Raw genomic sequence first — 57,671 nt, 5'->3', positions numbered from 1 at the left:
GTAAGCCAGTGCGGCAACCTTGGTGAGCGCCATGGTGGTGGCAACGACGTTGCCGTCGCCCACAAGGGCCAGCTCATCCGTATCGATGACGCCGGAAAGGCCATATACAACTGCCAGAGTGCCGACTACGTTCTCCTTGGCGATAAAGCCGGTGATAGCCGCAGCCGCAAGCTGCCACACGCCAAAGCCAAGGGGGATGAACAGCACGGCAAAGGGATTTGCGATGCTGGCCAGGATGGAAGTGCTCTCCATGCCTTCCTCAACAAGCTGGAACTGCCAGTTGAAGCTCTGCATAATCTGTACGACCGTGTTGCAGACCAGGATGATGGTACCGGCCTTGATGATGTATGCCTTGCCGCGCTCCAGCATGGAAACGATGGCTCTTTTCAGGCTCGGGATCTTGTATTCCGGAAGCTCGATGATAAAGAAGGACTTGCGGAACTTCTGTCCTGTGATTCTCTTTACAAGCAGAGCGCCCAGAAGGATCAGAAGGATGCCTGCCAGGTACATGGTGGGCCCCACCCAGCTCTCGTCACGGAAGAAGGCGCCTGCAAACAGCGCGATAACAGGAAGCTTTGCGCCGCATGGCATGAACGGTGTCAGCATGGCAGTCGTTCTGCGTTCTCTTTCGCTGCGGATCGTACGGCACGCCATAACGCCCGGGATCGCACAGCCGGTACCGATTACCATGGGGATAACGGATTTCCCGGAAAGGCCGACTCTCTTAAAAATCGGGTCAAGCACAACCGTTGCACGCGCCATGTAGCCGCAGTCTTCTAAGAGAGCGATCAGGAAGTACATGACCATTACAAGCGGCAGGAAACCGACAACCGCGCCTACACCGCCTACGATACCGTCGGCCAGGAGCGCTACCAGGAACGGGTTGGCGTCCGCCAGAAGGACTTCGCCCACATAGCCCTGGAAGGCCTCGATATAACCGACGAGCCAGTCCGCGATCCAGGTTCCCACCGTGGACTGGGAAATATAGAATACAAGATACATGACAACCGCGAAAATCGGAATGCCGACAATCTTGTGGGTGATCACCGCGTCGATTTTATCCTGGAAGTTTTTATCCTTGGTGAATACGGTTCTCTTCTCCACATCCTTAACAAGCGCGTTTACAAAGTCGAAACGCTTCCTGTCGGCGGCCTCCACTGCGGCCTTGTCATGGAGATCAATATCCGCCTGCACATAGGGCGCCTTCTGTTTCTTTCCCGCCAGGGCAGCCGCCTGGCTTACGGCCTCCTTTAATCCTTCGTGGCCGGAGGAAGTGGAAATTGTCTTGATCACAGGGCAGCCAAGCTTTTCAGACAGAAGCTTTTCGTCGATCCTTGTCTTTTTCTTCTCCGTGATGTCGCTCTTATTTAAGGCAACCACCACCGGCACGCCCAGCTCCAGAAGCTGTGTGGTGAAGAACAGGCTGCGGCTTAAGTTCGTCGCGTCGACGATGTTGATGATCGCGTCCGGCTTTTCATTCTTTACATAGCTGCTGGTGATGCTCTCTTCGGAGGTAAATGGGGACATGGAATAAGCTCCCGGCAGATCCACCGCAACAAGTTCCTCTCCTCCGTCGTAATACGCCTTTTTAATAAGGCTTTCCTTTCGTTCTACCGTAACACCGGCCCAGTTGCCGACGCGCTCGTTCCGTCCTGTCAGCGCGTTGTACATGGTTGTTTTGCCGCTGTTCGGATTGCCTGCAAAAGCAATTCTCATAACACAAAACTCCTCCTTCATGAACTCTCAATTAGCAAAGACTAACCCTTTGCCAGTATGCCTCCATGCAGCCAAGCATAAAAGCTTATATTGAAATAGCTCCCGCTAAATCAGTATCGAAATTGTACCGTCCATCCTTGATGGAAACCACGCAGCCGCCTCTCAGGTGCGAAATCACAGTGATCGGCTCGCCGGTATAGCATCCCAGAGAAAAGAGAAAAGCCTCCAGCTCTTCATCCTCTGTCGCAATATCTTTTATGATGTACTCCTCGCCATCCCTGGCATCCAATAAAGTCATATTCTTTCCATCCTTCCAACTGGCTCCTCGTTTTCACAGAGGTAGTTTCAACTAACCATACGTCAAAAATCAAACGCTGCCCGCAAGCAGCGCAAGTTCCTTGTGCTAGAGTTAGCATAGCTTAACTTTCGCCGTTTGTCAAGAAATATTTTATACTTTATTTATTTTTGAAAATCGAATACAATAACAGGAAGAAAGATGAAAAGGAGGACATGAGCATTGAGTCAGATCATACTTGGAATTTTCATCCCGTTCGTCGGCACGGCAGCCGGGGCGGGCTGTGTGTATTTCATGAAAAACGGGATCCGGCCGCTGATCCAGAAGGCGCTTCTCGGCTTTGCTTCCGGCGTCATGGTGGCGGCCTCGGTCTGGTCGCTTTTAATCCCCGCCATGGATATGTCGGAGCACATGGGAAAGCTTGCCTTCATCCCGGCGGCTGCCGGCTTCCTTCTGGGAATCCTGTTCCTTTTAATCCTCGACAGGACAATCCCCCACCTTCACATGGGAAAAGATGAGCCGGAAGGCATGTGCTGCGGCTTCAAAAAGACGACGATGCTGGTGCTCGCCGTGACGCTCCACAACATCCCCGAAGGCATGGCCGTTGGCGTCATGTACGCCGGCGTCCTGGCGTCTGACAGCGGCATTACCATGGCCGGCGCCTTTGCCCTTTCCCTGGGAATCGCCATCCAGAATTTCCCGGAGGGCGCCATCATCTCCCTGCCCTTAAAAAGCGAAGGCGCCGGAAAAAACAAGGCGTTTCTTCTCGGCGCACTTTCCGGAGCTGTGGAGCCGGCGGGGGCTCTGCTTACGGTGCGGCTATATCGGTTTATTGTGCCGGCGCTTCCTTATCTTTTGGCCTTTGCGGCCGGCGCCATGATTTACGTGGTGGTGGAAGAGCTGATTCCGGAGGCCTCCGAGGGCGAACATTCCAACATCGGTACCATCGGCTTTGCCGCAGGCTTCACCATCATGATGATCCTGGACGTGGCCCTGGGCTAGGAAACGCAGAATCAGAACCGCTTCCATGTATCCCGCACAAACAGAAGAAGCAGCGGGAAAATTTCCAGCCTTCCGGCCAGCATGTCAAAAATCAGCACAAGCTTGGAACCGTTGGAAAACATGCCGAAGTTGGAGGCCGGGCCCACCAGCTCAAGGCCGGGGCCGATGTTGTTGAAGGTGGCTGCGACGGCGGTGAAGTTGGTAATCAGGTCGTAATTGTCGAAGCCGACTAAAAGCACCGAGAAGGTGAAAATCAGCACATAGGCCACAAGGAATACGTTTACGGATTTCAGTGTCCCGGCGCTGACGGCCCGTCCCTCCAGCTTAATTGCCCGGATGCCGCCCGGATGGACGAATTCAAAAAGCTCCCTTCCGACCGTCTTTATGAGCAGGATGAGGCGGGAAACCTTGATTCCGCCGCCGGTGCTTCCGGCGCAGGCGCCGACAAACATGAGCATTACCAGGATCGTCTTTGGCACCTCGGGCCACAAGTTAAAGTCCGTTGTGGCAAAGCCGGTAGTCGTAATGATGGAGCCAACCTGGAAAAAAGCATGGTGGAACGCCATGAACACACTTTCGTACACATCACGGATAAAAAAGGTTGTGATGATGGTGGAGGCAGCGATGATTCCAAGATAGTACCAGGCTTCCTCACACATAAACGCCTGCTTCGGCTTCCGCATATAAATATAAAAATATACGTTGAAGTTGACGCCAAACAGAATCATGAAAATTGTGACGACAGCCTGAAGGTAGGTGGAATAGCTGCCCATGCTGTCGTTTTTGATGCCGAAGCCGCCGGTTCCCGCCGTGCCGAACATGATCGTCAGGGCATCGAAAAGCGGCATGCCGCCGATGAGCAGGAAAAACAGCTCGATGAGCGACAGGGCAATATAAAGGGTGTAAAGCACCGTGGCAGTGGAGCGCACCTTGGGCAGGAGCTTGCTCACCGACGGCCCCGGGCTTTCCGCCTTCATGAGGTTCATATGGTAGCCGCCGCCGGTTAAAGGAAGCAGCGTCAGAAGGAACACCAGCACGCCCATTCCGCCGATCCAGTGGGTGAAGCTCCGCCAGAACAGGATGCAGTATGGGAGATCTTCCACAGAAGATAAAATGCTGGCGCCGGTGGTAGTAAAGCCGGATACCGTCTCAAACAGGGCGTCCACCGGATTCAGGATCGTTCTGCTGAACAGAAACGGCAGGGCGCCGAATACGCTCATGATGATCCAGGACAGGGCCACGCTGACGAAGCCCTCCCGGGTATAAAAAACCCTGTTTTTGGGCAGGCGGCGCATCATGGGAAGGCCGACTGCAAGACAGAGGACGATGGTGACGACAAAGGACAGGCCGGCAGCCTCCCTGTAAATGACGGCTACGATGCAGGGCGGGATCATGAAAACAGCCTCGATGCCGAGAACCCAGCCGATGATATAAAAAATCATGGAATAATTCATAATGCTGTACCTTGCCCCCTATCTCGGCGGCTGCCGCAGAATATCGCAGATGTTCTGGAGCCCCCGGTGGGTCGTCACGACAATGACCGAGTCGCCGACTTTAATGCGGTTCTGGCCGCCCGGCGTCAGGATTGTGCCGTTCCGGTTAATGCAGCAGAGCAGGAGATTGTCCTTCAGATCCAGCTCGCTTAGGGGGATATCTGTGACGGCTGAAGGCTCGCGGATGAAAAATTCCAGGGCCTCGGCCCTGTCGTCCAGGATCTTATACAGGTTTTCCACGTTGCTGCCCATGGAGTTCTGGCGCGCCCGCACGTATTTTAAAATGTAGTCGGCCGTCAGGTATTTTGGATAGATGACGCTTCCGATATCCAGGCTGTCCACCACGTCGTTGAAGGCAATCCGGTTCACCTTGGCGATCAGCTTGGCATTGGAGTGCTTTTTTGCAAACAGCGCAAGGAAAATGTTCTCCTCATCCAGGTTCGTCAGGGCAATGAAGGAATCGGCCTGGGAAAGCCCCTGTTCCATCAGAAGGTGCTGGTTGCTGCCGTCGCCGTTTATGATGTCGGCGCCCGGCAGGACATCGCTTAAATATTCACAGCGTTCCTTCCTGTTTTCAATGATGCGGACCCGGTAGCCAAGCTTTAAAAGGGACAGGGCAAGGTAGTGGGAGATGGTACCGCCGCCGATAATCAGGGAATTTCTCACCCGGCGGGAACGGATCCCAATTTTTTCGAAAAAGTCAGCCGTATTCTGGAGAGAGCCGACGATGGAAAGAATATCGCCGTTTTTTAAACAGAAGCTTCCGCCGGGGATCACGACCTTTTCGCCCCGCTCCACGGCACAGATTAAGACCTCGGATTTTAAACGGCCCATGGCTTCCATGATGGTGAGACCGTCCAGCTTCGCTTCGGGGTTTAACTTAAAGCGGAGAAGTTCCACGCGTCCCTTGGCAAAGGTGTCGATTTTGATGGCCGGCGGGAATTTTAAAAGCTTAAGGATTTCCCGCGCCGTCGTCAGCTCCGGGTTGATAATCATGGAGATGCCGAGCTTTTCACGGATGAAGCTGATCTCCTTGCTGTACATGGGGTTCCTCACCCTGGCGATAGTCTGGCAGCGGCCCGCCTTCTTGGCGATCAGGCAGCAGAGGAGATTTAACTCGTCCGCGCCGGTCACTGCGATAAAAAGGTCGGCATCTTCCACGCCGGCCTCGGTCTGCACCGTAAAGCTGGCGCCGTTGCCGACGATGCCCATGGCATCGAAGCGGCTGGACACATCATCAATCTTTTCCGCCGACAGGTCAACAAGCACCAGGTCGTGTCCCTCCTGGCTCAGCCGCTCAGCAAGGCTTGTCCCGACCTTGCCGCAGCCAACAATGATGATTTTCATAGGATTCCTTCCTGTTTCTTCCGTAATTTTCGCCTGCTGTAAGCAGGATCCTGATAGCTATTATACTATCTTTACAGAAAAAGTCCATGGGCATTTTTCCTATTCGGATTCCCAGCGTCCGGCGGCCCCGCAGGGCAGAGAAAGCCCCGTGGAAGTCACGGGAAGGCCGATTTCATTGGAGCGCACGGAACCGCCAAACTGCGGCACGATGGTTGTCCCGAGCATGTAGGTGAGCACGGCCGGCGCAAGCCCTGTGGTGTAGGAATTGATCAGGAAAAACAGCGGCTTTTCGGACAGCAGGCCGGCACAGAGCTTGACAAGCGGATAGACAGCGTCCTCGATTTTCCAGATTTCTCCCTTGGGGCCGCGCCCGTAGGAGGGCGGATCCATGATGACGGCATCGTAATGGTTGCCGCGGCGGATTTCCCGCTCCACGAACTTTACGCAGTCGTCGACGATCCAGCGGATCGGTGCGTCCTCCAGGCCGCTGGATCTGGCGTTTTCCTTCGCCCATCCGACCATGCCCTTGGAGGCGTCCACGTGGGTCACGGAGGCGCCTGCCTTTGCGGCCGCCAGCGTGGCGCCGCCGGTGTATGCAAAGAGGTTTAAGACCTTGATGGGGCGCCCTGCATTCCGGATCTTCTCACCGAACCAGTCCCAGTTGGCGGCCTGTTCCGGGAAAAGTCCCGTGTGCTTGAAGCTGAAGGGCTTGAGCTGGAACGTCAGCCCCTTGTAGTTGATGCTCCACTGCTCCGGGAGATGGAAAAATTCCCATTCTCCGCCGCCGCGGCTGCTCCTGTGGTAATGGCCGTTCTTCTTTTTCCACTGGGGCGCCTTTTTCGGCGTATCCCAGATGACCTGGGGATCGGGCCGTACCAGAAAATAATCGCCCCAGCGTTCTAGCTTTTCTCCGCCGGAGCAGTCAATGACTTCATAATCCTTCCATCCGTCAGCAATCCACATGATTTTCTCCTTTTTCTATGAAAATACCTGCATTTTTGCAGGCAAATACCAGCGTCTCGGGCTACATTATATAAGAAAAAACAGGCAGTGTCAAACAATAATCCGCAGGCGGCGGCCCGGCCGGCATTGTAAGAGAATTGAAAGATAATTCTTATTGAATATTTTGTAAGATGCTGGTAAAATGAGTCATAGAGATGAAAAAAAGGAATGAAGGATACGTGCCTGAGGCCGTATTTTAAGGGGATGGATCAATGAGGAAAAAAGGATTAAAGGTGCTGCTTTCCGCAGCAGTCCTGAGCTTCGGGCTGTTTACTTTCAGTGCTTTCGCGGCGGAAGGATGGGCTCTTTCAAATAATACGTGGGTCTATCTGGACCAGAATGGACAGAGGATGACGAACGTCTGGAAAAAGGGCGCCGACAATTTGTGGCGCTATCTGGACGGCAAAGGCGAAATGGCGATTAACACGTGGGCGGATGACGAATACTACGTGGACTCCAACGGCATCATGGTGACGAACCAGTGGCAGAAAGTTCAGGCGCCGTACAGCCGGAGCAATGAGCTCTACTGGTTCTATTTCGGGAGCAGCGGGAAGGTCGTCCGGGACGGATGGAAGAAAATTGACGGGAAAAACTACCTGTTCGACACGGACGGGATCATGCAGACCGGCTGGTCTGAGGACGGGATGTACTACCTGGGTTCTGACGGAGCCATGCGTACCGGCTGGCGCTATCTCGAGCCGTCGGAGTCGGAAGACTGGTACAGCGATTACTCGGAACCGCAGACGGCGGACGGGATGTACTGGTACTACTTTGGAAGCAACGGGAAGAAATATACCCCGGCCACCAGTGACAGCGGCGGGGAATACCGGACGTATAAGATTGACGGAAATTATTTCTGCTTTGACTATAACGGCAGGATGCAGATCGGATGGGTCTATATGGAAGGCGACCCGGAAAGCGCCTCCTCGGATACCATTGAAGGCTGGCGGTATTTCGCAGAAAGCGGCGTAAAGTCGGCGACCCTCGGCTCTGCCGTGCCGGGCTGGCTTTCTTTAGAGCCGCCGGAACCGCTCCAGTCCAATGTGGACGACCCGGTGCAGTGGTTCTATTTCGATAAAGAAGGGAAACCGGAGTCCGGGCCGGAGATTGCATCGGCTTCCACGGACGACTTTGTCCGCGTCAGCGGGAAAACGTATCTGTTCAACACGTATGGGAACCCGGTCAGCGGCCTCCATAAGATTCAGATTGGAGATACGGGCGAGTACACGACTTATTATTTCGACGAGTCCAGCAAGACGCCTTTAAAAGGCAAGCGGCGCGTCGAGGAAGCCGACGGGACGGTTTCGGATTTCTATTTTAATGAGGGAAGCTACTCAGGCCGCGGCTACACCGGCGTGAAGAATGGCTACCTCTACTATATGGGAAAACGCCAGGAGGCCGACAGCGGCTGGCGCTACATGCCCATCAGCATCCCGACGGAAAACGGCTATGAGACGTATGTGGTGAACTCCTCCGGCCGTGTGTCCAAGAATACGACGGTCAAGGACGGCGACGGCAACAAGTACAAGGTGAGCCGCACAGGACTCCTTGAGGAAGTAAACGAAGAGCCGGCAAGCGGAACCTACGAGGAGCCGATTGAACCGGTGACAGAAGAAGATTAAGGAAGCGTTAAGATACGAAAGAGAAAGGCAGCAGGGACGGTTTGGATTTCGTCCCGCTGCCTTTTTGCTGTTAGATTTCTTTTCCGTCGATCAGCACGTGCTTCACGGTTCCCTCAACGGTGAACGGGGAGCCTGCCATGATGACGATGTCGGCGTCCTTTCCAACCTCGATGGAGCCGACGCGGTCAGCGATGCCGATGTGCTTGGCCGGATTGATGGTGATGGCGCGGAGTGCGTCATACTCGTCCATGCCGGCTTTGATGGCAAGGCCCGCGCAGAGCGGCAGGTAGTGGAGCGGCGTAACCGGTGCATCGGTGATGATGGAAACCTGGCAGCCGGCCTTTGCAAGGACGCCGGGCGTATCCCAGGTCTTATACTGAAGCTCGAACTTGGAAGCGTGTCCAAAGGTCGGGCCTACGGCTAACGGGATGTTCTCCTTTGCCAGCTCGTCGACGATCAGATGGCCCTCGGTCACATGCTCTAAGGTCAGGCCAAGGCCGAATTCCTTTGCGATGCGGATAGCCGTGAAGATATCGTTTGCCTGATGGGCATGGGCCTTTAACGGGATTTCCTTATTGAGAACCGGGATCAGAGCCTCGGATTTCTGGTCGTATGCAGGAATCTTGGATACATCGTCGCCGGCAGCTTCGATTTTTGCCTTATAGAGCTCTGCCTTCTTTAATGCCTCGCGGATTAAAGCGGCGTTTGTCATACGGCTTGTGATGCCGTTCTTCTGGTAGCAGCGTTTCGGGTTCTCACCGAAGGCACATTTCATGGCAACCGGGAATTTGACGATCATGTTGTCCACGCGTTTTCCGTGGGTCTTAACGGCGGCGAAGGTTCCGCCGAGGGCGTTGGAGCTGCCTGGGCCGGTTGCCATACAGGTAACGCCGGCCTTTGCTGCCATATCTACGGCAGGATCCATCGGGTTGATGCCGTCAACGGCGTGAAGGTGCGGAGTCACCGGATCGTTCATCTCATTATAGTCATGGCCTTCATATCCGATGCCGTAGCCGTCTAAGCCGATGTGGCAGTGAGCCTCTACGAAGCCGGGATATACGTCAAGCCCTGCGGCGTCGATGATCTCAGCGCCTTCGCAGGAAAGGTCTGTCCCGATGGCCTTGATCTTTCCGTCTTCGATCAGGATGTCGCCGTTTACGACGTCCTTACTGACTGCCGTATGGATGCGGCCGTTTTTAATACATATCATAGGAAAACTCCTCCTTTTATTTTCGCGCGGCGGCGGTGTCTGCCGGCTGCCGCGTGGATATCAGCGTTTTGTCACCACATTGACCGGCGCGCCGTTTAAGTAGGCGCGGATGTTTTCTGCAAGAAGGGAGATGAGCCGTTTTCTCGTCTCCAGGCCTTTCCAGCCCATATGAGGCGTTAAAATCACATTTTCCATGGAATAGAGCGGATTTTCTTCGGCCGGCGGCTCCGTCTCCTGGACGTCCAGGCCGGCTCCGGCCAGGCGCCCGTCTTTTAATGCCGCAATCAGGGCCGTCTCGTCCACCAGTGCGCCGCGGGACGTGTTAATCAGATACGCCGTCGGCTTCATGAGGGACAGGGTTCTTTCATTTATAATATGGCGCGTGTCAGGCGTCAGCGGGCAGTGAAGGGAGACATAGTCGCTGGACTTTAACATGGTCTCCAGATCCACATAACGGATTCCGTCCTCATCGGCCCTCGGAGTCCTCGTATAGACGAGGATTTCCATATCCATGGCGCGGGCGATTTTTATGACCTCGCGGCCGATGGAACCGGCGCCTAAGATGCCAAGGGTCTTTCCGTTTACCTCCACGTGGTTTACCTGAAGGTTTTTCGTAAAGTTGTCATGGTTTCCCCGCGCCAGCATGGAAAGCTGCGCTCCCATGGAGGAGCTTAAGTTTAAGATCAGCATGATGGCCGTGTGAGCCACCCGTTTTGTGCTGTATGCGGGAATGTTGCAGACGGTAATGCCTTTTTCTTCGGCAGCCGCCAGATCCAGGTTGTTATAGCCGGTTCCGGCCTCGCAGATCAGGCGGACGGAATCGGGAAAGGAACGGATCAGGTCGCCGCTCACAGGCATTTCCTTTGTCACAATGATGTCGGCGCCCTGGATTCGTTCCAGGAGCTGTTCGGGAGCCGTGTCGTCGTAGACGGTTACATGGCCGGACAGGATGGAAAAGTCCAGGCGGCCGTCGAAATTCATTTTTGCCGCGTTCAGGACTACGGTTTTATCGTTCATGCCGGTACCCCTTTCTGGTTTCCGGCCCCATGAAAGGGTCTCCGGATCCCTGCCTCTATGATATAATTTTTCGGCAGAAATTGCAAGCTGAAAACGTATTTCTGTCAGAAGATTGACATAGAAAAAATTCTACAAGCTTGTGGGAATCCTCTTGAAATGTAGAAAAAATTCTATATAATGGGAATTATAAGCGAAGAAAACGATAAAATGTAGAAAAAATTATATAAGAATCTCTGCCGGGCCTGGAAACGGGCAGCAGGGGAAGGAGGAAGTTATGAAGTATGTCTGCAAGCGGTGCGGGCGCACGGAGGAGGTCACATCGAGGAAGGCAAAATGTGACTGCGGCGGGCTCTGGACGCTTTCCTATGAGCCGCCGAAATTTGACCTTTCCAAGGTCGACCGGGATACCTGGAGCATGTTCCGGTACCGGGAATTTATGCCGCTGTTGGATGATAGCTGGCGGGAGATTACCATGGGCGAGGGGATGACGCCGGTGGTGCCTCTGGATGACAATGTGCTTCTTAAAATGGATTATTTCATGCCGACCCTTTCTTTTAAGGACAGGGGGGCGGCAGTGCTGGCGGCCCATATAAAGGCCATCGGCGTGGAGCGGGTCGTCCAGGATTCCAGCGGCAACGCGGGAAACAGCGTGGCCGCCTACTGCGGGCGGGCCGGCATCGCCTGCGATATCTATGTGCCGGAAGGGACGTCGCCGAAGAAGATTACGATGATTAAAGCCCACGGCGCCGCGGCCCATGTGATCCCCGGGAACCGGGAGGCCTGCGCCAATGCCTGCCGGGCGCGGGTGGAAGAGGAAGGCATTTTTTATGCCAGCCATGTGTACAACCCGTTTTTCTATGAGGGGACGAAGACGTATATTTATGAGGTTTATGAGCAGCTTCACCGGATCCCGGCTCATGTGTTTATTCCCCTTGGGAACGGGACGCTATTTATCGGCGCGGTGAAGGCGCTGGAGCATTTAAAGGCCAGCGGCGTGATTGAGTCCATGCCGCATCTTGTGGCCGTCCAGAGCGAGCGGTGCGCGCCCTTTGCCGAAGCCGCAAAGACCGGGGAGAGGGCACCGGCCCATGTGATTTCCGTGCCGACTCTCGCCGAGGGAATTGCTATCGCCGAGCCCATGCGGGGCGAGGAAATCCTGGAGATGATTTACCGCCACGGGGCTGATGTGGTGACGGCGCCGGAGGACGGCATCCTTCCGGCCAGGGAGGCACTTGCAAAGCGGGGCGTCTTCTGCGAGCACACGACGGCGGCCACCTACGCGGCATATCTTGCCTACTGCAAGGAGCGGGGAGCCATCACGGACGCGCTGCTTCCCATGTGCGGGGCAGGGCTTAAATCCGAACACTAGAGAGGGGGACGAAGATGAAAACAGTTGTGACAGAATCGTCGAAGAAGAGGAATGCGCCGTATTCGCCGGGAGTGATCCACAACGGGATTCTCTATGTGTCGGGCCAGCTTGCCCTTGTGCCGGAGACGGGGTGTGTGCCGGAGGGCGGGATCCATGCCCATGCGGCCCAGGCGTTAAGGAACCTGGACGAGGTGCTGTGTGCGGCAGGCGTCCCCAGGGAGTGCGTGCTCCAGTGCCGGATTTACACGCCGGATGTGGCTTACTGGGACGCCATCAATGAGGAGTATGTGAAGTATTTTGGGGAACACCGGCCGGCCCGTGTGGTGGTGCCGTCGGGGCCGCTCCATTACGGGAGCCTTGTGGAAATTGAGGCACTGGCGGCCGTGCCGGGGAGCGGAGACGGAGAGCGTTAGAAGGAGGCATGGATGGAGTGGACGATTGAGCAGTATTTCCCTGTGGCCAAGATGTTAGGGAAGACCTTTGGAAGCGGGTGCGAGGTGGTGATCCATGACCTCTCTTCACCCCAGAGCTCCGTGGTTTATGTGGAAAATGGCCATGTGACAGGGCGCTGCACCGGCCAGAGCTTTGACCACCTGGTGCGCCAGGTGCTTTTGGACGAGCGGTTCGCAGATGATCATCTGGCAAATTATTATTTTTATTCGGAGGACGGGCGGCTTATCAAGTCGTCGACAGTGCTCCTTCGGGATGCGGATAGGAAGGTGGCCGGCGCCATGTGCATCAACATGGACACGACGGTGCTTTCGGAGGCAGCCGCATTGCTTTCCGGGCTGTTTCCGGGGATTGAGGAGGCGAGACAGAAGCTTTCTAAAGAGGAAGAGATCGGGGCATGCCCGGGAGGCCATATCGAGGAGATTGCAGACGAGCTCATCGAGCGGATTTTAGGCGGCCGGGAAGCGGCCGCCATGAACCGGGAGGAAAAGGTGTTGGCAATCCGGTTCATGGAGCAGAAGGGGCTGTTTTTGATTAAGGGCGTCGTCGATAAGGTGGCGGCCCGCATGGGGATTTCCAAGGTGACGGTGTATAGTTATTTGGATGAGATTCGGGATGGGGGAGAAGCTTAAGGATTTAACGGCTTTACAAAGCATACAATCCGCCCGGCCTCTTTAAAACCGGAGCGCTTATGGAAGGCGATGCTGGTCTCATTTTCCAGCTCACAGTCGCTTGCAAATTCCCGGCAGCCCTTTTCCTTTGCCCAGGTCTCGCAGGCCTTAAGGAGCAGGGCGGATAAGCCCTGGCCGCGGAATTCTGGCAGCAGGAAAATCCCTTCGAGATAGCCGACGGGGCTTGAGGCTGTGCCTTCCACGTAGTCGGTGCGGAGTTCGCACTGGGCAAAGCCGGCCGGCTTCCCGTCCAGATTGAGGACGAAGAAGGCGGCTGGTTTCTTTTCTAAAATGGAAGCAAATTCCTCATAAAGCTCTTCCTTCGCATGATGGGGCCAGAGCTTTTCCGCCAGCTCCGCCGCCTGGAAAAGGCGGGGCGAAGCGGCGGTGACCGTTAAAATTTCATGGTTCATGCGTTCATGACTCCCAGGCCTTTTGCCACGATGGTGATGAAGTCCTGGACGTTTGTCACCATCGTGGTGGCGGCCAGGCTTCCGCGGTCTAAGAGCTTGTTTACGACGAACTCGTCGGCATCCACCGTGTAGAGGAACACGGGACGGACGGTGCCGTCCGCAAGGACGCGGTAAGACGGCGTCATGTTGCCGGCGGCGATGGTATGGAGCATGGTGGCGAGACAGATGACGGTGGTGGCTTTTTTAATCATGCCGCGCATGGCCATCTGGCCGTCGTAGACGTCGCCGATTACCTCCGGCAGCGGGCCGTCGTCGCGGATGGAGCCGGTGAGGACGTAGGGTACCTGGTATTTTTCGCAGGCGCAGATGATGCCGTCGTCCAGGTTATAGTCTTTTAAAAAGGCCTTGATGGAGCCGCTTTTCCTGACACGGTTTAAGACGTCTAAGTGGTTGTAATGGCCGTTGGGGCGGGATTCCTGGGTGTAGATGTCCTGGCCGAGGGCCGTGTGGAACATGGCGCCCTCCAGATCGTGGGTGGCGAGGGCGTTTCCGGCCATGAGCCCGTGGGCATATCCGTTTCGGATCATGGCTTCCATGGCGTGTCTGGCGTCGGCGTCAAAGGTGAAAGCAGGCCCCATGACCCAGACGATGTTTCCATGCTCTTTTTCGTACCGCAGAAGCTCGAAAAGCCGGTCATAGTCTCTGGAATAGGAGGTCTCGCGGCTCCTGCCCTGGCGGAAGATGAACTGGTCGCGGTTTGCGCCGCCGGCCGGCTCGAAGCCGGTGCTGTGGAGATAGATCCCCTCCTCGGCGTTTTCTGTCCGGCCGAGGATCACTTTGTCGCCAACCTCCAGATTTCTGTTTTCGACGACGCGAAGCTCTCCGTCGCCGCCGATGACGACGCTGGAGTCCATGCGGCTTTCCTTTGCCAGCTTCCACTGGCCGTCCAGCTTAAAATATTCCGGGTACATGGAGGTACTGTGGTAGTTTTCCGGGGCAACTCCTTTTTTTGTCACGGCCTCCCATCTGGCATCGGGGGCATCTGTGAATTTTTGTTCCGTAAAGTCTGGTTCTCTGTATTCTGGCATCTGAAACATTGATTTACCTCTTTTCTTGTGATAATTTAGGAAATAAGATCCGGCGCGGCATAGACGCGCTCGCCGCTGATCCAGGTTTCTTTTACGGTGATCTGACTGAGTTCATGGGGCGGGATATGGAAAATATCGCTGCTTAACACGGCAAAATCTGCCCGGTATCCCGGCGCCAGCATGCCGGTGTCAGGAAAGCCGGCGGCCATGGCGGCGTCGCGTGTATAAAGGGTTACGGCCGTTTCCATGTCGATGGCTTCGTCATTGCCGCAGTCTGTGCCGTCGGCGGCCGTGCGGGTCACTGCAAACTGAAGGCCCGGGAACGGGTCTGACGGGACGGCCCAGAAGGTAGACGGTGCGTCGGTGGAAAAGGCGGGGCGCATGCCGTTTTCCAACATGGTCCGGACGGGGTAGCATTTCTTCGTCCAGTCGGTTCCCAGATTTTTTATGTAGCTTGCCGACTCTGCAAAGAGGAAAATGGGCTGCGTGACGAAGGCGATGCCGTGTGAGACGGCGTCCCTTATGGATTCCAGGGACGGATCCGTCACATGCTCAATCCTGACGTGAGGGATGGTGTTTGGAGTCCACGGCGCTTCCGATGAGACGCAGTCCAGAATATGCCGGATTGTCCGTCCGCCCATGGCATGAACGGAGAGCTGGAGACGGTTTTCCCTGCAAAACCTGACAGCGGAATGAAGGAGCTTGTCGTCCGCCACCTGGAGGCCGTATTCGTCTTCGGAGCCCAGATACGGTTTGTCCATCCAGGCGGTGCGGCCGGAGACGCTCCCGTCGCCGATGAGCTTTAAGCCGGCGGCAAAGATCTGGCGGCTCCGGTCGGCTTTTTCCTTCGTGATGGAAAAGTCCGGGTCGTCACAGAAGAGATCCCACATATAGTAGACGCCGGTTTGCTGATGGAAGCCGCGCCTGGCTGCCGCTTCATAGATCGGCATCATGTCGCCGCCGTCCAGGTTCCCCATATCGCAGATGGAGGTGATGCCCTGGGAGCTTAAAAGCGTGCCCAGGTCTAACAGGTTCCGGATCCGGTCTTCCTCGGAAATTTCCGGCAGGAACGGCATGATCAGGTTTCTGGCGTTTTCCTTTAAGATTCCCGTGGGCTCTCCGTTTTCGTCACGCTCGATCATGCCGCCCGGCGGGTCAGGCGTGTTCCGGTCGATGCCGGCGAGGCGGAGCGCCGCACTGTTGACGCAGCGGATGTGGACGCATGTCCTTGTTATCATGACCGGGGCATCGTCGCAGCCGCGATCCAGGTCATAGCGGTTCGGAGAGCGTTTTTCTAAAAAGCCCTGTTCGTCGTAGCCCCACCCGAGGATCCACTGGCCCGGCTTTTGACGGCTCCTGCGCTCGCGGATGGCGGCGGCGAGATCGTCCATGGAGGTGATGGCCGGCGGCATGACGGCGATCTGGTTTGTGAGGTCTGCCAGCATGACGGGGTGCATGTGGGCGTCCACAAAGCCGGGGATGACCTGGCGGCCGCCAAGGTCGGTGACGGCGAAGCAGCCTGCCTCATCGCCTGTGGGATGGGCGGCCAGTAAAGATGCGTATTCTGACGGCATGGCGTCTTTGTCCCCGACCCACAAAATGCGCCCGTTCCGGACGGCCATGGAATCGGCGTGCGGATGGGAAGCGTCGGAGGTGAAAATGGCGCCGTTTATGAAAAGGTGCAGGTTTGATGGTTTCATATTGCGTTCTCCTCGTCTGAATTTTTGGATTGTTTTCTCTATCCTATATCATACATGATTAAGACGGGAACTGCCAGAGGTATTTTTGAAAAGAGGTTGAGACATGGTGGAATATAGAAACGTAAAAAAAGAGGATGCCGGGGAGCTCTGGGAGTTCCTAAAGAAGCTGGATACGGAGACAGATTTTATGATGTATGAGCCGGGAGAGCGGGAACAGTGCACGTCCGCAGCAGAGCTTTCGCGGGACATAGAAGAAAATGTCCAAAACGGGGGAGACTTTTTCCAAATTGCCGTCTGCGATGGGAATATGGTTGGCTTTCTCCGGGCAGAGCGCGGGCGGTTTCGCAGGATTTCCCATACGGCATACGTTGTGACGGGGATTTTAAAAAGCCATAGAGGGCAGGGGATTGGCACGGCATTTTTTGAGCAGCTGGACACCTGGGCGGCAGAAAACGGAATCCGCCGGCTGGAGCTGACGGTGGAATGCACGAATCAGGCGGCCAGGCATCTCTATGAAAAGAGCGGGTTCGTGACGGAGGGCGTCCGGCGGGAGGCAATGTGTGTAGACGGGGAATTTGTGGATGAATGGTATATGGCGAAGATTTTTGTTCCATAGGAAAGGCCTCGTTAAAGGAACGCATAAAAGCAGAAATTTCCTTTGAAACAAAAAGCCCTCCGGGCAGGAGCGCACTGCGGCGGAGAGGGAGAATCCTGCAATCGGCATTCCTTTTGGATAATCAAAAACTTTGAAAAAGCAGGGCAGATGTACCGTTTTTCACGCATCTGCCCTGCTTTCTTAAAACTTACATAAATACATCCGGCGAAACCTGAAGCCGTTCGATATCCAGACGGTCTAAGGTTTTTGTCTCTGCGGTATCCATATTGCGGTAGATTGCCACAATGCCGTAGTCGAAATCAAGCTGCCAGATCGCGCCGTCCCGCGTGGAGATCTGACTCGGGAAGGCGAACTTTGGTTTTGCTGCGCTGGCTTCCTGCTCTGCTTTGGCGGCCGCCTGTGCGTGGGCTTCCTGCTGTTTTTTCTCCCACTGGCTGTCGAACTGCTGTTTAAAGTCAGCAAACCGTTTCTCGGTGACGGAGGCGCCCGACTGCTTTAACAGTTCCCGCATGGGCGCGCCGGTGGCGGCGGCGATGGAAACGGCTCTGTCCAGCGCGGCCTTCCATTTTTTCTCATCTTCCGGGTAGCCGATGGAAAGCTGTGTGAGAAGATAGAGGGCGGAAATGCAGCCGTCCTCTGCGGCCGCTTCCAAGAGCGCGCGGCCATGCTTTTCATCCTGAGAGATGCCGTAGCCGAAATACATGGCGCGTCCCAGAAGGTAAGCGGCGTAGTGGTTTTCCTTCGCCTGTTCCATGGAAAGCTTTACGACCTCCTCAGGGCTTTCTGCCAGACGCGTTTTGTCCAGCTTGTCTGCATGGAGCTTGTATTCCAGATACATGGCGAGGCCCAGATCGGAATTGCAGGCCCAGTCCGCAAGCATGTTGCCGGCGGAGACTTCATAGAGGGCCGGGTTTCTCGGATATCCGTCTATGATGGCGCGCATGCATTCCATAATGAGATCTTCCATGGACAGGTACACGGCCATCTGGTAGGCCTGGGAGAACAGCTTCTTCGCCTGCTCGGCGTCCCGCCCGGCGGAGAAAAGGATCGCCTGCTGGAGCCAGCATTTTGTGATGGTGGCCGTACCTTCGTTTCCCATGACGCTTAACTGGTCGGAGAATTTCTGGCTGAGGACGTAAGGCAGCTCATAATATTCCATGGCCTTTTTCTCATCGACCGGGAAGCCGTAGGCGTTTTTATAGTAGCCGTTTCCTTCCAGGGCACGTTTTCTGTCCTTCAGACGGCGGACGGTATAATGCTCGGCCATCACCAAGTCGTTGTTTTTTATCTCAGGATAGGCATAGCTTTCGCCCAGGTCATAGATGCATTTCAGGCGCGTTCTGATATCGACCTCGTGGAGCGCCGGGCCCTGTTTCAGCCTCTTAATGAAGTCTTCCACATAATATTCGGCCGCCAGTATGGAGAGAACCGGGTCATACTCGTATTGTTCTTCGCTGCTGTCGGTATAGTTATAGAGTGCAATGTGGTCATAATAAGCGGTGGAATAGGGATATTCTTTTCCATTGGGCCCGGTCACGGTCTCTTCGGAGCGGCTCAGGCCGGCAGGAAGCGCTTCGCTGACCGACGGCTCGCCGCCAGCCTTCCGTGCCGCGCAGGCTTCCTTATATTTTCTTTCTTTTTCTTCCAGATATGCCTTTGTTTCCCGGCTGTCTTTTATTTTGTAAATGATGAATGCAATAATAGCCAGGACGATGAGAATTTTAATCATAGGGCGATCCCCTTTCTTGTGTTTGATGCTTTAATAATCCAGATCGGCCACCATCAGAACCGGCTCAGAACCGTCATAGAAGTACCAGTCGAAGCGGTCTCCGTCCGTATTGTCCGCCGGTTTCTTCCGGTACATCAGGTCTCCGTGGAAGGAGACGAATTTGCCTATGCCGGCCGTGCTCTGTGCGTACTCGCTGACGATGACGTAGTCCTTTCCGTTCATGAACGTGTCTTTGTAGACGTCCGTGTCAATGGTCTTTGTTTCGCCGGTTTCGGGATGGTAAACCATCAGCGTTCCCGCGTAATAATAGGAGTCGGCGACTCTCTGGGCACCGGTTACGTAAAAGGCCGCGCCGCTTTCGGCAGACAGATAGACATGGGAGTCTGCATAAATGTTTTCGTCCAGCATGATTTCTGCGGCGTTTTCCTCATGGAGCGGATAGACGGACAGGCTCCGCACCTTGTTGTCGTCTTCGTGGACATACATGCCGTACAGGTACTGTCCGTCCTGGGTGACAGCAAAGGCGTCCATGCCGGATAGAAGAAGGGTGCTCTCGGATACCTCCGCGCCGTTTAAACTGGCGGAATAGATATTTTTCCCGGTATCGCTGTAATAGAGCGTCCCGTCGATGATGTCAAAATCCCGCACGCTCTTTTGTATGGTCGTTATGGTTCCGTCCGGGGAAACCGCGCAGAGCTCGTTGCCGCACCGCACATAAAGATAGTGGATTTCGTTTGCGTTCACCTGGTGAAGCAGTCCGGCGTCGGTCTCGTAAACGTAGGCTTCGTTTTTCAGGCCATCGGGAAGTTCCACCCGGTGCCACTGGCCGGAGGTGTCCCGGATATACAGGTGGCTTACATACTCGGAGGTGACAAGGGCCAGCTTGCTGTCTTTGCTGTAATTGACAAAAACGAGGCCGCGGACGGTGATGTCGCCGAGAAGCTGTGCCGTCCCGTCTGCGCCGAGGGTATAGAGCTTTTCGGTCAGGGACTTATCGGTGGTTTCTGTCCAGATGACCGTGCTTCCGTCGTCTGGCAGGGCTTTGATTTTCATATTATCGACTCCCAGGCCGGGATAACGGATCAGCTCATCGGAATCGGCCGGGAGCAGGCACAGATCGCCGTCGCTTACGGCGACGGCAGCCATCCCGCCGCCGGACATTCCATAGACGGAGCAGGCGCCCAGATCCACAAGGTTTTCGTCTTCAAAGGTGTAGCGCATCAGATGCGGCTCTTTATCGACAGTGGCCTGAAAGCACATTCCTTCGTTGGAGGGGTACACGCGGCTGGAAGAACAGTTGTCGCTTATGACCTTTTTCTTCTTCAGCCGGATATCCGTCTCGTAGAGCTCATCGCTGCTTAACAGCACGATGACGTGCTTCCTGTCTGGCGTGGCGACGGCAAAGGTGATTGGTTCGGATTCCTCAATCTGGAGGCATTCGCCGTTATCAAGCGGAAGATAGGCGGTTTTCCCATCCTCCGAGAAGCGGGCTTCCATATAGGTGTTAAAAGGCGTATCCAGATCGGGGTAGGAAACGTCCTCTTCGGGCTCGCTCGCGGTGGTTTCTACGGCTGCCTTTTCGGTTTTCTGGCTGTCCGCCGCCTTTGTTTCAGCCGTTTCGGCACTCCCGCCGCAGGCGGCAAGAAAGAAGGCCAGCGTCATGGGAAGAATCAGTTTTATCCTTTTTTTCATGCGTTTTTTGGCTCCTTTCCCTTTTTTATTTTCTTCGTGGCAAACGCCATGGCGACGCAGACAACGAGCGCAATAATATAAAGGAAAAATCCGATGCCAAGATCCAGGCCGTAGTCAGAAGCGACCATGAGAAGCACGAGCCATACGAGAAGCAGCGGGAGATTCCCGATTAAGCTCAGCTTCGGATGGTTTAAGAGAAAGCACACGGCAATCCACAAAATGCCCCCGATGAGCATCTGGGGGAAGCCGACGAAGTAGCTTGGTTTTTCTGCGAACGCCTCCGCTAACGTCTGGCTGTGGCTTTTTTCCGTAAGCCAGGGAAGGTACTGGCTTATGAAAGCAAGAACGAGAGCGGCGAGGGCAATTTTAACGGTTATGCGTGCGAACGAAAGTTTTACTTTATCCAACATTTGTTTTTTCTCCTTTTTCAGTCAAAGTATGGAAGGCCGTCTGTGGCGGCTCTCCGGGAGCTTAAAGCTCTGCGTCAAATGTTCTCCCGGACGGGGAGAATCCCCCCGTCCAGGCGGAGATTTTGGTTTTACCAGTGGTCTGTAAGCTGGCTGTCATGGGTGAGAATGGATTTTACCGGCAGTTCCGGATTCTTATCGCGCTCAAACAGGCGATTTCCCTGGCTGTCTACAATATAGTCATATTCGGTATCTGCTTTTCTGTCTTCCACCACAGCCACGGCATAGCCATCGCTGTAATAGGCAGTGTCCAGCTTGTCAAATCCTTTTTCCTCAAGGAAATACTGAATCTCCAGGTTATCGTTCATGACGACCCAGGCTTTGCCGTCCTCGGTTCCGGACAGGCAGGTACTCCCGGTTTCGTCAAGGAAAAGCTCGCCTTCCTTTGCGGAACCAGCCGCTACCTCGAGGCAAACGGCGGCCAGCCCGTTTTTCATCGCCCGCCCTCTTATACAGGTCATCACATGCTCGCCCTGTTTATTCCAGTATTCCATCCGCTCCGGATAACCGTAATTGTGATTTCTGCCGAAGGCAAAGGCAATCCAGTCGGAATCGCGGAAGGTAGCCTCCACGTCGGGGACGGAATTTTTGCCGGTAGGCGTAAAAAATTCCTCTTCCGCAAGGATGACGTTTCCGGTTTCATCAATAATTCCAATGCCATTGACATTTGCAAGGCAGTCCTCTGAAAAATACGGAGTTTTTCTTACGCCCTCCAGATGATACAGCACGTTCCCCTGCATATCGATGATACAGCGTTCCAGCGTTTCCGTATCGTAGACTACCAGGTGATCTTCCGGCCCGAAAATCTCGCTGTCCACCTTAAAACGGCTCTGGTATTCCATGGTGTAATTCAGACTGCTGTCTACAATGCCAAAATCGGATCCAAAGCTGTTTCCTGTTTTGCTTATCACCAGGGCGTGGCCGGAATCCGTAAAATCACCCAGTGTGGTTTCCTCGGACTCCCACGGCGTTACGGTAAGCTGGTCGTTTTCCCATGAAATCACAGCCCGATAAATGCCGTCTTCCCCTTTAATATCGACTTTTCTGACGCCGGTACTTGAAAAGTCTTCCGGGAGAGATTCCTGGCAGATTTCAATGTCTGAAACAAACTCTCCGTCGCGGTTGATCAGCTTATAGACCCTTTTTCTTACGGCAACCATTGCCAGCCCATTGTGGAAAAAGGGATAGGTATCTTCGTACTGAGGCTCGATGACCCAGTCGCCGTTCATGTTAATGTATCCGTGCTTTCCATTGTCGCTCTTGGCGGGAACCATGCCGAAGCGAAACAAAGCGTCCGGGTCGTATTCATCCGTATAGAGTTTGCCGTCCGCAAATACCGTTTCCTCTGGCTCCGCGGCAGCATCGGCGGTCTTGTCATTGCCGCTTTCTGCTTCCGAATTGTTTGTCTTTGCCGGCTGGGAATCACTTTCGCTTTTGCCGCAGGCCGTAAGCCCCAGGAGCATTGCAAGCACGAGTGCCGTGGCCCCCATTCTTACGGCTGCATGTCTGGCGTGAACAGTCTTTTTCATGTTAAAATGTTCCCTCCCTTATTCCCAGTCAAAGCATGGAAGACCGTTGTCTCCGGCTTTCCAGGAGCTTAAAGTTGTGTCACATTTTTCGTAGTCCGTGATCTTCTTGGCACTTTCCCGCAAGCCGTTGATCTCGATGGTACTATCACCGTTTAAATATGCGGCCGTATCGTTAAGAGCAGCCAGGATGGTGCCGTCGGTAAACTGCGAATCCGGCACGCCGTTCGGATCCTGGATGCCGAGGGGATCCTCCCAGCCGTCGGGCACGACGATGCAGTTTTCTCTGGCATAGTTATTGTAAAGGCCAGTGGAGCCGCCGGACGTCCAGCCAAAGGCATCGGTCAGGGTTCCGTCTGTCGCCGTACAGGTGATGGTTCCGTAATTATAGAGGTTGATCGTCACCGCGCTGGAGGAGGTGCCGATGCCGAAGCCATGTCCGTCGCAGGTGATGTCGCCGGTGTTGTAGCAGTTGACTAACCCGTTTACGGCCAGGGCCGTGATTCCGTAGACATATCCGCCTTCGGCTGCTTCCAGATTGCCGTGGTTTGCACAGTTGATGATGAAGTTTCCGGAGGCGCCGGCGATGCCGCCAGTGAAGTGGCCGGTTCCAGAGACGCTTCCGTTATTGACGCATTTTGTGATGGCCGTATTTTCTCCGGCATAGCCTGCAATGCCGCCGGTGTAGTTTTCATTCCGGCCCTGGCTTCCGAGCTCCGCCACGCCGTTGATTCCCTGAATACTGCCTTCATTGACGCAGTTTTCGATGAGAATAAAGCCGTTCTCGCAGTGTCCGGCGATGCCTGCCGCCATGTTTCCGTTTCCGATGATGGCTCCGCGGTTTGTACAGCCGGTGATCGTACCGCCTTCTCTCGGCCAGGCGGCAATCCCGGCGGCGGCGCCGTCCAGGCGGAGTTTATCGCTGTTGAAATATCCGCCGGTCACTTCGGCTTCATTGACGCAGTCCGATACTGCGCTTTCTCTGTACATGTCAAGGACAATGCCGCCAGCATACTTATAAGCCTTGACGCTGCCGCTCACAGAGCAGTTTTCAACCCGTCCGTGAAGGCCTGTGGCAATTCCGGCCGCACTGCCTTCTTCTGACTCCATCACGACGTTTTCCAGACGGAGATTTTTTACGGTACCCCCTAACTCGGAAAAAAGCGTGGCGGTTTTCTCCTGTACGCAGTATAAGTTTTCAATCACATGGCCGTTTCCGTCAAATTCGCCGGCAAAACTTTTAATCGGATCAAAACTTCCTGTGGAAGCGCCGCAGATACTGCTTAAGTCGATATCGTTTTCCAGTACGGCCTTCAGTTCCGTTTCCCCGGCGTTTACCCGCTCGGCGAATTCTGCCATGTCTTTGGGCGTCTCGATCTGCACCACGCCGTCTTTTTTCTTAACGGCCGCCTTGGTTTCCGCCTTTTTTTCGGACGATGCGCCGCTTGTCTGGCTTGTTTCTGAGGCAGGCGTACTGTCCCCGCCGCAGCCGGCCAGCGAAATCAGCATGCCGCACAATAATAGTGTACATAACCCTTTTTTCATGTTGGATCCTCCTGCTTTTTTACTGCTTCATGATTGAAGATGTTCGTGAATGCGCCGTTTGGGCGGCCTTTGCCGAAACGGCGGACTTCGGTTCGCGTCTGTCCTGCTCAGGCGCAGTTTTGCGTGGGGGGGGGCAGACGGCGGTACCTGGGACTCCCGGGAGAACCGAGAGGTTTTTCCCATGGCCCGGCAAGTTTTCCGGTGCTTTCAGTGGGCGCCCCCTCACTCTGTAAAACTGTGTTTGCCTTTTCATAGAAATCCCCCTTTCCAAGACCTTGATAGACGTATTTGCTTGTACTAAATACGGCCATACAAACTTATATGGTTGGATTTTAACACATAATTTTGGACTGTTCAAGAAAATATAGCGTATATTTTTGGACTACATGGCAATACAGTTCCTTTAATCTTAGATTGGAGGTAATAGCTATGTTTGATCCAAATTTTATAAAAGAACGTATAACTCAGTTACGGTTGGAAAAAGGGGTGTCGGAGTATCAGATGAGCTATGATTTGGGGCACAGCAGGAGCTATATTTACAACATTTCTTCCGGGCGGTCGCTGCCGCCGATGGTGGAATTTTTGCAGATCTGCGATTACTTCAATCTAACGCCTGCACAGTTTTTTGATACGTCGTCCAACAACTCGGCGTTACTGGAGACGACGATCAATGAGCTGTCGAAGCTGGATGATGATGATCTGCTGTTGATTTTGAATATTATCAGGCGGTTGGAGAGGGAGGGGAAGTGAGAGAGGAGAATCACACACAGAAGAACCTGAACGGCACATCTAATCCGGCACAATCCGGCAATCCGGCACGATCCGGCATTCCTGTATTGCCGGATCAAGAGCAGATGATTGTAAATTATATTCAGAAAAATAGTCAATGTACGACTTCCGTAATTGCGGATTTGCTGAATGTAAAAGAAAGGCGTGCAAGAGGACTGCTGGGAAATCTTGTAAAGAAAAATATTCTGTCGAAGAAAGGAAATGCAAGAAATACGGTGTATCTGGCTGGTTTGCAGTTCCCCAAAGGGGAGTAGACGCATGGCTGAGGTCTGTATTAGAGAAATAGGTCTTCCTCTCAACTCAAGAAAAAATTTTAAAACAATTTAGCACTCGCCTCTTGACACTGCTAACAACATGTGTTATAGTTCATCTATAACAAGATGACCCCTGCATAAAGGAGGCAGTGATTTATGAACATCAGCAAATTTACACAGAAGTCCGTGGAAGCGGTACAGGGCTGTGAGAAGCTGGCTTACGAGTACGGTAACCAGCAGATAGACCAGGAACACCTGCTAGTGAGCCTTTTGAGGCTGGAGGACAGCCTGATTATGAAGCTCGTGACGAAAATGGGGATTGCAGGCGGACAGTTTTTAAATGAGGCGGAGCAGGCGGTGGAGAAGCTGCCGAAGGTCTCCGGCGGCGGACAGGTATATTTGAGCAATGACTTAAATAAGGTGCTGATTAGCGCCGAGGATGAGGCGAAGGCCATGGGAGACGAGTATGTCTCGGTTGAGCATCTCTTCCTCTGCCTGTTAAAGCAGCCGAACCGGGCCGTAAAGGAACTGTTCCGCGCCTACGGCATCGACCGGGACAAATTCCTTCAGGCGTTGTCCACGGTTCGCGGAAACCAGCGGGTTGTCAGCGACAATCCGGAGGCCACCTACGATACCTTAAATAAGTACGGCGCAGACCTGGTGGAGCGGGCCAGGGACCAGAAGCTTGACCCGGTCATCGGCCGTGACGCCGAGATCCGGAACGTGATCCGGATTCTTTCCAGGAAGACGAAAAACAACCCGGTTCTAATCGGCGAACCAGGCGTCGGCAAGACGGCCGTCGTCGAGGGGCTGGCACAGAGAATTGTCCGCGGCGATGTGCCGGAGGGCTTAAAGGATAAGAAGCTGTTTTCCCTGGACATGGGCGCACTGGTGGCAGGCGCCAAGTACCGCGGCGAGTTTGAGGAACGGTTAAAGGCCGTCCTCGACGAGGTGAAAAAGAGCGACGGGCAGATTATCCTGTTCATCGACGAGCTCCATACCATTGTCGGCGCAGGAAAGACCGAGGGCTCCATGGATGCCGGCAACATGTTAAAGCCCATGCTGGCCCGAGGCGAGCTTCACTGCATCGGCGCGACGACGTTGGACGAATACAGGAAATATATTGAGAAAGATCCGGCTCTTGAGCGTCGGTTCCAGCCGGTGACGGTGGATGAGCCGACGGTGGAGGACACGATTTCCATCCTGCGCGGCCTCAAGGATCGCTACGAGGTCTACCACGGCGTGAAGATCACCGACTCGGCCCTGGTGGCTGCGGCCGTCCTTTCCAACCGCTACATCAGCGACCGGTTCCTGCCGGATAAGGCCATCGACCTGGTGGACGAGGCCTGCGCCATGATTAAGACGGAGTTGGACTCCATGCCGACGGAATTGGATGAATTGTCGAGAAAAATCATGCAGCTTGAGATCGAGGAGGCTGCTTTAAAGAAGGAGACCGACCATTTGAGCCAGGAAAGGCTTTCCGATCTCCAGAAGGAGCTTGCGGAGCTCCATGACCAGTTTGCGGCTCAGAAGGCCCAGTGGGAGAATGAGAAGGCGTCTGTCGATAAGCTTTCCAGGCTCCGGGAGGAGATCGAAGCCCTGCACCGCCAGATCCAGGATGCACAGCAGAAGTACGACCTCAACAAGGCCGCAGAGCTCCAGTACGGAAAGCTCCCGCAGGTGGAAAAAGAGCTGCGGGAAGAGGAAGAAAAGGTCAAAAACCAGGATCTAAGCCTTGTCCATGAGAGCGTCACCGACGATGAGATCGCAAGGATCATTTCCCGCTGGACGGGAATTCCGGTGGCAAAGCTTACGGAGAGCGAGCGGAACAAGACGCTCCACCTCGATGAACAGCTTCATAAGCGGGTCATCGGCCAGGACGAGGGCGTCGAGAAGGTGACGGAAGCCATCATCCGCTCCAAGGCCGGCATCAAGGATCCCACGAAGCCCATCGGCTCCTTCCTGTTTTTAGGCCCCACCGGCGTCGGAAAAACGGAGCTTGCCAAGGCCCTTGCCGAGAACCTGTTTGACGATGAAAACAACATGGTGCGGATCGATATGAGCGAGTACATGGAGAAACACTCCGTATCCCGTCTCATCGGAGCGCCGCCAGGATACGTGGGCTATGATGAGGGCGGCCAGCTCACCGAGGCCGTGCGGAGAAAGCCCTACTGCGTCGTTCTGTTTGACGAGGTGGAAAAGGCCCATCCCGACGTGTTCAACGTGCTCCTTCAGGTGTTGGACGACGGGCGGATCACGGACTCCATGGGAAAGACCGTGGACTTTAAGAACACGATCATTATCCTGACGTCCAACATCGGCTCCCAGTATCTCTTAGACGGCATCGGCGAGGCCGGAAACATCCGTCCGGAGGTGGAAAAGGCTGTTCTTAATGATCTGCGGGCGCATTTCCGTCCGGAATTTCTGAACCGTCTCGACGAGACGATTCTGTTCAAGCCGCTGACAAAGGAGAACATCGGCGGAATCGTTGACCTTCTGATTGCCGATGTGAATAAGCGGCTGGCGGATAAGGAACTGACGATTGCGCTCTCCGACGGTGCGAAACAGTTTATTGTGGAGAATGGCTACGACCCGGTTTACGGTGCAAGGCCGTTAAAGCGGTATCTCCAGAAACATGTGGAGACGCTGGCGGCGAGACTGATCCTTTCCGACGGCGTCCACACTGGAGACACCATCTGGATTGATGCAGAGGGCGGAAAGCTCTCGGCATCGGCCAAAAGAGGAGAAGGGCGCGCATAAGGCGCCTTTCCGGCCGCGCGGGGCCGCCAGAAGCAGGGCGGAAAAGAGCAGAAATAGACACATATAAAAGAAAGGCGTAAAAAAGATAAGGACTGTGAAAGGCAGCAAAGCTCCCGGGTTTGGGAGACTGGCTGCCTGACACAGTCCTTTTTTGCGATGTTTATATGGATGCCTCATTTCGGCGCGCACGTTTTCGCGGCCCGGGAAAATCCGGCGCCCATCATATGACCGGGCGGCGGAGCGCGTTGTCCTGGAAACGGAAATAGTCGGGGCGGTGCCTGGAGACCGTGTATTCAAACATGACGCCGTCGCTGTTATAGGTGTGGCTGCTGATGACGGCCAGGCAGTTGTAGTCGTTGGCGTCCAGCTCCAGGTACTTTTCGTCGATTTCCGTGATTTTTTCCACGGTCATGACGCGCCGGCTGTTGACGATTGTCATGTGCAGGGTGTTTTCCAGATAATCGTAGATGGACTGGGCGGCAATCTCTGCCGTGAGGCCGCAGGCGGCGCTCTTTAAAAAATAGTTGTGGTTTAAGATGAGCGGTTTTCCGTCTAAAGAGTGGACGCGCTGGATGTAATAAAGTTCGGCGCCCTCGGGAAAGCCGGTTTTTTTGGAAATCCGCTCGTCGGCCGTCAGTTCCATGAAGCAGATGACCTTCGTTGCGCCCTCTTTTTTGTTGCGGATCGAGGACTCCCGGAAGGTTTCGATGCCGCCGATGGTATAAGAAGCCTGTTCTACGGGAAGATAGATATTGCGGACACCTTTTCCCTGCATGGTCTGGACATAGCCGTCCGCCACCAGCCGCCCGACGGCGCGGCGCAGGGTATTTCTGGAACAGGAATATACAGGAATCAGAGCGTTCTCAGATGGCAATAATTCACCATGAGGGTATTCGCCGCTTTCGATTTTCTGCTTTAAGTCTTTGTAAATCATCTCGTATTTGCTCTTTGGCATGCTCTCACTCCAGTCTGGATCCGCGGTCATGGAAATTGTCCCGGCGGGTTCCGGTGAATCTAAAAGGGATATGTCTCCGCACGTGCAGGCATGGCTCGTCCACGGCTGCCGTCCGGAATTTTCATATGTAGTATTATAAGAGAAAACAATGGAAAGTCAAGAAGAAAATGTTGACATGTTTAAACAAGTGTGCTATGGTAAGGATAAAGTTGTTCAAACAAGTTGATGAATATCAATGGGGTTAAGGAGGAGCAAGAACATGGCGAAGTATCAGGACGAGGTGCGGGCGCTCTTGGAGGCCATCGGGGGCAAGAGCAATATTTCCGCGGTTTCCCACTGTATGACGCGGATGCGGTTCGTGCTGGCCGACGAGAAGAAGGCCGATGTGAAGCAGATCGAGGAGATCGGCTGTGTAAAGGGGACGTTTACCCAGGCGGGGCAGTTCCAGGTAATTATCGGAAACGATGTTTCCACCTTTTTCAACGAGTTCACGGCTTATGCCGGCGTGGAAGGCGTAAGCAAGGAGGCGGCCAAGCAGGCGGCCAAGGACAATCAGACATGGATCCAGAAGCTCATGAGCAATCTGGGCGAGATTTTTGCGCCGATTATCCCGGCCCTGATCTGCGGCGGTCTCGTACTCGGCTTCCGGAACGTGATCGACAGCATTGCCTTTTTTGAGAACGGAACAAAGACGCTCGTGGAAATTTCCCAGTTCTGGTACGGCGTGGACAGCTTCCTCTGGCTGATCGGCGAGGCCGTGTTCTGGCTTTTGCCGGTGGGAATTGTCTGGTCGATTACGAAGAAAATGGGAACGACCCAGATCCTGGGCATCGTCCTGGGACTGACGCTCGTATCGTCTCAGCTCTTAAACGGTTTCAGCGTGGCCACGACGCCGGCAGATCAGATCCCGGTCTGGGATTTCGGCTTCGCCACCGTCCGGATGATCGGCTATCAGGGACAGGTGATCGCAGCCATGATGGCAGGCTTCGTCCTGGTCTATCTGGAGCGGTTCTTCCGGAAACACTGTCCGGCAGTCATCAGCATGATCGTGGTGCCGTTCTGCTCTCTGGTACCGGCAGTCTTTATCGCCCATATGGTCGTCGGCCCCATCGGCTGGGCCATCGGAAACGCCATCGGCGACGTGGTTTATGCAGGCCTTACTTCCAACTTCCGTTTCGTGTTCGCCGGCATTTTCGGGCTCTTTTATGCGCCGGTGGTTATGACCGGCCTGCATCATATGACGAATGCCATTGATTCCCAGCTTGTGACAAGCACAGGCGGTACGATGTTATGGCCGATGATCGCCTTAAGCAACATCGCCCAGGGCTCCAGCGTCCTTGCCATGAGCGTGCTCCAGAAGAAAAACGAGCGCGCCGAGCAGGTGAACGTGCCGGCGTTGATTTCCTGTTACCTTGGCGTCACGGAGCCGGCGCTTTTCGGCGTCAACTTAAAATACGGCTTCCCGCTCATCTGCGGCATGATCGGATCGGCATGTGCGGCCCTGATTTCCGTGGGCTTCGGCGTACAGGCCACCAGCATCGGCGTCGGCGGCCTGCCGGGAATCCTGTCCATTTTCCCGCAGTATTATCTGGTGTTCCTGGCAGCCATGGCGGTTGCCGTTGTGGTGCCGTTTGCGCTGACGTTTGCAGTCGGAAGCAGAAAGCTGTCGGCGGAGGAACGAGGGCTTCTTAAGGCAGAGCCGGTGGAAGCGCCGAAGGCGGAAGCTGTGAAAGAAGAAACGGCAGAAGAAACGGCGGAAACAGAGACGAAGGCCGATGGAAACGGCCATGCCTTAAAGGCATACTTAAGCGGCCGCGCCATTCCCCTTGAGGAAGTGCCGGACGAGGTGTTCTCCCAGCATGTGATGGGCGACGGTCTGGCTATCGAGCCGGAGAATGAAACCGTCGTGGCCCCGGCCGACGGGACGGTCAGCGCCGTCATGGAGGACTCCCGCCATGCATGCGGGCTCACGCTGGCAAACGGCGTGGAGGTGCTGATCCATGTGGGCATCGACACGGTAAATATGAACGGCGACGGCTTTGAGCTTTTCGTAAAAGAAGGCGATACGGTTCGCTGCGGCCAGCCGTTGATCCGTTTTAACAAGGCGAAAATCCTGGCGGCAGGCCATCCGGCGACGACGGTGTTCGTGGTGACGGATGAGGGCGATGCCTCCGGGTTCCGGTTCATGACCGGCATGGAGACGAAGGCAGGCAGCACGGATATTGTATCGTATGAGTAGGAGGGACGTGTGAGCGTGGCAGATTTTAAAAAGAGTGTGGTGTACCAGATCTACCCGAAGTCGTTCAGCGACAGCAACGGGGACGGCTGGGGAGATTTGAAAGGCGTTACATCGAAGTTGGACTACATTAAAGAGCTGGGCGCCGATTATATCTGGCTGACGCCGTTTTTCGTGTCGCCCCAGAACGACAACGGCTACGACGTGGAGGACTATTATAACATCGATCCGCGGTACGGTACCATGGAAGATTTTGAAGAGCTGGCGGCGGAGGCGGAAAAACGCGGGATCCGCCTGATGCTCGACATGGTGTTCAACCATACGTCGAGCCGCCATGAGTGGTTTCAAAAGGCGCTGGCCGGCGATGAAAAGTATAAAAATTTCTATATTTTCCGTAAAGGAAAGGCGCCGGGCGTGCCGCCTACCAACTGGGAGAGCAAGTTCGGCGGCAATGTGTGGGAGTACGTCGAGCAGTTTGACGAATACTATCTCCATCTGTTCGACGTGTCCCAGCCGGATCTCAACTGGGACAACGAGGAAGTCAGGAAGGAAATGCAGAAGATTGTCCGCTTCTGGATGGAAAAGGGCGTCAAGGGCTTCCGGTTCGACGTGGTGAATTTAATCAGCAAGAGTGTATTCGAGGATGATTATGAGGGCGACGGCCGCCGGTTCTACACCGACGGGCCAAACATCCACAAATACCTTCAGGAGCTGAACGCGGCCACCTTCGGCACCGACGCCGAAATCATCACAGTCGGCGAGATGTCCAGCACGTCCATGGAAAACTGCTATCAGTATGCTGGCGGGGACGGAAAGGAGCTGTCCATGGTCTTTTCCTTCCATCATTTGAAGGTGGATTTCATGGGCAATGAAAAGTGGGTGCTGGTTCCGGCGGATTTCCAGAAATTAAAGGATCTTCTCTTTGGCTGGCAGAAGGGGATGCAGGAGCATGACGCATGGAACGCCGTGTTCTGGTGCAACCACGACCAGCCGCGGGTGGTGTCCCGGTTCGGAAGCGAGGGGAAATACTGGAAGGAGTCGGCGAAAATGCTGGCGACGATGATCCATCTCCTTCGCGGCACGCCGTACATCTACCAGGGCGAGGAGCTGGGCATGACGAATGCCGGATTTACGGACATTTCCCAGTACCGGGATGTGGAAAGCCTGAACCATTTCCGGATCCTTCAGGAGAAAGGGCTCACGGAACAGGACGCCTACCGGATTCTCCAGATCCACTCCAGAGACAACAGCCGCACGCCGGTTCAGTGGAATGCCGGAAGAAACGGCGGGTTCACCGACGGCACGCCGTGGATTTCGGTCAATGAAAACTGCGGTAAAATCAATGCAGAAACAGAACTTTTGGATGGAGATTCCATCTTCCATTATTATAAAAAGCTGGTACAATTAAGGAAGGAGCTCGATGTGATCGCATATGGGAAGATTGAGGCCCTGGCGGAGCGCCATCCTGCGGTGTTTGCATACAGGCGGGTGTATGGCGGGGAAGAGCTTCTGGTTGTCAACAATTTCTATGGCCGCGATGCGGCGTGGGAGTCGGGGCTGGATCTTTCAGGATTTGAGAAAATTCTTGGAAATTATGACGGGATTACAGAAGAAGACGGGAAGTTCTCCCTGCGTCCCTATGAGACGGCCGTATTCTATCACCACAGGAAAAATTAACGTGTAAAAACGGCAGCCGGCGGGCCGTACAGGGAATCTGCCGTCCGCAGGGCCGCCGTAAAAATAAGAAAAAAGGAGAAGAAAGCGATGAAAACATTTCAGTATGTCATTAAAGATGAGGTAGGAATCCATGCAAGACCGGCAGGCCTTCTTGTAAAGGAAGCAAAGAAGTTCCAGTCGAAGATTACCCTGGAGGGGAACGGAAAGAAATCCGATGCCGGGAAGTTAATGGCAATCATGAGCATGGGCATCAAAAAAGGCATGGAAGTCACCATTGCCGCAGAGGGCGAGGACGAGGAGCAGGCCATCGAGGCCATGAAGGCATTTTTGGAGGCGAATCTGTAATCTGCGCGCCGGCGGAAAGGGATGGAATTATGGTAACATATGTGGGGAAATCAATCCTTAAGGGGATTGCCGTCGGACGGCTTCTGTTCTACGCAAAAGAGGAGCAGATGGTGCAGAGACGGAGCGTAGACGACGTGGAGGCAGAGCTCCTGCGCTATGAAAAAGCCAGGGCAGAGGCGATGGCAGAACTTTCGGCTCTCTATGAGAAGGCGCTCAAAGAGGTCGGGGAGGTCAACGCTGCGATTTTCGAGGTGCAGTCCATGATGCTGGAGGACGACGATTTCAACGATGCCGCCCGGAACCTGATGGAATCCCAGAAGGTCAACGCCGAGTACGCGGCAGCCGTCACGGGGGATAATTTTGCAAAAATGTTTTCCGAGATGGAGGACGAGTATTTTAAGGCCAGGTCGGCCGATGTGAAGGACGTTTCGGAGCGGGTTGTAAAGCTGCTCCATGGGAAAGGGACGGTCTGGGAAATCGGCGACGAGCCGGTGATCCTGGCGGCAAAAGACCTGGCGCCCAGCGAGACCGTACAGATGGACAAGACGAAGCTTTTAGGCTTTGTCACGGAGCTTGGCTCCTCCAATTCCCATACGGCGATCCTGGCCCGCACCATGAACATACCGGCTCTGATCGGAGTCCCGGTCAGGGAAGACATGAACGGGAAAATGGCCATCATCGACGGCGAGCAGGGGATTTTCTATGTGGATCCGGACGAGGAAACGCTCTCGGCCTATCAGGAAAAGCTTAAGGAGCAGGAGCGGAAGAGAAAGCTTCTGGCAGAGCTTAAGGGTAAGGAAAATGTGACCCTTGACGGGAAGAAGATTGAACTTTACGCCAACATCGGCAGCATCGGCGACACGGCGAAGGCCCTCGCCAACGATGCAGGGGGAATCGGGCTGTTCCGAAGTGAGTTTTTATATCTGGAAAAAAGCGACTATCCCACGGAGGAAGAGCAGTTCCAGGCATATAAGGCTGTGGCGGAGACCATGGCCGGCAAGAAGGTTGTTATCCGGACGCTGGACATCGGCGCCGACAAGCAGGTGGAGTATTTCGGCCTCGATCATGAGGAAAATCCGGCCATGGGCCTTCGGGCCATCCGGATCTGTCTGACGCGGCCGGAGATTTTTAAGACGCAGCTTCGTGCGCTTTTGCGTGCCAGCGCCTACGGGAATCTGGCGATCATGTACCCGATGATTATTTCCGTGGACGAGGTGCGGCGAATCAAGGCCATCGTGGAGGAGACAAAGCAGGAAATGAAGGAAGCCGGGATTCCATACGGTGAGTTTGAGCAGGGGATCATGATCGAGACGCCGGCGGCCGTGATGATGAGCGATTTGCTGGCAAAGGAAGTGGATTTCTTCAGCATCGGGACGAATGACCTGACCCAGTACACGCTGGCCATCGACAGGCAGAACTCCAAACTGGATGAATTTTACGATCCCCATCATCCGGCCGTGCTGCGGATGATCCGGATGGTTGTGGAAAACGGTCATAAAGAGGGCTGCTGGGTCGGAATCTGCGGCGAGCTCGGCGCAGATGAGACGCTGACGGAGACCTTCCTGAAAATGGGGCTTGACGAGCTTTCCGTCTCGCCGTCCAGCATCCTGCCGATCCGGAAAATCGTCCGGGAGACGACGGTCGGAGAGGACATTTTATAAAGAAACGGATGAGGTGACAGGCGCTCTCCTGTACCGGGAGAGCGCCGTGTTTTCGGCGGTATTTTGACATAGAAAGAAAGAACGGGAAAAAGGCAAAAAAATCCTTGACAGGATTCAGGTCTTGTTATATAATAATCCCTGTCGTTCAGAGATATTCCTCGATAGCTCAGTCGGTAGAGCACGCGGCTGTTAACCGCGCTGTCGTAGGTTCGAGTCCTACTCGGGGAGTTTTTATTTTACTTAAAATGTATGTTTTGGCCGTCTGGATGCAGAACTGCGGACAGGCAGAGGTCAGGAAGCACAGGGTAAAATAAATGCGGGGCCCCATGGTCAAGCGGTTAAGACATCGCCCTTTCACGGCGGTAACAGGGGTCCGAATCCCCTTGGGGTCACTCATCGGAGTTATCTGCTTCGCTGAAAGAAAGTTTTTGATTTTGGACCTTTAGCTCAGTTGGTTAGAGCAACCGGCTCATAACCGGTCGGTCCTGGGTTCGAGTCCCCGAAGGTCCACTAGCCCTGAACAAAGGTACAAAATAAATTGAATACGGCCCGGTGGCTCAGCTGGTTAGAGCGCCGCCCTGTCACGGCGGAGGTCGTGGGTTCGAATCCCATCCGGGTCGGTTCCATTCTGTTTTGCGGGATGGCAGATGATTTAAAATTACATAATATGGGGTGTTAGCTCAGCTGGGAGAGCATCTGCCTTACAAGCAGAGGGTCATAGGTTCGAGCCCTATACGCCCCATTTGATAACAGAAATGTTATCAGGTTTGCCGGTGTGGCGGAATAGGCAGACGCAAGGGACTTAAAATCCCTCGGGGGCAACCCCGTACCGGTTCAAGTCCGGTCACCGGCATGAAAAGGAGCTTGTGTTTACAGGCTCCTTTTGCATTATATGGCATGGTTTTTGGACGGTGTTTCCGTTTGACAAAAGAGAGAAATTAACATATAATATACTTAACAAGACAGCCAGTAAGGGAGGTCAAGGCTCCCCGCCCTGGTGAATAAGTTTTAAGCTAAGAAATAGCTGCCTACTTTTTTCCAGAGAGCAGGGCGGCTATTTCTTATGTGTCAGGTTCAGAATTGCAACGATCAGCATGGCAACGCCTAAGATGATTTGAAATTCTTCGTATGTACTCATAAGCATCCCCTCCTGTGCAAGACTCAGGACAGGGAACCGCAGCCGCCCTACCGGCTGCCCAGGTAAGTATATGATATTGTCATGGCGGAGGCCTCTGCGTTCGGCAGAGGCCGATTTCTATTCTACAAAAGATCAGAAATACAGATTTTTAAGTCTGAGTAATAGATAGCCGCGGGTACTGGATCATCAAAAGAATAGCTGGCAGAATTTCCATGTTCAAAATCATAAACCATCACATTTTTTGTAGTTGGATTTATGATCCAGTATTCGCGGACGCCATACTTCTGATAGAGCCATAATTTTTTTAAATAGTCATGGCTTTGCGTACTGGGAGAAGTGACCTCGATGATCCAGTCCGGGGCTCCGGAGCAGCCGCGGCCGGTCAGTTTATTCTTGTCACAGATGACGGAGATGTCCGGCTCCACCCAGTTCGTGTCCCTGGAATCCAGATTGACGGCAAAAGGCGCAGGGTAGACTTTGCAGTTCCCGCCTCTGGATTTGAGGTAATGATAAATGACAGCATTCATCGCACTGATGATTTCCTGATGGATTCGGCTCGGCGGAGCCATATCATAGAGCTGGCCGTCAATGAGTTCAGCCCGGCGGCTTTCCGGAAGGCCCCAGTAATCCTCGGATGTATATAGGCGTTCTTTTGGTAATGGCATACGCGATACCTCCTTGTTTCTTGAATGCTTCGGCAAGCTATCCCCATTGTATCATGTCCGCTGCGCGGCCATGAGCCTCCGGCGGATTTTAGCGCCCGGGTTTTTGCGGTGAACGCAAAAACCGGCATGCGCAGATACAATAACCGCTTTGCGGTTATTGTATCATACTCCGCATATGCGTGTCAAAACATGCCCCGCACAAAAAGGGCTGCGGAAACGCCCACCTTAGCATCTTCCGCAGCCCCAATCGATTTCCAAAAACAACTCTAAATCAGCCCATCAAGCTCCGTATATTCCATTCCAAAGCTCACAGCCACATTTTCACACGTCAGCTTGCCGTCGTAGGTGTTGACGCCGGACTTCATAACCGGATTCTTTCTGCATGCATCCTCCAGGCCATGGGCAGCGATCTCCAGGCCGTAGCGCAGCGTGGCGTTTGTGAGGGCGATGGTGGAGGTTCTGGGGACGGCGCCCGGCATGTTGCCGACGCAGTAATGGACGATGCCGTCCACCGTGAAAATCGGATCGTCGTGGTACGTGACCTTGGTGGTCTCACAGCAGCCGCCCTGGTCAACAGCCACGTCGACGATGACGCTTCCCGGCTTCATTTCCTTTAAATACTCCCGCTTCATGAGCTTCGGCGCGGCCTTTCCGGGAATCAGGACAGCGCCCACCACCAGGTCGGCGTCTTTTACGGCGTGCTCGATGTTGGCGTCGTTGCTGACGAGGGTCTGGATCCTGGCGCCGAAAATATCGTCCAGGTAGGCAAGGCGCGGAAGGCTGATGTCAAGAACCGTCACGTTGGCACCCATGCCCACGGCGATCTTGCAGGCGTTCGTCCCCACAGAGCCGCCGCCTAAGATCACGACGTTGGCTTTCGGAGTGCCGGGGACGCCGGCTAAAAGGACGCCGGAGCCGCCGAAGGTCTTTTCCAAATATTTGGCACCTTCCTGGACGCTTAAGCGGCCTGCGATCTGGCTCATGGGCGCGAGGAGCGGGATACTGCCGTCAGTCTCAATTAACGTCTCGTAGGCGAAGCCCCTCATGCCGGAAGCCAGCATGGCATCGGTGAGCGGCTTGTCGGCAGCCAGATGCAGGTAGGTGTAAAGGATCAGATCTCTGCGGAAATACTGGTATTCTTCGGGGAGCGGTTCCTTCACCTTTACCATCATGTCCACGTTGTCCCAGACCTCTTTTGCCGATCCGATGAGCTTTGCGCCGGCTTTTTCATATTCGGCATCGGTAAAGCCGGAACCCAGGCCTGCGCCGGCCTCGATCCAGACCTCATGGCCGGCATTTTTATAGCTCTTTGCATTGGACGGCGTCAGGCCCACGCGGTATTCTCTGTTCTTGATTTCCTTCACGCATCCGATTTTCATGACAGAACCTCCTTACTGTTAGAATTTTGTTTTTGAGGAATGATTGATTGGACAAATTTATTATACTGCTTTTGAATTGTTGTTACAATAATAAACAGAGCTGTCCGAAAACTTTTTTTGGATGAATTTTTTGTGGATTCACCTGTATTTATGGGAATTGCATCGTGATATAACCTGAAAACATATCTGGCATGAAAAAGTTTTACTTGCATTTTTGAGAATCATGTGTATAATAAAACTAACATTTTGGGAAAGGAGAACGCAGATTATGATCGCAGGGCGTGCTTTTGACCTGGTACTATCCGCAGTCGTGATTCGAATTATCGTCAGCATTATCGTCGTGTGCGAGAATGCTTATTTGCGTTATGCTGAACCCAAGGTGATTCCATCCATGACATGCTGATCGGAAACAAAGAAAGAGTATGTTGGGAACCCCACAGCACAACGCTGCGGGGTTCTTTTTGTAGCACAAGCCAAATATGCGCTGCAAAAGCCCCCGGACGGCGTGGGACAGAAAACAGCGAGGAGAGAAGAATATGAAAATGAATGGTGCAAGAATCCTGGTGGAGGAGCTGATCCGCCAGGGGACAGAGGTGATCTTCGGATATCCGGGCGGCTCCGTCTTAAATATTTACGATGAGCTTTATCTGGCTTCGGACAGGATCCGCCACGTTTTAAGCGCCCATGAGCAGGGGGCGGCCCATGCGGCCGACGGCTATGCCAGGGCCAGCGGGAAGACCGGCGTCGTCCTTGCCACCAGCGGCCCGGGAGCCACGAACCTGGTGACGGGGATCGCAAACGCATATCTCGATTCCGTCCCGATGGTGGCCGTGACGGGCAACGTGGCCGTGAATAATCTGGGAAAAGACTCCTTTCAGGAGGTGGATATCGTCGGTGTCACGCAGCCTGTGGTAAAACATAATTTTATGGTGCGCGACGTGAGCGAACTCCAGAAGACGATCAAAGAGGCCTTTGCCATTGCAAACGCCGGAAGGAAAGGCCCCGTCCTCATCGACATCCCGAAAAACGTCCAGATCGACGAGTGGGAGTACGATGAAAACATGGAAGAGCCCCACGTGGGGAAGAAGACGGAATGCGGGAAAAACGACATTTCGGAAGTCCTGGAGATGATAAAGAAGGCGGAGCGGCCGTTCATCTATGCCGGCGGCGGCGTTCTGGCTTCCGGCGCGGAGGAGGAAGTCCTGGAGCTTTCCAGACGGATTGACGCCCCTGTGGGCCTCAGCATGATGGGAATCACGGCGATTCCGGCCTCTTATCCATTGAATCTCGGCATGTGCGGCATGCATGGACGGTACGCCTCCATCATGGCACAGTCGGACTGTGATCTTTTGATCGCCGTCGGCGTCCGGTTTTCCGACCGGGCCACAGGCGATGTGGACGAATATACGAAAAAGTGCATGACCGTGCATATCGACATCGACCGGGCGGAAATCGGGAAAAATGTAAGCCCGGATGTGAGCCTCTGGGGCGATGTAAAGGAAATCCTGACAAAGCTCTTAAAGGAAGTGCCGGCCTGCACTCATCCGGAGTGGCGGAAAAAGGTCGAAGAATATAAGAATGCTGACGTGCTGCCTCATGACAGTGCTTTCAGCCCGTCTGCCATCATCGGCGAGGTGAAGAACCACTGCCGCCCGGAGACCATCGTGGCGACGGACGTGGGCCAGCATCAGATGTGGACCGTCCAGCACTTCCCCTTCGAGAAGCCGAGGACGCTTTTAACCTCCGGCGGATTGGGAACCATGGGCTACGGCATGGGCGCTGCCATCGGCGGCTGCATCGCCTGCGGCAGGAAGCGCACCGTCCTCTTTACCGGCGACGGCAGCTTCGGCATGAATTTAAACGAGATGGCGACGGCTGTGAGCCAGAACCTGCCTCTCACGATTATCGTCATGAACAACGACGTGCTCGGCATGGTAAGGCAGTGGCAGGGGATTTTCTACGGCGGCCGGTACTCCCAGACGACCCTTGATAGGAAGACGGATTTTGCGGCCCTGTCCCGTGCTTTTGGTGCAAAGGGCTTTACGGCCTTTACGATGAACGATTTAAAGGATGCGCTGCGGGAGGCCGACGGAAGCGACGGGCCGGTTCTCATCGACTGCCACATCGGCATGGATGAGAAGGTGCTGCCGATGATCCCGCCGGGACGTTCCGCAAAGGATATCATTGTGAAAGGATAAGGGCATATGGAAGAGAGATTTGCAGTAGGGCTGATTGTCAACAATAAATTCGGCGTTCTGAACCGGATTGCCGGGCTTTACGCCAAGCGGTGCTATAACATCGACGCCCTTTCCGTTGGGACGACGGAAAATCCGGAGTATTCCAGAATGACCATCGTCTCCACAGGGGATGAATATATGAAAGAACAGGTGGTGCGCCAGTTAGAAAAGCTCATCGACGTGAAAGCGGTCATGCTTTTAGAGGCGGCAGACGCCGAGTTTGCACAGCACATGTTCATAAAAATGCACCTGACCGGAACCCAGCGCGGTTCCTCCAAGCATCAGGTTTTGGATCTCATCAACCAGTACGGCGGAAAGGTCGTGGATTTCGGCGAGGAACACCTGACGGCCGAAATCACGGGGACGCTGGAGAAGGTGGAGTCCTTCATCGAGAAGGTCAGGGGCTTTGGAATTTTGGAACTCAGCCGTTCGGGAGACATTGCCATCGGCTTAGGGATAGAAAACACGCTTCGCGCGGAGTAAATTTTATTGAATAAAAGGAGAAAAAAACTATGGCAACGATGTACTATGAAAGAGACTGCAACCTTGGACTTTTAGACGGAAAGAAAGTGGCTGTCATCGGCTACGGCTCCCAGGGCCATGCCCATGCGTTAAACTTAAGAGACTCCGGCGTGGACGTTGTCGTGGGCCTTTATGAGGGCTCCAAGTCCGCAGTGAAGGCAAAAGAAGACGGCTTTACGGTTATGAATACGGCGGACGCTGTGAAGGCATCCGATATCATTATGATTCTTGTAAACGACGAGAAGCAGGCTGCTTTGTACCAGAAGGACATCAAGGAAAACCTGTCCGAGGGAAAGACCCTCTGCTTTGCACACGGCTTCAACATCCACTTTAAGCAGATCATCCCGCCGGCAGACGTAAACGTCATCATGATCGCGCCGAAGGGCCCGGGCCACACCGTCCGCTCCCAGTACGTTTCCGGAAAGGGCGTTCCCTGCCTTGTTGCCGTTTATCAGGATCCGTCCGGAAATTCCATGGAGGTTGCAAAGGCTTATGCGGCAGGCATCGGCGGCGCAAGAGGCGGAATCCTTGAGACGACATTTAAAGAGGAGACCGAGACAGACCTCTTCGGCGAGCAGGCCGTTCTCTGCGGCGGCGTGACGGCCCTGATGGAAGCCGGCTTCAACACGCTTGTGGAGGCAGGCTACAAGCCGGAGAACGCATATTTCGAGTGCATCCATGAGATGAAGCTGATTGTCGATCTGATCTTCAACGCCGGCTTCGAGGGCATGCGCTATTCCATCTCCGATACGGCTGAATTCGGCGACTACGAGACCGGCTCCAGAATCATTAATGACGCTGTAAAGCAGGAGATGAAGCAGGTATTAAAGGAAATCCAGGACGGCAGCTTTGCGAAGAAGTGGATTCTGGAAAACCAGGTGGGACGGACGACCTTCAACGCCAAGAGAGAGGCATCCGCCAACACGCTGGCTGCTAAGACAGGACGCGAGCTCCGCGCAAAGATGGGCTGGAAGCAGACCCAGGATCTTGACGAAGCAAAATAATAAAGCAGGAGAGAAGAGGGCCGGCCGGCAGGATTCCATCACGGGTTCTGCCGGGACACGGCCCTTTGGAGGTGGATTATGAGATCGGATCAGGTAAAAAAAGGCGTGGAACATGCGCCGCACCGCTCGCTTCTTAAAGCGGACGGATACAACGACGAACAGCTTAAGAGGCCTTTTATCGGCATCGTCAATTCCTTCAACGAGGTTGCGCCGGGCCACATCCATTTGCAGACCATCGCCAGGGCCGTAAAGGACGGCGTGCTGGCGGCCGGCGGCACGCCTATGGAGTTCAACACCATCGGCGTCTGCGACGGCATCGCCATGGGACACGAGGGCATGCGGTTCTCCTTAAGCTCCAGGGAGCTGATCGCCGATACCATCGAGTGCATGGTGACGGGGCACTGCTTTGACGCCCTGGTGTTCATTCCAAACTGTGACAAAATTGTGCCGGGAATGTTGATGGCGGCGCTGCGGCTCAACCTGCCCTGCGTGTTCGTGTCCGGCGGGCCCATGCTGTCCATTGATAAGAGAGATCTGAACTCTGTTTTTGAGGCCGTCGGAGCCAGGAAAGCAGGGCTCATTGACGACGAGGAGCTGGCGGAAATCGAGGGTTCAAGCTGTCCCGGCTGCGGCTCCTGCTCCGGCATGTTTACGGCAAACTCCATGAACTGCCTGACGGAGGTTCTTGGCCTCGGACTTCCCGGAAACGGGACGATCCCGGCAGTTTACGGCGAGCGGATCCGTCTTGCGAAGACGGCTGGAATGCTGGTGATGAAGGTGCTGGAACAGAATTTAAGGCCGCGGGATATTGTGACGGAAAAGGCTTTTGAGAATGCGCTGACGACAGACATGGCCCTTGGCTGTTCCACCAACTCGGCGCTCCATCTCTTAGCCATTGCCCACGAGGCGGGCATTAACCTTGACCTTCACATGATCAACGAGATCAGCGAGCGGACGCCGAACCTCTGTCATCTGGCTCCGGCCGGACATCACCACATGCAGGATCTCTTAAAGGCAGGCGGCATTCAGGCTGTCATGAAAGAGCTTTACGACGCCGGCATGCTGCACGGCGACTGCATGACTGTCACGGGAAAGACCGTGGCAGAGGCCGTGGAGAAGGCGGAAAACAGGGACAAAGAGGTGATCCGCCCCATCGACAACCCGTATTCCAAAACAGGCGGGCTTGCCGTCCTGTTCGGAAATCTGGCTCCCAACGGCGCCATTGTAAAGCGGTCGGCCGTGAAGCCGGAGATGCTTAAGAACACCGGCACAGCCAGGTGCTTTGATTCCGAGGAAGAAGCCATCGCGGCCATTTACGACGGGAAAATCGTCCCGGGAGACGTGGTGATTATCCGCTATGAGGGGCCGTCTGGCGGCCCGGGCATGCGGGAGATGTTGTCGCCCACGTCAGCCATCGTCGGCATGAAGCTTGACACCACCGTGGCGCTTCTCACCGACGGGCGGTTCTCCGGCGCTTCCTGCGGCGCGGCCATCGGCCATATTTCCCCGGAGGCGGCAGCCGGCGGCCCCATCGCCTATGTGAAGGACGGAGATAAGATCCAGATCGATATCCCCAATTACAGCTTAATGCTTCTTGTTTCCAACGAGGAGATGGAGGAGCGGAAGAAGACTATGAAATTAAAGGAGCCGAAAGAGCTTACCGGGTATCTCAAACGGTATGCGCGGATGGTTTCCTCTGCGGATAAGGGAGCCATTGTAGAATAGCATGAATCATATTGTTTCCAATCTTCTTGTTTACGGCTCGCTGCCGGAGGACTCGATCCTCTGGCAGCTTTCCGAAATCTGTGCCGCCCTGGAAAACGGGACGGAGAAAAAGGACGTCTTAAGGCGCCGGGTATTTGAGCAGGTAAAGCGGATCCTCATGCTGGGGACGGAATATGCCTTCGACAAAAATCTCTGGCACAACTATCTGACCTTCCTCTTAATCACGAATGAAAACCCCTTTAGCCTCGTGTGCGAAAAGATGGGAGCGAAGGAAGGCACCGTCAACTCCTTTGTAAAGACGGATTTTAAGATGTTCCGGGCGCTGTTTGACTATGATTTTGGCCGCCTGGAGACGGAGCTGGAGACGGATTGCTTTACGAAGCTCTGCCATTATCAGGCCATCGAGAAAAAAGAGCTGATGTACAACCGGAATGTCAGCGAGAAGGTGCGGGGCTTAAGTGAAAAGCTGGAAAAGGCAGCAGATGAGGAAGAATTTTTCGATCTGGTGACCGGGTTTTATAAGGACTACGGCGTCGGCATGTTCGGCCTCAATAAGGCGTTCCGGATTGCGGAAAACGGAGATGGAACCGTCCGCTTCCTGCCGGTCAACAACATGGATGCCGTGCTTTTGGACGATCTGATCGGCTATGAGACCCAGAAGGCGCGGCTCGTGGAGAATACGCGTGCCTTTGTCGAGGGGCGGACGGCCAACAATGTGCTGTTGTTCGGCGACAGCGGCACCGGCAAATCCACCAGCATCAAGGCCGTCGTCAATGAGTTCTACCCGATGGGCCTGCGGATGATTGAGATTTACAAGCACCAGTTCAAAGACCTGTCGGCCATCATCGGCCAGATCAAGAACCGCAACTATCGCTTCATTATCTATATGGATGATCTGTCCTTTGAGGAGTTTGAGATTGAGTACAAGTTCTTAAAGGCCGTCATCGAGGGCGGCGTGGAGACGAAGCCGGACAACATCCTGATCTATGCCACGTCGAACCGCAGGCATTTAATCCGTGAGACCTTTAAAGACAGGGACGACATGGAACATGGAGAAGACCTGCACCGCTCCGATACTTTGGAGGAGAAGCTTTCCCTTGTGAACCGGTTCGGCCTTACGATTTTCTTTGCAAAGCCAAACCGTACCGATTTCTACGACATGGCCGTGAAGCTTGCAAGGCGGGCTGGGATAACGGAGGAAGAAATTTCCGACGAGGAGATCTGCCATGAGGCAAACAAGTTTGAGATGCGCGGCGGCGGCCTGTCCGGGCGGACGGCGCAGCAGTTTGTGAATGCCTTAGGCGGAAAAAGATAAAGGAAAAGAAGCAGCGCCTTTCCCGCGGCATCTGCCGCAGGAGAGACACTGCTCCTTTTTTGTTACCAGATCTTCGGCCTTTCTTCCGGGGCGACGTACATGCCGTCGCCTTCTTTGATCCCGAAGGCCTCATAGAAGCCGTCTGTCGCGGAGAGGACGGCATTGACACGGATTTTCGGCTGTGCATGGGTATTGACTGCCATGTTGGCGGCCAGGGCTTCGTCCCGTATTTTCTGAGCCCAGAGACCGGCATAAGCCGTGTACATTTCTTTCAAATCATATCCCTCGTTCTCTGCAATTTCCGTGATGCAGGAGACGGCACCAAGATCGGCAATGTTTTCGGAAAGCGTCTGCGTCCCGTTTACGGGGATCCCCTGAACCTCCATGGCGCCATAGTAGTCCACGACTTTTCCGGAAAGCTCCATAAACTTTTCCCTGTCCTCATCCGTCCACCAGTTGCGGATATTTCCGTTTTCATCATACTGGGAGCCGTTGTCATCGAAGGCGTGAGTGATCTCATGGGCGACTACCATGCCGATGCGCCCAAGGTTTTCGGCGTCGGAGGCCTTGGGGCTGTAAAACGGATCCTGGAGGATGCCGGCCAGAAACGTGATGCTGTTGCTGTCAGGCGAATAATAGGCATTGACCGACTGGGGCGTCATCACCCAGAGGGCTTTGTTGACGGGCTCGTCTTTTGAGGAGAAGTTATAGTCGATATCAGCCTTTTGGTAAGCCAGATGGTTTTCCACATAGAGGCCGCCGTCTTCCGGGCGGGTCAGGGAAATGGGATGAAGATCCTGGGGCCAGACTTCCGGCATGCCGATCTGAACATCCAGCGTATCCAGCTTTTTTATGGCCTCGGCACGGGTCTCTTGGCTCATCCAGTCCATATTTTGAAGCCTGCTTCGGAATACCGCTACAACCTGGCTTACGATTTTTTCGATATCTTCCGTTGTTTCCGGTGCAAAATACTCTTCACAGTACAGACGGCCGCATTCAAAACCGAGAGTTTCCTGAACCTGTTCGGAGACGATAGTCTCAAAGGGTTTGGCAGTTTCCAATCCTTGAATGGCGGTGTTATAGGACATGCGGGCATCGAAGGAGGCAATGTCCATGTAGGGGGCAAGGTCGTTGTGGACAGTGATTTTTACATATTCCTTTAAGAGCGGGAGATTTTCTTCGGTCAGCCAGGAGGCCGTCTTTCGGGCAAGCTCCGTATCCAAGACGATGAGCATTTCGTCCGGCCGTATTCCGTAGATATCCGTCAGGGTTTCCATGGAAATCTTGCCGTTAAACAGCTCTTCCAGGTCAGAGGCTTCAAAGACATTGTATGTTAAGCTGGCATCATACAGTTCCGCTGCCGTCAGGGATACGGAAGCCCAATCCTTCATCATATCTGAAGTTCTCTTAACTGAGGCGGCCGCGTCCTCTTCTGACATCCCTTCGATTTGGCAGAGCTCTTCCAGATAGGCGAGGTATGCGCTGTTCTGTGCCTGTACCTGTTCGTCTTCTGAAAACCATTCCTCCCTGCTCAAATGCGTGTCGGAATTTAAAAGGTAAAGGACATTTTTGCCGGAATCGGCGCCGTCGACACCGTAATAGAGGCCGAACAGGCTGCCGTATCCATATTCTCTCTGGAAACGGGCGCAGACCTCGAGAAGCTCGGAAATCGTCTCTGCGGCGTCGACCTTCTCAAAAAAGGCAGAGACGGTCGGGCCGAAGCCGTTTTCGTTTCTGGTCTCCTGATCCATGGCAGTAAGATAATAGGCGGCAATGTTAGAATGATCGCTCCCGGAGACTGCATCGGGGGTTTCTGCGGCGGTTTTTATGATCTGTCCGATCCGCTCCAGGTTATCTTCTCCGAGTTTGGCAAACCAGCCCACGGAGGACTGATCCTCCGGGATTTCCCACTGGGAAAGCAGATCATGATTGACTGACTCGTAAAAGTCGTCTTCAAGAGCCGGGATTTGGCTGGCTGTGCCCGAAGAGGGAGCGGCAGCCGCTTCGGTTTCGGCCGGAGCAGATATGGATGTTTCCGGTTCCTTTGCGGGCTCCGCCGGCGCATTGGCCGCACAGCCGGTGAGGAATGCAGCAAAAAGGGCGGATATTCCGAAAAGAAGGCCTGTAAGGCGTGAAGTTTGATGAGACATGGCGGGCTCCTTTCTGATTGATAGATGGTTTTATCATATCATAAAAAATATCTTTTGCATAGGAAGCGGTTTTTCTGTTTTTGCGGCTCTCTTGTAAATTCCGCGGACATCATATATACTTTGGTTAAAGAACTGTGCCTAAAATACGGACGGAAACGGAGGAATGCGATATGCTGGAGGAATTAAAGCAGAAGGTCTATGAAGCCAATATGGAGCTTCCAAAGCGCGGGCTCATTACATACACATGGGGAAACGCAAGCGGGATCGACAGGGAGAGCGGCCTTTTCGTCATAAAGCCGAGCGGCGTGGACTATGACAGGCTGAGGCCGGAGGACATGGTCGTTATGAATCTTTCGGGAGAGCGGGTCGAGGGGCGTTTAAACCCGTCGTCTGATACGGCGACCCATCTGGAGCTGTATCGGGCGTACCCGGAAATCGGCGGAGTTGTCCATACTCACTCTCCGATGGCGACGTCCTGGGCCCAGGCCGGCCGTGGAATCCCTTGTTATGGGACGACCCATGCCGACTATTTTTACGGTGAGATTCCCTGCGCGAGGAATCTGACGGAAGAAGAAATTGAGGACGGGTATGAGCGGAATACGGGGCTTGTGATTGTCGAGACAATGGAGGGGAAAAATCCCATGCATGTGCCGGGCATCCTCTGTAAAAACCATGGGCCGTTCACCTGGGGAAAGGACGCGGCCGAGGCTGTCCACAATGCGGTGGTTCTGGAAGAGGTGGCGAAGATGGCCGTCTTTACGGAGCTGCTAAACAAAACGGTTCAGCCGGCGCCCCGGTGCCTTCAGGATAAGCATTTTATGAGAAAGCATGGGCCCAAGGCGTATTATGGGCAGGCGGATGCAGACATCGTTAAATAGGAAGAAATACGTGTGAGGAAAATCCCCGGGAGAGTGAGGAAGCTCTTTTCGAGGATTTTTCTGTGTTTTCGGAAGAACACGGGAGAATGGGAATGTGCATGAGATAGAATGTGACGAATCTATATTTATGGAAAGCAAATAAACCTGCAAAATAAGGAATATTATGCATATTTTTGAAAAAATAAAAAGGCGGAAACATTGACAGGAAAACGGTTTCGATATATAATAAAAAAGCAATTATATAGACTTTTAGGCAAACTTACAGAAATGTAAGGACGCAAAGTTAGAAGCCTTAGGTGTGGGAACCGGCATGCGGCCGATGGAAACACAAGGTAGTTCGGCTGCAGGCAGGGATTCTTGTTTGCAGTCTTTTTTTATTTCACCCAAATTAAAATTTCAATAGAAGATGCTCCGGTTTTCCTTCGGATGCCATCAATAAATTCAGTTATTCATATACTGTAAAATAATAGAACAGGGGTTCTGAGATGAATAAGGTAAATCTATTGAACGTACAGGTGAATAATGAGACGAAGCAGGAAGCTCTGGCGCATATGGCGTCGTTAATTGAAACTGGGAGATAATACTTTTGTGAGAGATAAAGAAGAAAAATTGCTTTTTATGGGAGCATCCATCGGGACAGAGGAAGCTGTTTCATATGCCAGGGAACAAGGGGTTTATACAATTTTAACTGCACAGAATGCGCCTGAAAACGGAGAAGAAAAATTTGGTGCGGATGAATACTGGAATATTGATCTGGCAGATCTGGTTTCTTTAGAGAAAAAATGCAGGAAGGAGAAGGTGACCGGCATTTTTGCGGCGACAAGTGAATTTTGCCTGGACATGAGCGGTGAGCTGTGTAAACGTGTTGGGCTCCCCTTTTATGCCTCGGATGCAGGCTGGGCAGCTTCACGGGACAAAAGATTTTTTAAACAATGCTGTAAAGAGTGCGGATTGACAGTGCCGAAAGAATACCCTTTGGATAAGCTGGTCAGCGGTGAAGCCTCGAGCAGTATCTCCTATCCGATTGTTGTAAAGCCGGCGGACAGCTGTGCAAGGCAAGGGGTTTCCGTTTGTAAAAACAGGGATGAACTGTTGGCGGGATATCAGAAGGCCATGCAAGCCTCACCGGGAAAAAAGTGTTTGGCAGAAGAATTTGTTAAAGGGATGGAAACGACCTTTTTTTATTATCTTCAGGATGGAAAGGCCGTTTTTATTGGATGTGAGGATACCAAGTACATTGACGTTGGAGGAAATCATACATCCGGTATTTTGTTATATCCGGGAAGAGAAACAGAAAGTTTCTTGAAAAAGGATCACCATAAAATAGAAACATTGTTCCGTAAACTTTCATGCAAATGGGGAGTTGCCTTTTTGCAGGCAATTTTAAAAGATGGTGAATACTATTTTCTGGAAATGGGATATCGTCTGGACGCCGTTTATTCGTGGAGTATTTTAGCTTCGCTCACTGGATTTCATTCAGTACGGTATATGGTTGATTTGGCACGAGGGAAAGTTGGAACCAGCAGTTCTTTGAAGGAGCGTACAGCGATTCTCATGTCAAAAAAAGAGATAGGCGTCATGTATTTAATTTGGGCGAAGGCTGGCCGGGTCGATAAAGTTATTGGGCTGGAAACAGTGAGAAGCATGCCGGGAGTTTCAGTCCTTTTGGAACGCTACGGAGAGGGAGACTTCATTGAAAACAGTGCTTCTATGCGTCAGATCGCATATCAGATCAGTATTTTATCCGGAGATATGAAGGAGATTGCAGAGAAGATAAAGATAATCAACAACGTTTTACAGATGTATGACGAGAACGGAGAGAATCTGCTGTTGCCATTCCAGGCTTTTGAGGAGCTGGAATTTGAAAAGGAGGAAGATTGAGATGGCTAAAAGTGAGCTGTTCCGCAGTGCAATCATTGGAGGCTATAATAAAGCCGATGTTATGGAATATGTTGGAAAACTGGAAAAAGAGATTGAACGTCTTCAGGTGCTGGAAAAAACAGCTACGGAACTGGAGCAGACTGTCAGTGGGCTTCTTGCTGAGAAGAAGACAGAACAGCTGATGGAAATTCCAGAGAAACCAGAAGTGCACGAAGAAAACGAAATCCTGTCAGAGGAACAGGAAGGGCTGGATATTCTGAAAGAAAAGGCTCAAAAATATGATGAAAGTTATGGTGCAATTAAGCAACTGCTTCTCGACTCGAGAATTGAGGCACAAGTTCTTTTGACGGATGCAAGGCAGAAGGCAGCCGGAATTATCCGGGAAGCAGAAGAACAGGCAGAGATGTTGAGGGCAGAAGCCAGAAGCAGGCTTAACCGTGAGCTCCTTCAGTTCCGTGGGAGTGCAGGGAATATACAGCAGGAACTGGAAAACATGCAGGATTGTGTACAAGTTATTTTACATCAGATTTCAGAAGAATCTGAAAAACTTATGTTGCCTTCAAAGGAGGATTCCTCAAACACAGGGGATGAACGTCTCAAGGCAGGAGAAAATGCGTCGGCTGTATTTGAGTATGCAGAAGATAAAGAAATGTTCAATACAGCTGCTGTCTGTGAGGAAGAAGCGGAAATCGATGTGGAGCCTGAAAAGCCAGATGTCGATGAAGAAGGGGTATCGGAAGCGGTGCAGTGATGGAGGATTTTAGAAAAGAACAAATATTGTCTGTCAGGCGGAAAAAGAAAAGGATGAGGAAAATTGTTTTGTCTGCTTTAGTCGTCTTTTTTTGCAGCTTGATTGGATTTAATTTGTATATAAATGAGTCCTTTGGAATTACATATTATACCGTTTGCTCTGAAAAAATCGGTTCTGATATACGCGCGGTTCTTCTTGCGGATCTTCACTGCAAAGAGTACGGCCATAAAAATGAAAAGCTTGTGGAGGCAATTGCCGAACAAAAGCCGGATATGATTCTGATCGCAGGAGATATGGTGAATTATGACAACCGGGATATAAGTGTTGCCGTAGAACTTTGCAGGGATTTGGTGGAAATAGCTCCGGTTTATTACTGCTATGGAAATCATGAAGCTGTACTTATGCATGGACTTCCGGAATCAGAGAGACTGGCTGTGGACGAGTATATTAGACAGACAGGCACCACTTTTTTTTATAATAATTTTATCACGGCTACGGTGAATGGGAATACCATAGAGATTGGAGGCTTTCAGGGAACATCCCATGGAGAAGGGTTTGAGGAGTGGATTAAGAATCCGCTGGAAGAATTTGAAGCCTCTGATCATTTCAAGCTGCTGATCTCTCATTTCCCAGGATTATATTATGAGGGAATAAAAGCAGATGTTAACGCAGATCTGGCAGTGGCTGCTCATTATCATGGCGGATTGATAAGACTGCCGATCTTTGGCGGACTGTATCATCCTGATGACGGCTTTTTTCCGCGATATTCCGGCGGAGAGTATCGTTTGGAACATGCAACACTCATTGTCAGCCGGGGACTTGGAGATCATGAATGGATACCGCGGATAAATAATCAGCCGGAGTTGGTTGTTATAGATATTACAGGGAAAGAGGGAATGCAGGAATGATAAATACAGAATTGATTGCGGAAGTATTATTAGGATATGTCGTCATTTTAATTCCTGCCATAGTCATATTAGGGATTGTTCTTTTGGCGGTTCTTCGTCCGGAAAAAAATCTGGCACGGACAGTTCAGGGGAATTTGAGACTGTGGCGGGGAAAGCTGCCTGTAATGATTCTGTGCGGGCTCTTGTTTTTTGCTGTATGTGCGGGGAAAGAAGTTCTTCGGCATCGTCTGGCATCTTCCGTAACCATCAATTACAATTATCCGGAGGCTTCTGTCGGTCAGAATCCTAATGGAACAAAATTTACTGCGATGAATGACATTCTTTCGGATGAGGTTATGAATGAACTGATAGCGGCATGTGGACTGGAAAATATGACTGCTGAGGAATTAAGAAAGGGATTTAAAGTTACACCGATAAATATCAACGAAGCGGTATCTCTGGAGCAGCCCTATGTAGCAACAGAGTATGTGGTACGTTACGAAGCATCTTCTGACAGACCGAATGTACGCCCGCAAAAAATCATGGAGGAATTTTCTGAAATTTACAGAGAGTTTTTTGCCAGTACATATGCCATGAATACATCTGCTTTAAACCTGGATTTTGGGCGGCTGGAGGATGTTGATTATTTGGATGTGACAACGATTCTATCTTCTATGGCGACGAACCTTCAGGTGTATTTGAGTGAATGTGGAAATGAGAACCGCAGTTTTGTTTCTGAGGCAACTGGAGAGAGCTTTTCGTCTCTAAATCAAAAGCTGAGTAATTTTATTGACATTGCCATGGAGAATTATTGGGCATTTGTTCTTAAAAATGGCATATCCAACGATAAATCACAGTATATTGGTAAATTGAATTATGATAACAGAAACCTGAACACAGATTACAGAAAGAGCCTTGCGTTATATCAGATATACCTGGAAGCAGTAGAGATGTACCAGAGGGATCTGGCGACAATTGTACTTGTGCCGACCCGGGATGAAAACGGGGAATTCTACATGTCCAGGACAAAACTGGGGGTTGATGACTTTTCTCAGGGAGCAGAAAATGCATCTGCGAATGCTTCTAATTTGGCTCTTGAAATCGAAGGGAATAACCACACAATAAGGCAGTTGCAGCAGAATAATGCAGATAATTTTATGGTTGCTGAAGCGGAGGAAATGATTGCTTCGCTTAAGACAGAACTTTCCGCGCTGTCAGAGGCTGCGGTTGAAACCATTAAGGAGTATGAAGAGAAAAGCTCCAATAATTATATTGCGATTGTTGCTCCTGAGCTGAAAGGGCAGCTCGTTTCTATTCTGATGGCGGCTGCAAAGCAGACGGTGATGTTTTTGGCTCTTGTAGTACTGCTGATACTTTTTATGCCTGAAAAGAGCGGAAGAAAAGGAAGAGAGGGGAAACGATAAAAATGAAACAATTTGATTTATTCAAATACATAAAAAAATTTCAGATCCCAATTTTCCTTTTTTCTCTAATTGCAGGGATTGCCGGCTTTGTGACATTAAGCGGGATGCAGAGCTATACAGCCAGTGCAATTATTCGATATGCAAATGCCGGAGCTGTCAATGGAGTGGCACCCGATGGTACGGAGATTGACACTACGGAAATATATTCATCCAAAGTAATTGCGGAAGCCCTGAAAAAAATGGGGTTAGAAGACAGCAATTACAGCGTTGATGACCTTCGGTCTCGCGTGACGGTGACAGCAATTCGGACGGAAGGGCAGGAAGCCATAGATGCTGCCAAAATTACGCAGGGTGAACCGATTGAGGAACTGCCCGTAGATTATGAGGTGTCCTTTACCGCAGTCAAAAAAGATGAGGGCGCGTTATCAATGGAAGAATTTGCCAGACAGTTTCTGGATCAAATGCTGGATGTATATGTTGCGTTTTATGGGGAGAAGCATATCAATACCGGAACGGCCTCAAACGACATTTCAGGACTGAATATGCAGAATTATGACTACCTGGAAATGGCGGAAATTATCAATGCTTCCATTGAAAATGCTCAGGCAAGTATTTTGCAGACAGAGAATTCTGCCGGCAATTTCCGATCTTCACGAACAGGATATTCCTTTTCTGATTTACGCAGAGAATTTAATATGTTGGATGAAGTAGAAATGTCCAATGTCTTTTCATATATTCTCGAAAATAGAGTGACAAAAAATCCTGATGTTCTGATCGCGAAGTATGAAAATCGTATTCATGAACATGAGATGAACAATGAAAACAGTGAGGAGCAGGTTGCCTATATTAACCGGATTATCGATACTTATGTAACAATGATGCGGGAGTCCGGGAATACAAACATTACATATGAATACATCCTGAATGAGGTTCATGACAGCTTTTATACAGATGAGAATGATGTTATCCAGCATGTAGATCAGACAGTGGAGTACGATCAGCTTTTGGAGAGCTACATATCCGAGAGAAGCGAGTATGAGAATGCTCTGATTGATATTGCATATTGTCAATATATTATAGATTTATATCGCGGAACGATTTCTGAAAACTCAGGCATTGCTGTTGAAACCGGAAATCTGGACGAGGCATTGGCAGAGGCCAGAGAGGATGCGGCTGCGGTGGTGGCAAATGAAGCGCAGGATCCTGCGGCAGATGCAGAAGCGCAGGAAACGGAGCAGACGCCGCTGACGGCAGAGAATGTCGTAACTGTCAGTACACCGGAGGTGCAGGAAACGGCAGATAATATGATCAGCAGCCTGGTTGAAAAACTGAATGAGCTGTATAAGGTACTGGAGACAGTCAACAGTGAGTACAATGAATACGCAGGAGCACAAAATGTCAACATGGTTGCCAGCGTTGCACTCCGGCAGGGAATCAATCTTTGGATGTACACGGTGCTGATTGTTATCGTATTCGGATTGATTGGATGCATTGGAGCGGTTGTGACGGGAAGGCTCCAGGATATTTTTGAGTGGTATGTGTATGTGGACCGGCATCTTGGAATCCCTAATCGGGCAGCCTGTGATCAGAAGATTTTGCAGTATAGCAAGAGCCTTCTGAAAGATGAGTTTGTCTGTATAGCGATCAATATCCCGTATTTGAAAGAGAAGAATCGAAAGTACGGACGTGAGAGAACGGACGCGATGATTGATGAATTCATCATGATGGTTAAAAACATTTTCTCCCATGAAGAAAAGAGCTTTTTGGGCGTTAATGGCGTTGGGCAATTTTTGGTGTTTGGCGAGGACATGACGTATAAACGCGCTTGTGCATATATGGAGCAGCTGCGCAGAAATGCGGCAGAGTATAATCGAATTGCGGATTGCCGTATTGAATATACGGCCGGTATAGCGGAAGCAGGTCGGAATGATGAATACCGCATTAAGAATCTGCTGCTTCAGGCGCTTCAGGAACCGTTAGCAAGCGCGGGCATTCAGGCCGATGGAGCGGAAACGGCAGAAGCAAAGATGCAGAAGACGGGAATGGGCAATCGTTCTGATGAAAAGACAGAAATGGAGATTACGAATGCAGATAATACGGTTTCTGCGATGAAAATGCCGGAAGAAGCAGCGGACACTGGCGAGACACAGACGCTGCCGAATCAGACGGAGCTGATAGAACAGAAACTGGAAGAACTCCGCAAGGCCCTGGAAAAGAAATCCTGATTATATTAACTTAAGGAGATTGGGCACAGATGAATGTACGTAACATCCTGCTTTCAATTTTATACTTTTTAAGTGCGGTTCCTACCTACTATTTGTATGAAGGAAGTATCTCTATCGGCGGATTTGGATTTATGTATTGCTATCTGGCGCCCATTCCTTTTATTGTCTTAGCCTTCGGCATATTTCTGGTAAATCCGGATGTTGAGCGCATGATTCAGGTAGTAAAGATGATGCTTATATTAGCATTCCCTCTGCTTTTGACAGTGCTTTACTCTTTTTTGATCTGGATTGCCAATTTTTCTGCTTTTCGTGTTATGACGAGAGGACTGTTTTTTGTTGTCTATCAGCTGATTGCCATTGCGATGGCCGGAGCGGCCACCTACTGTTTTGGGAAAAGAGCGGTTTATTATCAGATGGCTGCCCTGTTAATTGCATTTTTGATGGTAGTATTCCCATTGATTCGTGAAGGCGGTATGGCGGAATTCCTTCGTCAGTACGTTCAGCTGATATTGAGCGGGTCAGCTGAGACGGGATATATGATGCAGACCATTGAGAGAGCTGGCTTTGCCCATGGGATAGGGATCTACATATTCTACCTGATTTTGACCTGGAAAGAAAATAAAATCAATCTTTTTCTGCTTCTTATTGCAATACCTGTGTTCCTTACCGGCTTTAAACGAAGTGCACTGGTAGGAATTTCGGTAGGGCTCACTGCATACCTGGTTGTTGCTGTTACACCCAAAGCATGGCAGGTTCGGATGGCAAAAACAATTATTATTGTAATGCTCGTCAGCGGCCTGGCTTATATTGCGGTTGTAGCGACCGGATTGCTCGGTAAGGCGGCGGAAATGATGCAGATCGATTCCATGGGACGCGTGGAGATTTATGAAAGTATGAGGCCGTATTATGAGTTTGACTTTTCTTATATGGGAAGAGGATTAGGTTATGTTTCCTATATGATTTGGAACGGTCTGATTGATGTGGGGGATGAGTTCGCCGGCGATATTCATAATGATCTGCTTCGGCAGTATATTGAGCTGGGAATGATAGGGTTTATCGTCTGGATAGTCCTGTATTTTTACTGGAGGCTGGAAATGCTGGCCAAGTCTATGGATATGAAATACAGAGCAGTTCTTCTCGCGATTTTTGCATATTGTTTTGGGTGTTATCTGACAGAAAATATGTATTACAATTTCAGAGTGAATCTTGCGATTGCGGTGGTCATATTTTCATACGCCTTTCAAAGAATGGAAGAGCATACGCCGGAGACAGGAGGGAGAGCTTGAACATAGCGTTTATTGTTTACATGGTCGGAATCGGAGGCGCGGAACGGGTTTCCGTTACTTTAGCAGAGCATTTTCGGGAAAAAGGCCATAGAGTCAGTATTCTATGTTACAGAGATGATGGTACTTACCCGGTTCATAAGTCGATCCCTGTGATCAAGCTTCCGGATGCTGCCAATCCTGTCGTGCGGCATCTGAAAAGAATTCACTTTTTTGTAAAATATGCCAGGAAAAATCAAATTGATCTTGTAATTGCATTGTTCCGTGGATTTGATTTTACGTGGATTTACAGGGGAATTTCTAAAAGCCGCCTGATTCTGTCCCAGCGAAACGATCCAAAGGCGGAGTATGATAAAAATCTGTCGGCTAAAATGCAGTGTCTTTTATTTTTCAGTGGAGCAGATGCCGTTGTCTTCCAGACAAAAGAGGAGCGGGATTACTTCAGCCGCAGAATTCGCAAAAAGGGTGTTCTGATTCCTAATCCGGTGAAGGAGTTTTTGCCGCCGCCGTACAGAGGCCCCAGGAACAAAGTCATCGTAAACTTCTGCCGTCTGGATCCTCAGAAAAATCTAAAATTATTGTTGTCTGCTTTTGGAAGAATTTGTCAGGAATTTCCTGAATATCATCTGAAGATATATGGGGAAGGGCCTCAGAAAGAAGAGCTGCTTGATTTTTTGAGAGAAAAAAAACTGGAGGGCAGAGCGGAAATTTGTCCTTTTTCGGACAATATCCACGAAGAAATCAAGGATGCGGCAATGTTTGTTTCATCCTCCAATTACGAGGGGATCTCAAATTCTATGATGGAGGCTATGGCAATGGAATTGCCTTGTATCTGTACGGACTGTCCGGCTGGCGGTGCGGGCATGGTGATTCGGAATGGAGTAAACGGGCTGTTAGTTCCTGTCGGGAATGAAGCAGCTTTAGCAGCGGCGATGAAAAAGCTTTTGTCAGAACCGGACTATGCATTGCGTTTGGGGCGAGAAGCTGGAAAGGTGCGGGATACATTTTCTGCTGATCGAATCTGTAAACGATGGGACAAACTGATTAAAGAGCTCACTGACACAGGAAAAAAGGGCAGAAAGAGAGTTATGAGCAGAAATTGAGCAGAAAAAAAATTGTTTTGACGAATATGCTTTGGCGTTTTGCCGAGAGGTGCGGGGCCCAGGGAGTGTCATTTGTGGTTTCCCTGGTTCTGGCCCGCCTTTTGACACCGGAAGACTATGGTGTTGTTTCTTTGATTACAATTTTTACGTCAATTTTGACTCTTTTCATTGACAGTGGATTTAAAAATGCTTTAATTCAGAAAAAAAATGCGGATCAGCTGGACTTTACCACGGTTTTCTATTTCAATGTATTTTTAGGAGCCGTACTGTATTTTGTCATGTTTGCAGCAAGCCCTTTGATTGCGGATTTCTTTGGACGTCCTGATATGGTGGCCTTTATTCGAGTTATGTCACTGACGCTGCTTTTGGGCGGGATAAACGGAGTACAGACGGCTATTGTGTCAAAGAGAATGGAATTTCGGAAGTTTTTCTATTCTACTCTGGCCGGAACCATATT

At 52.4% G+C, this 57,671-nt stretch carries 46 protein-coding genes, 6 tRNA genes and 1 riboswitch (2 of these 53 cut by a window edge); of the genes, 33 read left to right on the top strand and 19 right to left on the bottom strand.

Annotation, left to right across the window (positions count from 1 at the left end; genetic code table 11):
* On the bottom strand, window positions 1–1,716 hold the 5' portion of the coding sequence (locus tag KE531_04420; protein ID MBR9952870.1) for a ferrous iron transporter B. Its footprint begins 288 nt before the window's first position; only the first 1,716 of its 2,004 coding nucleotides appear in the window; the start codon lies at window positions 1,714–1,716; the stop codon falls past the left edge of the window.
* Between the two features lie 85 nt (window positions 1,717–1,801).
* A complete protein-coding gene (locus KE531_04415; GenBank protein MBR9952869.1) occupies window positions 1,802–2,014 on the bottom strand; it encodes a ferrous iron transport protein A in 213 nt (70 codons plus the stop codon).
* 219 nt (window positions 2,015–2,233) lie between these two features.
* Here KE531_04415 and KE531_04410 point away from each other — a divergent pair, with 219 nt between their 5' ends.
* Window positions 2,234–3,013: a ZIP family metal transporter gene (locus KE531_04410; GenBank protein ID MBR9952868.1), complete on the top strand. Its 780-nt coding sequence runs from the start codon at window positions 2,234–2,236 to the stop codon at window positions 3,011–3,013.
* An 11-nt stretch (window positions 3,014–3,024) separates the two neighbouring features.
* Here KE531_04410 and KE531_04405 read toward each other — a convergent pair whose 3' ends face one another.
* From KE531_04405 to KE531_04395, 3 genes are all read right to left on the bottom strand, one after another.
* The gene (locus tag KE531_04405) at window positions 3,025–4,467 is read right to left on the bottom strand and encodes a TrkH family potassium uptake protein (protein ID MBR9952867.1); all 1,443 of its coding nucleotides are present in this window, start codon (window positions 4,465–4,467) and stop codon (window positions 3,025–3,027) included.
* Between the two features lie 18 nt (window positions 4,468–4,485).
* Window positions 4,486–5,853, bottom strand: coding sequence for a Trk system potassium transporter TrkA (gene trkA, locus KE531_04400; protein ID MBR9952866.1), 1,368 nt, complete (start codon window positions 5,851–5,853; stop codon window positions 4,486–4,488).
* A 99-nt stretch (window positions 5,854–5,952) separates the two neighbouring features.
* Window positions 5,953–6,816, bottom strand: coding sequence for a class I SAM-dependent methyltransferase (locus KE531_04395; GenBank protein MBR9952865.1), 864 nt, complete (start codon window positions 6,814–6,816; stop codon window positions 5,953–5,955).
* A 251-nt stretch (window positions 6,817–7,067) separates the two neighbouring features.
* Between KE531_04395 and KE531_04390 the strand changes: the two genes are divergently transcribed.
* The gene (locus KE531_04390) at window positions 7,068–8,477 is read left to right on the top strand and encodes a cell wall-binding protein (protein ID MBR9952864.1); all 1,410 of its coding nucleotides are present in this window, start codon (window positions 7,068–7,070) and stop codon (window positions 8,475–8,477) included.
* A gap of 70 nt (window positions 8,478–8,547) precedes the next feature.
* Here KE531_04390 and KE531_04385 read toward each other — a convergent pair whose 3' ends face one another.
* Together KE531_04385 and KE531_04380 are read right to left on the bottom strand one after the other, a co-directional pair.
* Window positions 8,548–9,687 (bottom strand): amidohydrolase, encoded by a 1,140-nt coding sequence (locus tag KE531_04385; protein MBR9952863.1) that lies wholly within the window; start codon window positions 9,685–9,687, stop codon window positions 8,548–8,550.
* A gap of 60 nt (window positions 9,688–9,747) precedes the next feature.
* A complete protein-coding gene (locus KE531_04380; protein MBR9952862.1) occupies window positions 9,748–10,704 on the bottom strand; it encodes a D-2-hydroxyacid dehydrogenase in 957 nt (318 codons plus the stop codon).
* Between the two features lie 274 nt (window positions 10,705–10,978).
* Between KE531_04380 and KE531_04375 the strand changes: the two genes are divergently transcribed.
* The 3 genes from KE531_04375 to KE531_04365 are packed head-to-tail and all read left to right on the top strand — an operon-like array spanning window position 10,979 to window position 13,155.
* Window positions 10,979–12,073 (top strand): threonine synthase, encoded by a 1,095-nt coding sequence (locus KE531_04375; GenBank protein MBR9952861.1) that lies wholly within the window; start codon window positions 10,979–10,981, stop codon window positions 12,071–12,073.
* A 14-nt stretch (window positions 12,074–12,087) separates the two neighbouring features.
* Window positions 12,088–12,486 (top strand): RidA family protein, encoded by a 399-nt coding sequence (locus KE531_04370; protein MBR9952860.1) that lies wholly within the window; start codon window positions 12,088–12,090, stop codon window positions 12,484–12,486.
* A gap of 12 nt (window positions 12,487–12,498) precedes the next feature.
* Window positions 12,499–13,155, top strand: coding sequence for a transcriptional regulator (locus KE531_04365; protein MBR9952859.1), 657 nt, complete (start codon window positions 12,499–12,501; stop codon window positions 13,153–13,155).
* Here KE531_04365 and KE531_04360 read toward each other — a convergent pair.
* The 3 genes from KE531_04360 to KE531_04350 are packed head-to-tail and all read right to left on the bottom strand — an operon-like array spanning window position 13,152 to window position 16,395.
* Window positions 13,152–13,607 carry a GNAT family N-acetyltransferase gene (locus KE531_04360; GenBank protein MBR9952858.1) on the bottom strand — a complete coding sequence of 152 codons (456 nt, stop codon included), beginning with the start codon at window positions 13,605–13,607 and terminating at the stop codon, window positions 13,152–13,154. The genes KE531_04365 and KE531_04360 overlap by 4 nt on opposite strands.
* Window positions 13,604–14,704, bottom strand: coding sequence for a hypothetical protein (locus KE531_04355; GenBank protein MBR9952857.1), 1,101 nt, complete (start codon window positions 14,702–14,704; stop codon window positions 13,604–13,606). The genes KE531_04360 and KE531_04355 overlap by 4 nt, the downstream gene beginning before the upstream one ends.
* 26 nt (window positions 14,705–14,730) lie before the next feature.
* A complete protein-coding gene (locus KE531_04350) occupies window positions 14,731–16,395 on the bottom strand; it encodes an amidohydrolase (protein ID MBR9952856.1) in 1,665 nt (554 codons plus the stop codon).
* A gap of 103 nt (window positions 16,396–16,498) precedes the next feature.
* On the opposite strand from KE531_04350, the gene KE531_04345 reads away from it, so the two are divergent.
* Window positions 16,499–17,011, top strand: a complete 513-nt coding sequence (locus KE531_04345) for a GNAT family N-acetyltransferase (GenBank protein MBR9952855.1) — start codon at window positions 16,499–16,501, stop codon at window positions 17,009–17,011.
* Between the two features lie 187 nt (window positions 17,012–17,198).
* On the opposite strand, the gene KE531_04340 is transcribed toward KE531_04345, so the two are convergent.
* From KE531_04340 to KE531_04320, 5 genes are all read right to left on the bottom strand, one after another.
* Window positions 17,199–18,740, bottom strand: a complete 1,542-nt coding sequence (locus KE531_04340) for a hypothetical protein (GenBank protein ID MBR9952854.1) — start codon at window positions 18,738–18,740, stop codon at window positions 17,199–17,201.
* 30 nt (window positions 18,741–18,770) lie between these two features.
* Window positions 18,771–20,432 carry a hypothetical protein gene (locus tag KE531_04335; GenBank protein ID MBR9952853.1) on the bottom strand — a complete coding sequence of 554 codons (1,662 nt, stop codon included), beginning with the start codon at window positions 20,430–20,432 and terminating at the stop codon, window positions 18,771–18,773.
* On the bottom strand, window positions 20,429–20,842 hold the full coding sequence (locus KE531_04330) for a hypothetical protein (GenBank protein MBR9952852.1): 414 nt from the start codon (window positions 20,840–20,842) through the stop codon (window positions 20,429–20,431). Before KE531_04330 ends, KE531_04335 begins: the two co-directional genes overlap by 4 nt.
* A gap of 128 nt (window positions 20,843–20,970) precedes the next feature.
* Entirely contained in the window at window positions 20,971–22,428 is a 1,458-nt protein-coding gene (locus KE531_04325) for a WG repeat-containing protein (protein ID MBR9952851.1), read from the bottom strand.
* Between the two features lie 18 nt (window positions 22,429–22,446).
* Window positions 22,447–23,970 carry a hypothetical protein gene (locus KE531_04320; GenBank protein ID MBR9952850.1) on the bottom strand — a complete coding sequence of 508 codons (1,524 nt, stop codon included), beginning with the start codon at window positions 23,968–23,970 and terminating at the stop codon, window positions 22,447–22,449.
* Between the two features lie 429 nt (window positions 23,971–24,399).
* On the opposite strand from KE531_04320, the gene KE531_04315 reads away from it, so the two are divergent.
* From KE531_04315 to clpB, 3 genes are all read left to right on the top strand, one after another.
* Complete coding sequence (locus tag KE531_04315; GenBank protein ID MBR9952849.1) at window positions 24,400–24,720, top strand: helix-turn-helix transcriptional regulator; 321 nt, start codon at window positions 24,400–24,402, stop codon at window positions 24,718–24,720.
* Complete coding sequence (locus KE531_04310; protein MBR9952848.1) at window positions 24,717–25,013, top strand: hypothetical protein; 297 nt, start codon at window positions 24,717–24,719, stop codon at window positions 25,011–25,013. Before KE531_04315 ends, KE531_04310 begins: the two co-directional genes overlap by 4 nt.
* 156 nt (window positions 25,014–25,169) lie before the next feature.
* Complete coding sequence (gene clpB, locus KE531_04305; protein MBR9952847.1) at window positions 25,170–27,773, top strand: ATP-dependent chaperone ClpB; 2,604 nt, start codon at window positions 25,170–25,172, stop codon at window positions 27,771–27,773.
* A gap of 220 nt (window positions 27,774–27,993) precedes the next feature.
* On the opposite strand, the gene treR is transcribed toward clpB, so the two are convergent.
* Window positions 27,994–28,728 carry a trehalose operon repressor gene (gene treR / locus KE531_04300; protein ID MBR9952846.1) on the bottom strand — a complete coding sequence of 245 codons (735 nt, stop codon included), beginning with the start codon at window positions 28,726–28,728 and terminating at the stop codon, window positions 27,994–27,996.
* Window positions 28,729–28,987: 259 nt separating this feature from the next.
* On the opposite strand from treR, the gene treP reads away from it, so the two are divergent.
* From treP to KE531_04250, 10 genes are all read left to right on the top strand, one after another.
* Window positions 28,988–30,967, top strand: coding sequence for a PTS system trehalose-specific EIIBC component (gene treP, locus KE531_04295; GenBank protein MBR9952845.1), 1,980 nt, complete (start codon window positions 28,988–28,990; stop codon window positions 30,965–30,967).
* Window positions 30,968–30,982: 15 nt separating this feature from the next.
* Window positions 30,983–32,641 carry an alpha,alpha-phosphotrehalase gene (gene treC / locus KE531_04290; protein MBR9952844.1) on the top strand — a complete coding sequence of 553 codons (1,659 nt, stop codon included), beginning with the start codon at window positions 30,983–30,985 and terminating at the stop codon, window positions 32,639–32,641.
* Window positions 32,642–32,728: 87 nt separating this feature from the next.
* Entirely contained in the window at window positions 32,729–32,986 is a 258-nt protein-coding gene (locus tag KE531_04285; GenBank protein ID MBR9952843.1) for an HPr family phosphocarrier protein, read from the top strand.
* Between the two features lie 29 nt (window positions 32,987–33,015).
* Window positions 33,016–34,647 carry a phosphoenolpyruvate--protein phosphotransferase gene (ptsP, locus tag KE531_04280; protein ID MBR9952842.1) on the top strand — a complete coding sequence of 544 codons (1,632 nt, stop codon included), beginning with the start codon at window positions 33,016–33,018 and terminating at the stop codon, window positions 34,645–34,647.
* 155 nt (window positions 34,648–34,802) lie between these two features.
* Window positions 34,803–34,875, top strand: a tRNA-Asn gene (locus tag KE531_04275).
* 92 nt (window positions 34,876–34,967) lie between these two features.
* A tRNA-Glu gene (locus KE531_04270) sits at window positions 34,968–35,039 on the top strand.
* Between the two features lie 44 nt (window positions 35,040–35,083).
* Window positions 35,084–35,157, top strand: a tRNA-Ile gene (locus KE531_04265).
* A 36-nt stretch (window positions 35,158–35,193) separates the two neighbouring features.
* Window positions 35,194–35,267: transfer RNA gene (locus KE531_04260), tRNA-Asp, on the top strand.
* Window positions 35,268–35,316: 49 nt separating this feature from the next.
* Window positions 35,317–35,389: transfer RNA gene (locus KE531_04255), tRNA-Val, on the top strand.
* A 27-nt stretch (window positions 35,390–35,416) separates the two neighbouring features.
* Window positions 35,417–35,500, top strand: a tRNA-Leu gene (locus KE531_04250).
* A 407-nt stretch (window positions 35,501–35,907) separates the two neighbouring features.
* Here the strand turns inward: KE531_04250 and KE531_04245 are convergent.
* Both KE531_04245 and ald read right to left on the bottom strand, forming a co-directional pair.
* Window positions 35,908–36,450, bottom strand: coding sequence for a Uma2 family endonuclease (locus tag KE531_04245; GenBank protein MBR9952841.1), 543 nt, complete (start codon window positions 36,448–36,450; stop codon window positions 35,908–35,910).
* A 266-nt stretch (window positions 36,451–36,716) separates the two neighbouring features.
* Window positions 36,717–37,829, bottom strand: coding sequence for an alanine dehydrogenase (gene ald / locus KE531_04240; protein ID MBR9952840.1), 1,113 nt, complete (start codon window positions 37,827–37,829; stop codon window positions 36,717–36,719).
* A 536-nt stretch (window positions 37,830–38,365) separates the two neighbouring features.
* On the opposite strand from ald, the gene ilvB reads away from it, so the two are divergent.
* The 5 genes from ilvB to KE531_04215 all read left to right on the top strand — a co-directional run bounded on the left by ilvB (window position 38,366) and on the right by KE531_04215 (window position 44,632).
* Window positions 38,366–40,027 (top strand): biosynthetic-type acetolactate synthase large subunit, encoded by a 1,662-nt coding sequence (ilvB, locus tag KE531_04235; protein ID MBR9952839.1) that lies wholly within the window; start codon window positions 38,366–38,368, stop codon window positions 40,025–40,027.
* A gap of 6 nt (window positions 40,028–40,033) precedes the next feature.
* A complete protein-coding gene (gene ilvN, locus KE531_04230; protein ID MBR9952838.1) occupies window positions 40,034–40,549 on the top strand; it encodes an acetolactate synthase small subunit in 516 nt (171 codons plus the stop codon).
* A gap of 29 nt (window positions 40,550–40,578) precedes the next feature.
* A complete protein-coding gene (gene ilvC / locus KE531_04225) occupies window positions 40,579–41,592 on the top strand; it encodes a ketol-acid reductoisomerase (protein ID MBR9952837.1) in 1,014 nt (337 codons plus the stop codon).
* Between the two features lie 78 nt (window positions 41,593–41,670).
* The gene (gene ilvD, locus KE531_04220; GenBank protein MBR9952836.1) at window positions 41,671–43,317 is read left to right on the top strand and encodes a dihydroxy-acid dehydratase; all 1,647 of its coding nucleotides are present in this window, start codon (window positions 41,671–41,673) and stop codon (window positions 43,315–43,317) included.
* A 1-nt stretch (window position 43,318) separates the two neighbouring features.
* Entirely contained in the window at window positions 43,319–44,632 is a 1,314-nt protein-coding gene (locus KE531_04215) for an ATP-binding protein (protein MBR9952835.1), read from the top strand.
* A gap of 62 nt (window positions 44,633–44,694) precedes the next feature.
* Here KE531_04215 and KE531_04210 read toward each other — a convergent pair whose 3' ends face one another.
* Window positions 44,695–46,782, bottom strand: coding sequence for a M13 family metallopeptidase (locus KE531_04210; GenBank protein MBR9952834.1), 2,088 nt, complete (start codon window positions 46,780–46,782; stop codon window positions 44,695–44,697).
* 170 nt (window positions 46,783–46,952) lie between these two features.
* Here KE531_04210 and KE531_04205 point away from each other — a divergent pair, with 170 nt between their 5' ends.
* The 9 genes from KE531_04205 to KE531_04165 form a co-directional block, all read left to right on the top strand.
* Window positions 46,953–47,660, top strand: a complete 708-nt coding sequence (locus KE531_04205; protein MBR9952833.1) for an L-ribulose-5-phosphate 4-epimerase — start codon at window positions 46,953–46,955, stop codon at window positions 47,658–47,660.
* Between the two features lie 242 nt (window positions 47,661–47,902).
* Window positions 47,903–48,009, top strand: a riboswitch (cyclic di-GMP riboswitch).
* Window positions 48,010–48,248: 239 nt separating this feature from the next.
* Complete coding sequence (locus KE531_04200; protein ID MBR9952832.1) at window positions 48,249–49,541, top strand: ATP-grasp domain-containing protein; 1,293 nt, start codon at window positions 48,249–48,251, stop codon at window positions 49,539–49,541.
* 1 nt (window position 49,542) lies between these two features.
* Window positions 49,543–50,292, top strand: a complete 750-nt coding sequence (locus KE531_04195) for a hypothetical protein (GenBank protein ID MBR9952831.1) — start codon at window positions 49,543–49,545, stop codon at window positions 50,290–50,292.
* A complete protein-coding gene (locus KE531_04190) occupies window positions 50,292–51,200 on the top strand; it encodes a metallophosphoesterase (GenBank protein MBR9952830.1) in 909 nt (302 codons plus the stop codon). The genes KE531_04195 and KE531_04190 overlap by 1 nt, the downstream gene beginning before the upstream one ends.
* A complete protein-coding gene (locus tag KE531_04185) occupies window positions 51,197–52,603 on the top strand; it encodes a hypothetical protein (GenBank protein MBR9952829.1) in 1,407 nt (468 codons plus the stop codon). The genes KE531_04190 and KE531_04185 overlap by 4 nt, the downstream gene beginning before the upstream one ends.
* Window positions 52,604–52,605: 2 nt before the next feature.
* Entirely contained in the window at window positions 52,606–54,828 is a 2,223-nt protein-coding gene (locus KE531_04180; GenBank protein MBR9952828.1) for a GGDEF domain-containing protein, read from the top strand.
* A 29-nt stretch (window positions 54,829–54,857) separates the two neighbouring features.
* Window positions 54,858–56,114, top strand: a complete 1,257-nt coding sequence (locus KE531_04175) for an O-antigen ligase domain-containing protein (GenBank protein ID MBR9952827.1) — start codon at window positions 54,858–54,860, stop codon at window positions 56,112–56,114.
* Between the two features lie 20 nt (window positions 56,115–56,134).
* Entirely contained in the window at window positions 56,135–57,214 is a 1,080-nt protein-coding gene (locus KE531_04170; GenBank protein MBR9952826.1) for a glycosyltransferase, read from the top strand.
* Window positions 57,211–57,671, top strand: partial view of a lipopolysaccharide biosynthesis protein gene (locus tag KE531_04165; GenBank protein ID MBR9952825.1) — the beginning only. It continues 994 nt past the right edge of the window; 461 of the gene's 1,455 nt are visible here — the first part of the coding sequence; the start codon lies at window positions 57,211–57,213; the stop codon falls past the right edge of the window. Before KE531_04170 ends, KE531_04165 begins: the two co-directional genes overlap by 4 nt.

This window comes from Eubacteriaceae bacterium Marseille-Q4139 (assembly GCA_018223415.1).
Lineage (GTDB): Bacteria > Bacillota > Clostridia > Lachnospirales > Lachnospiraceae > CABSIM01.
The sequence above is the reverse complement of the archived record's forward strand: the minus strand, read 5'-3'. Positions and strand labels throughout refer to the sequence as shown.

Excerpts from the sequence above, each read along its gene's own strand:
- KE531_04415 (MBR9952869.1), bottom strand. The coding sequence starts at position 2,014 with ATGACTTTATTGGATGCCAGGGATGGCGAGGAGTACATCATAAAAGAT.
- KE531_04405 (MBR9952867.1), bottom strand. The coding sequence starts at position 4,467 with ATGAATTATTCCATGATTTTTTATATCATCGGCTGGGTTCTCGGCATC.
- trkA (MBR9952866.1), bottom strand. The coding sequence starts at position 5,853 with ATGAAAATCATCATTGTTGGCTGCGGCAAGGTCGGGACAAGCCTTGCT.
- KE531_04395 (MBR9952865.1), bottom strand. The coding sequence starts at position 6,816 with ATGTGGATTGCTGACGGATGGAAGGATTATGAAGTCATTGACTGCTCC.
- KE531_04390 (MBR9952864.1), top strand. The coding sequence starts at position 7,068 with ATGAGGAAAAAAGGATTAAAGGTGCTGCTTTCCGCAGCAGTCCTGAGC.
- KE531_04385 (MBR9952863.1), bottom strand. The coding sequence starts at position 9,687 with ATGATATGTATTAAAAACGGCCGCATCCATACGGCAGTCAGTAAGGAC.
- KE531_04380 (MBR9952862.1), bottom strand. The coding sequence starts at position 10,704 with ATGAACGATAAAACCGTAGTCCTGAACGCGGCAAAAATGAATTTCGAC.
- KE531_04375 (MBR9952861.1), top strand. The coding sequence starts at position 10,979 with ATGAAGTATGTCTGCAAGCGGTGCGGGCGCACGGAGGAGGTCACATCG.
- KE531_04370 (MBR9952860.1), top strand. The coding sequence starts at position 12,088 with ATGAAAACAGTTGTGACAGAATCGTCGAAGAAGAGGAATGCGCCGTAT.
- KE531_04365 (MBR9952859.1), top strand. The coding sequence starts at position 12,499 with ATGGAGTGGACGATTGAGCAGTATTTCCCTGTGGCCAAGATGTTAGGG.
- KE531_04360 (MBR9952858.1), bottom strand. The coding sequence starts at position 13,607 with ATGAACCATGAAATTTTAACGGTCACCGCCGCTTCGCCCCGCCTTTTC.
- KE531_04355 (MBR9952857.1), bottom strand. The coding sequence starts at position 14,704 with ATGTTTCAGATGCCAGAATACAGAGAACCAGACTTTACGGAACAAAAA.
- KE531_04350 (MBR9952856.1), bottom strand. The coding sequence starts at position 16,395 with ATGAAACCATCAAACCTGCACCTTTTCATAAACGGCGCCATTTTCACC.
- KE531_04345 (MBR9952855.1), top strand. The coding sequence starts at position 16,499 with ATGGTGGAATATAGAAACGTAAAAAAAGAGGATGCCGGGGAGCTCTGG.
- KE531_04340 (MBR9952854.1), bottom strand. The coding sequence starts at position 18,740 with ATGATTAAAATTCTCATCGTCCTGGCTATTATTGCATTCATCATTTAC.
- KE531_04335 (MBR9952853.1), bottom strand. The coding sequence starts at position 20,432 with ATGAAAAAAAGGATAAAACTGATTCTTCCCATGACGCTGGCCTTCTTT.
- KE531_04330 (MBR9952852.1), bottom strand. The coding sequence starts at position 20,842 with ATGTTGGATAAAGTAAAACTTTCGTTCGCACGCATAACCGTTAAAATT.
- KE531_04325 (MBR9952851.1), bottom strand. The coding sequence starts at position 22,428 with ATGAAAAAGACTGTTCACGCCAGACATGCAGCCGTAAGAATGGGGGCC.
- KE531_04320 (MBR9952850.1), bottom strand. The coding sequence starts at position 23,970 with ATGAAAAAAGGGTTATGTACACTATTATTGTGCGGCATGCTGATTTCG.
- KE531_04315 (MBR9952849.1), top strand. The coding sequence starts at position 24,400 with ATGTTTGATCCAAATTTTATAAAAGAACGTATAACTCAGTTACGGTTG.
- clpB (MBR9952847.1), top strand. The coding sequence starts at position 25,170 with ATGAACATCAGCAAATTTACACAGAAGTCCGTGGAAGCGGTACAGGGC.
- treR (MBR9952846.1), bottom strand. The coding sequence starts at position 28,728 with ATGCCAAAGAGCAAATACGAGATGATTTACAAAGACTTAAAGCAGAAA.
- treP (MBR9952845.1), top strand. The coding sequence starts at position 28,988 with ATGGCGAAGTATCAGGACGAGGTGCGGGCGCTCTTGGAGGCCATCGGG.
- KE531_04285 (MBR9952843.1), top strand. The coding sequence starts at position 32,729 with ATGAAAACATTTCAGTATGTCATTAAAGATGAGGTAGGAATCCATGCA.
- ptsP (MBR9952842.1), top strand. The coding sequence starts at position 33,016 with ATGGTAACATATGTGGGGAAATCAATCCTTAAGGGGATTGCCGTCGGA.
- KE531_04245 (MBR9952841.1), bottom strand. The coding sequence starts at position 36,450 with ATGCCATTACCAAAAGAACGCCTATATACATCCGAGGATTACTGGGGC.
- ald (MBR9952840.1), bottom strand. The coding sequence starts at position 37,829 with ATGAAAATCGGATGCGTGAAGGAAATCAAGAACAGAGAATACCGCGTG.
- ilvB (MBR9952839.1), top strand. The coding sequence starts at position 38,366 with ATGAAAATGAATGGTGCAAGAATCCTGGTGGAGGAGCTGATCCGCCAG.
- ilvN (MBR9952838.1), top strand. The coding sequence starts at position 40,034 with ATGGAAGAGAGATTTGCAGTAGGGCTGATTGTCAACAATAAATTCGGC.
- ilvC (MBR9952837.1), top strand. The coding sequence starts at position 40,579 with ATGGCAACGATGTACTATGAAAGAGACTGCAACCTTGGACTTTTAGAC.
- ilvD (MBR9952836.1), top strand. The coding sequence starts at position 41,671 with ATGAGATCGGATCAGGTAAAAAAAGGCGTGGAACATGCGCCGCACCGC.
- KE531_04215 (MBR9952835.1), top strand. The coding sequence starts at position 43,319 with ATGAATCATATTGTTTCCAATCTTCTTGTTTACGGCTCGCTGCCGGAG.
- KE531_04210 (MBR9952834.1), bottom strand. The coding sequence starts at position 46,782 with ATGTCTCATCAAACTTCACGCCTTACAGGCCTTCTTTTCGGAATATCC.
- KE531_04205 (MBR9952833.1), top strand. The coding sequence starts at position 46,953 with ATGCTGGAGGAATTAAAGCAGAAGGTCTATGAAGCCAATATGGAGCTT.
- KE531_04195 (MBR9952831.1), top strand. The coding sequence starts at position 49,543 with ATGGCTAAAAGTGAGCTGTTCCGCAGTGCAATCATTGGAGGCTATAAT.
- KE531_04190 (MBR9952830.1), top strand. The coding sequence starts at position 50,292 with ATGGAGGATTTTAGAAAAGAACAAATATTGTCTGTCAGGCGGAAAAAG.
- KE531_04185 (MBR9952829.1), top strand. The coding sequence starts at position 51,197 with ATGATAAATACAGAATTGATTGCGGAAGTATTATTAGGATATGTCGTC.
- KE531_04180 (MBR9952828.1), top strand. The coding sequence starts at position 52,606 with ATGAAACAATTTGATTTATTCAAATACATAAAAAAATTTCAGATCCCA.
- KE531_04175 (MBR9952827.1), top strand. The coding sequence starts at position 54,858 with ATGAATGTACGTAACATCCTGCTTTCAATTTTATACTTTTTAAGTGCG.
- KE531_04170 (MBR9952826.1), top strand. The coding sequence starts at position 56,135 with ATGGTCGGAATCGGAGGCGCGGAACGGGTTTCCGTTACTTTAGCAGAG.